At 57.8% G+C, this 43,298-nt stretch carries 35 protein-coding genes, 2 tRNA genes and 1 riboswitch (1 of these 38 cut by a window edge); of the genes, 27 read left to right on the forward strand and 10 right to left on the reverse strand.

What is annotated here, in order from left to right:
• On the reverse strand, positions 1 to 463 hold the 5' portion of the coding sequence (locus tag WDZ78_RS14985) for a long-chain fatty acid--CoA ligase (protein WP_425673456.1). The gene continues 1,250 nt to the left of window position 1, outside the view; the window shows 463 of its 1,713 coding nt (coding positions 1-463); its start codon is at positions 461 to 463; the stop codon falls past the left edge of the window.
• 358 nt (positions 464 to 821) lie between these two features.
• Here WDZ78_RS14985 and WDZ78_RS14990 point away from each other — a divergent pair, with 358 nt between their 5' ends.
• The 6 genes from WDZ78_RS14990 to WDZ78_RS15015 all read left to right on the forward strand — a co-directional run bounded on the left by WDZ78_RS14990 (position 822) and on the right by WDZ78_RS15015 (position 8,673).
• Positions 822 to 1,871 carry an ABC transporter ATP-binding protein gene (locus WDZ78_RS14990; protein ID WP_425673457.1) on the forward strand — a complete coding sequence of 350 codons (1,050 nt, stop codon included), beginning with the start codon at positions 822 to 824 and terminating at the stop codon, positions 1,869 to 1,871.
• A 154-nt stretch (positions 1,872 to 2,025) separates the two neighbouring features.
• Positions 2,026 to 3,042, forward strand: a complete 1,017-nt coding sequence (locus WDZ78_RS14995; RefSeq protein WP_020011006.1) for an extracellular solute-binding protein — start codon at positions 2,026 to 2,028, stop codon at positions 3,040 to 3,042.
• Between the two features lie 73 nt (positions 3,043 to 3,115).
• Positions 3,116 to 4,792 (forward strand): ABC transporter permease, encoded by a 1,677-nt coding sequence (locus tag WDZ78_RS15000; RefSeq protein ID WP_425673458.1) that lies wholly within the window; start codon positions 3,116 to 3,118, stop codon positions 4,790 to 4,792.
• 179 nt (positions 4,793 to 4,971) lie between these two features.
• A complete protein-coding gene (locus WDZ78_RS15005) occupies positions 4,972 to 7,161 on the forward strand; it encodes a TonB-dependent siderophore receptor (RefSeq protein ID WP_425673459.1) in 2,190 nt (729 codons plus the stop codon).
• 108 nt (positions 7,162 to 7,269) lie between these two features.
• The gene (locus WDZ78_RS15010) at positions 7,270 to 8,151 is read left to right on the forward strand and encodes a helix-turn-helix transcriptional regulator (RefSeq protein ID WP_425673460.1); all 882 of its coding nucleotides are present in this window, start codon (positions 7,270 to 7,272) and stop codon (positions 8,149 to 8,151) included.
• Positions 8,152 to 8,280: 129 nt separating this feature from the next.
• Positions 8,281 to 8,673: a PRC-barrel domain-containing protein gene (locus WDZ78_RS15015; protein ID WP_425673461.1), complete on the forward strand. Its 393-nt coding sequence runs from the start codon at positions 8,281 to 8,283 to the stop codon at positions 8,671 to 8,673.
• Between the two features lie 94 nt (positions 8,674 to 8,767).
• Here the strand turns inward: WDZ78_RS15015 and WDZ78_RS15020 are convergent, their stop codons facing one another.
• A complete protein-coding gene (locus tag WDZ78_RS15020) occupies positions 8,768 to 9,010 on the reverse strand; it encodes a DUF982 domain-containing protein (protein WP_003503584.1) in 243 nt (80 codons plus the stop codon).
• A gap of 318 nt (positions 9,011 to 9,328) precedes the next feature.
• Entirely contained in the window at positions 9,329 to 9,487 is a 159-nt protein-coding gene (locus WDZ78_RS15025) for a YqaE/Pmp3 family membrane protein (RefSeq protein ID WP_020811433.1), read from the reverse strand.
• Between the two features lie 325 nt (positions 9,488 to 9,812).
• Here WDZ78_RS15025 and WDZ78_RS15030 point away from each other — a divergent pair, with 325 nt between their 5' ends.
• Positions 9,813 to 10,001, forward strand: a complete 189-nt coding sequence (locus WDZ78_RS15030) for a hypothetical protein (RefSeq protein ID WP_162692525.1) — start codon at positions 9,813 to 9,815, stop codon at positions 9,999 to 10,001.
• 113 nt (positions 10,002 to 10,114) lie between these two features.
• Here WDZ78_RS15030 and WDZ78_RS15035 read toward each other — a convergent pair.
• Together WDZ78_RS15035 and WDZ78_RS15040 are read right to left on the reverse strand one after the other, a co-directional pair.
• A tRNA-Thr gene (locus WDZ78_RS15035) sits at positions 10,115 to 10,190 on the reverse strand.
• A gap of 136 nt (positions 10,191 to 10,326) precedes the next feature.
• Complete coding sequence (locus WDZ78_RS15040; RefSeq protein WP_425673462.1) at positions 10,327 to 11,289, reverse strand: NAD(P)H-dependent flavin oxidoreductase; 963 nt, start codon at positions 11,287 to 11,289, stop codon at positions 10,327 to 10,329.
• A gap of 257 nt (positions 11,290 to 11,546) precedes the next feature.
• On the opposite strand from WDZ78_RS15040, the gene WDZ78_RS15045 reads away from it, so the two are divergent.
• Entirely contained in the window at positions 11,547 to 12,692 is a 1,146-nt protein-coding gene (locus WDZ78_RS15045) for a hypothetical protein (RefSeq protein WP_425673463.1), read from the forward strand.
• 52 nt (positions 12,693 to 12,744) lie between these two features.
• Here the strand turns inward: WDZ78_RS15045 and ppk2 are convergent, their stop codons facing one another.
• The gene (ppk2, locus tag WDZ78_RS15050) at positions 12,745 to 13,626 is read right to left on the reverse strand and encodes a polyphosphate kinase 2 (RefSeq protein ID WP_020010997.1); all 882 of its coding nucleotides are present in this window, start codon (positions 13,624 to 13,626) and stop codon (positions 12,745 to 12,747) included.
• A 242-nt stretch (positions 13,627 to 13,868) separates the two neighbouring features.
• Between ppk2 and phoR the strand changes: the two genes are divergently transcribed.
• From phoR to phoB, 7 genes are all read left to right on the forward strand, one after another.
• Complete coding sequence (gene phoR / locus WDZ78_RS15055) at positions 13,869 to 15,131, forward strand: phosphate regulon sensor histidine kinase PhoR (RefSeq protein ID WP_425673484.1); 1,263 nt, start codon at positions 13,869 to 13,871, stop codon at positions 15,129 to 15,131.
• 195 nt (positions 15,132 to 15,326) lie between these two features.
• Positions 15,327 to 16,361 carry a substrate-binding domain-containing protein gene (locus WDZ78_RS15060; RefSeq protein ID WP_026363787.1) on the forward strand — a complete coding sequence of 345 codons (1,035 nt, stop codon included), beginning with the start codon at positions 15,327 to 15,329 and terminating at the stop codon, positions 16,359 to 16,361.
• Positions 16,362 to 16,627: 266 nt separating this feature from the next.
• Positions 16,628 to 18,112 (forward strand): phosphate ABC transporter permease subunit PstC, encoded by a 1,485-nt coding sequence (pstC, locus tag WDZ78_RS15065; protein ID WP_020010994.1) that lies wholly within the window; start codon positions 16,628 to 16,630, stop codon positions 18,110 to 18,112.
• Positions 18,109 to 19,431, forward strand: coding sequence for a phosphate ABC transporter permease PstA (gene pstA, locus WDZ78_RS15070; RefSeq protein WP_020010993.1), 1,323 nt, complete (start codon positions 18,109 to 18,111; stop codon positions 19,429 to 19,431). The genes pstC and pstA overlap by 4 nt, the downstream gene beginning before the upstream one ends.
• 14 nt (positions 19,432 to 19,445) lie before the next feature.
• Positions 19,446 to 20,261 (forward strand): phosphate ABC transporter ATP-binding protein PstB, encoded by an 816-nt coding sequence (gene pstB / locus WDZ78_RS15075; protein WP_003503557.1) that lies wholly within the window; start codon positions 19,446 to 19,448, stop codon positions 20,259 to 20,261.
• A gap of 96 nt (positions 20,262 to 20,357) precedes the next feature.
• Positions 20,358 to 21,083, forward strand: a complete 726-nt coding sequence (phoU, locus tag WDZ78_RS15080) for a phosphate signaling complex protein PhoU (protein ID WP_003503555.1) — start codon at positions 20,358 to 20,360, stop codon at positions 21,081 to 21,083.
• Positions 21,084 to 21,113: 30 nt separating this feature from the next.
• Entirely contained in the window at positions 21,114 to 21,797 is a 684-nt protein-coding gene (gene phoB, locus WDZ78_RS15085) for a phosphate regulon transcriptional regulator PhoB (RefSeq protein ID WP_003493692.1), read from the forward strand.
• A gap of 312 nt (positions 21,798 to 22,109) precedes the next feature.
• On the opposite strand, the gene WDZ78_RS15090 is transcribed toward phoB, so the two are convergent.
• Entirely contained in the window at positions 22,110 to 22,643 is a 534-nt protein-coding gene (locus tag WDZ78_RS15090; protein ID WP_020010992.1) for a GcrA family cell cycle regulator, read from the reverse strand.
• 431 nt (positions 22,644 to 23,074) lie between these two features.
• On the opposite strand from WDZ78_RS15090, the gene WDZ78_RS15095 reads away from it, so the two are divergent.
• From WDZ78_RS15095 to WDZ78_RS15105, 3 genes are all read left to right on the forward strand, one after another.
• Positions 23,075 to 24,274 (forward strand): aspartate aminotransferase family protein, encoded by a 1,200-nt coding sequence (locus WDZ78_RS15095; protein WP_425673464.1) that lies wholly within the window; start codon positions 23,075 to 23,077, stop codon positions 24,272 to 24,274.
• Between the two features lie 56 nt (positions 24,275 to 24,330).
• On the forward strand, positions 24,331 to 25,248 hold the full coding sequence (gene argF / locus WDZ78_RS15100; RefSeq protein ID WP_003503550.1) for an ornithine carbamoyltransferase: 918 nt from the start codon (positions 24,331 to 24,333) through the stop codon (positions 25,246 to 25,248).
• Positions 25,249 to 25,488: 240 nt separating this feature from the next.
• Positions 25,489 to 26,478 (forward strand): Hsp33 family molecular chaperone, encoded by a 990-nt coding sequence (locus WDZ78_RS15105; RefSeq protein ID WP_425673465.1) that lies wholly within the window; start codon positions 25,489 to 25,491, stop codon positions 26,476 to 26,478.
• A gap of 54 nt (positions 26,479 to 26,532) precedes the next feature.
• Here the strand turns inward: WDZ78_RS15105 and apaG are convergent, their stop codons facing one another.
• Both apaG and WDZ78_RS15115 read right to left on the reverse strand, forming a co-directional pair.
• Positions 26,533 to 26,925: a Co2+/Mg2+ efflux protein ApaG gene (apaG, locus tag WDZ78_RS15110; RefSeq protein ID WP_003503545.1), complete on the reverse strand. Its 393-nt coding sequence runs from the start codon at positions 26,923 to 26,925 to the stop codon at positions 26,533 to 26,535.
• 232 nt (positions 26,926 to 27,157) lie between these two features.
• Entirely contained in the window at positions 27,158 to 28,342 is a 1,185-nt protein-coding gene (locus WDZ78_RS15115; RefSeq protein WP_112590990.1) for an O-succinylhomoserine sulfhydrylase, read from the reverse strand.
• A gap of 43 nt (positions 28,343 to 28,385) precedes the next feature.
• Positions 28,386 to 28,464, reverse strand: a riboswitch (SAM riboswitch).
• 73 nt (positions 28,465 to 28,537) lie between these two features.
• Between WDZ78_RS15115 and WDZ78_RS15120 the strand changes: the two genes are divergently transcribed.
• The 9 genes from WDZ78_RS15120 to WDZ78_RS15160 all read left to right on the forward strand — a co-directional run bounded on the left by WDZ78_RS15120 (position 28,538) and on the right by WDZ78_RS15160 (position 43,006).
• A complete protein-coding gene (locus tag WDZ78_RS15120; protein WP_425673466.1) occupies positions 28,538 to 29,635 on the forward strand; it encodes a 2'-deoxycytidine 5'-triphosphate deaminase in 1,098 nt (365 codons plus the stop codon).
• A gap of 56 nt (positions 29,636 to 29,691) precedes the next feature.
• Positions 29,692 to 29,765 (forward strand) — tRNA-Gly (locus tag WDZ78_RS15125).
• A gap of 163 nt (positions 29,766 to 29,928) precedes the next feature.
• Entirely contained in the window at positions 29,929 to 31,152 is a 1,224-nt protein-coding gene (locus WDZ78_RS15130; RefSeq protein ID WP_425673467.1) for a tyrosine-type recombinase/integrase, read from the forward strand.
• Positions 31,153 to 31,601: 449 nt separating this feature from the next.
• Positions 31,602 to 33,482, forward strand: a complete 1,881-nt coding sequence (locus WDZ78_RS15135) for a ShlB/FhaC/HecB family hemolysin secretion/activation protein (protein WP_425673468.1) — start codon at positions 31,602 to 31,604, stop codon at positions 33,480 to 33,482.
• 18 nt (positions 33,483 to 33,500) lie between these two features.
• Positions 33,501 to 33,953 carry a hypothetical protein gene (locus WDZ78_RS15140; protein ID WP_425673469.1) on the forward strand — a complete coding sequence of 151 codons (453 nt, stop codon included), beginning with the start codon at positions 33,501 to 33,503 and terminating at the stop codon, positions 33,951 to 33,953.
• 36 nt (positions 33,954 to 33,989) lie between these two features.
• Positions 33,990 to 41,126, forward strand: a complete 7,137-nt coding sequence (locus WDZ78_RS15145) for a hemagglutinin repeat-containing protein (protein WP_425673470.1) — start codon at positions 33,990 to 33,992, stop codon at positions 41,124 to 41,126.
• A complete protein-coding gene (locus tag WDZ78_RS15150) occupies positions 41,123 to 41,536 on the forward strand; it encodes a hypothetical protein (RefSeq protein ID WP_425673471.1) in 414 nt (137 codons plus the stop codon). The genes WDZ78_RS15145 and WDZ78_RS15150 overlap by 4 nt, the downstream gene beginning before the upstream one ends.
• 557 nt (positions 41,537 to 42,093) lie before the next feature.
• Positions 42,094 to 42,471, forward strand: coding sequence for a hypothetical protein (locus WDZ78_RS15155; protein WP_425673472.1), 378 nt, complete (start codon positions 42,094 to 42,096; stop codon positions 42,469 to 42,471).
• A 52-nt stretch (positions 42,472 to 42,523) separates the two neighbouring features.
• A complete protein-coding gene (locus WDZ78_RS15160; protein ID WP_425673473.1) occupies positions 42,524 to 43,006 on the forward strand; it encodes a hypothetical protein in 483 nt (160 codons plus the stop codon).
• 23 nt (positions 43,007 to 43,029) lie between these two features.
• On the opposite strand, the gene WDZ78_RS15165 is transcribed toward WDZ78_RS15160, so the two are convergent.
• A partial coding sequence (locus tag WDZ78_RS15165; RefSeq protein WP_425673474.1) for a helix-turn-helix domain-containing protein occupies positions 43,030 to 43,298 on the reverse strand: 269 nt, incomplete at its 5' end.

The raw sequence follows: 43,298 nt of genomic DNA on the forward strand, positions 1-43,298 counted from the left end.
CGGTTTTTGGCGCCGCCTGCTGCGCCACATGCGCGAAGTTTTCCAGCACGAAGATCGCCTTTGCGCCGGAATCCTTAAGCTGATGTTCCAGTTCGCGCGGTGTGTAGAGCGGATTGACATTGACCACGACCATGCCAGCTCGCAGTATCCCGTATACGGCGACGGGATTTTGCAGGATATTCGGCATCATCACGGCAACCCGGTCGCCTTTTTCCAGCCCTCTGGATTGCAGCCAGGCGGCGACCGCGCGGGTTTCAGCGTCCAGTTCGCGGTAGGTCAGGGACTTTCCCATGCTGGAAAAGGCCTTGCGGTCGGCAAATTGCGCACAGCTCTTTTCGAGAAGTTCGACAAGGGAGGCATGGGCGGATGCGGGGATTTCGGAAGGTACGCCCGGCGGATAGGATGCCAGCCAACGCTTCTCTGCGCTGACATTTTCCGGGTGTCCCAGGGACAGTTCACTCATGCTTCTCCTCCCAGAGTCTTTGTTGCGCCGCGCATTCATTGAAATGCGTGAACGGCGCTTTCGGCTGCCTGATGTTCACGAGGTTCCGCATTCAGCCGGCCAATCCGGCCGGGTTGGGGGAACCTCATGTGGCGTCACCGGATCGACCGCTCCTCTCGCTCCCCGGTAACGAATGATAGACGCGTAATCCCTTGGCGTCCATCTCGTCGGCAAAACCTATTTAACTCTAACGTAAACGTCAATATTGCTGCCGCACATCTCGCCAACTCGTGAAGGGAAATGCATTTAGCCGGGCTTTTTTGACTTTAATCCTGATTTGAGCGATCAACATAATTCGCAAAGCAGGACAGGATTGGAAATGGCAGGCAGGGCAGCGCTGGAACTGAAATCGGTCGGGAAAAGATTCGGCGATACGGATGTGCTGTCCGATATCGATCTTTCCGTCGAGCGCGGCGAAATCATTTGCCTGGTGGGGCGCTCCGGCTGTGGAAAATCGACCCTGCTGCGCATTGTGGCGGGCGTGGAGACGCCGGACCATGGCATCGTTTCCCTGAACGGCGCTGTCGTTGCCGGTCCCGCTGTTTTCGTGGAGCCTGAAAAGCGCAATATCGGTTTTGTCTTTCAGGATTATGCGCTGTTTCCGCATCTCACCGTCGAGCAGAATGTCATGTTCGGTCTTCGGTCTTTGCCGAAGGTGGAAGCCCGCCGCCGCGCCGGCGAAATGATCGAACATGTTCACCTGCAGGAACTGGCAAAACGTTATCCGCATACGCTTTCAGGCGGTGAACAGCAGCGCGTGGCGCTTGCCCGTGCGCTTGCCCCGCAGCCCGGTCTGCTGTTGATGGACGAGCCCTTTTCCAATCTGGACAGGGGATTGCGCGACAGCGTGCGCGAGGAAACGCTCGGGCTCCTGCGGCAGCTGGGCACGACGGCAATCATGGTCACCCACGACCCGGAAGAGGCGCTTTCGGCAGGTGACCGTGTGGTGCTGATGCAGCGTGGGCGGATCGTGCAGAGCGGTACGGGCTACGAAATTCACGATAATCCTAAAACCCGCTACGCCGCCGATTTTTTCTGCGCCTTCAACAAGATCGAAGGCCACGTCAGGCAGGGGCGCGTCGAAACACCGCTCGGGCCCCTGGGCGATGCTTCCGATCTGCCGGAAGGCCTTGCCGCCGTCGCCTATGTGCGCCCCAACGCGATTTCGATCATTGAGGATAGCACCGCGAAAGAGGGGATCGCCGGCGAAATATCGAGCCGTGTTTTTCTGGGTGAGATCGAGCAGCTTGGTATAGCCGTGCCCGGCCTGCCGGCGGATTTGCGCGTCAGAACGATGCAGCGTACGCCGACCAAGACCACGGCCGTGCGTTTCGGCATTGATCCGAAGGGCGTTCTGATATTTACTTGAGGTTGAATGAGCGGATTTGCATGTTTGTTTACGCCCCATTTTCAACTCTTGGTGATCAAGTCCCGTCTGAAAACGGCCAAATAAAACTTGATTTACTCCATCAGGTATGATGTTTGCTCCCCCATATTGCCGCCATCGGAGAGGGAGACGACATATGACGAAATTTTCCAAAATTGCCCTGCTTGCCAGCACCGTTGCTTTTGCAGCCGGATCGGTCAGCGCTGCGGAACTGAACATCTACACCACTCGCGAACCGGGCCTGATCCAGCCTCTGCTGGAATCCTTCACGGCTTCGAGCGGCGTCAAGGTCAACACCGTATTTCTGAAGGACGGTCTTGCAGAGCGCGTTCTGAGCGAAGGCGCGAGCTCGCCGGCCGACGTTCTGATGACCGTGGATGCCGGCAACCTCGTTGATCTCGCTGAAAAGGGCGTCACCCAGGCGGTTGAATCCGAAACCCTGACGAAGGCTATTCCCGCCGAGCTTCGCGACGCCAAGGGCCATTGGTTCGCGCTTTCCATGCGCGCCCGCGTTCTCTACGCGGCGAAGGATGTCGATCTCGCCTCCTTCAACTATGAAGATCTGGCGGATGCAAAGTGGAAGGGCAAGGTTTGCATTCGCGCTGGCCAGCATCCCTATAACACGGCGCTCTTTGCCGATTACATCGCCCATTACGGCGCTGCGGACACCGAGAAGTGGCTCGCCGGCGTCAAGGAAAACCTGGCCCGCAAGGCAGGCGGCGGCGACCGCGACGTTGCCAAGGACATCCTCGGCGGCATTTGCGACATCGGGATCGCCAACTCCTATTATGTCGGCCTGATGCGCTCGGGCAAGGGCGGCGAGGAGCAGGTGAAGTGGGGCGACGCCATCAAGGTGGTTCTGCCGACCTTCAAGAATGGCGGCACACAGGTCAATATCAGCGGCGCGGCTGTGGCCAAGAATGCACCGAACAAGGCGGAAGCCGTCAAGCTGCTGGAATATCTCGTCTCCGACGAAGCCCAGAAGATCTATGCGGAAGCCAACTACGAATATCCGGTCAAGCAGGGTGCTGCCCTCAACGAGATCATCGCTTCCTTCGGCACGCTGAAGATCGATAACAAGCCGCTGACGGAAATCGTCTCGCACCGCAAGCAGGCAAGCGAGCTGGTCGACAAGGTCGGTTTCGACAAGTAAAGGCCAATCAGCGATAACATGGTGGAAGGCGTTCGCATCTGCGGGCGCCTTTCCGCGTATTCTCCAAAAGCACATGAATCCAGACGCCATCCAGCCACTGACACCTCGTACCCGAGCCAGGTTTTCATCCTCCTTCTGGTGGCTGTGCCTCTCCGTGCTGGCGGTCTGTGGCGCCATGGTGCCGGTTCTGGCGCTTGTCTCCCAGGCTTTGCAGGGGTCCGAAGGCCTCTGGGCGCATCTCGGCTCGACCGTTCTCTTGACGGCTCTGCCGGATACGGCGGTCCTTCTCGCCGGCGTCGGGCTGCTGGCCGGCATCGTCGGCACCTATGCCGCCTGGCTGGTTACTGCCTATGATTTTCCCGGGCGTAGACTATTGGAGTGGGCACTGCTGCTGCCGCTGGCCATGCCCACCTATATCGTTGCCTATGCCTATCTGGATATCCTGCATCCCATCGGGCCCGTGCAGGGGGCGATCCGCTGGCTGCTCGGTTATTCCAGCCCACGCGAATTCCGCCTGCCGGACATAAGGTCGATGACGGGCTGCATCATTCTCCTCGGCTTCGTGCTGTTTCCCTATGTTTATATTCCCGTGCGCGCCATGTTCCTGACGCAGGCGGGCAACCTGCTGGAAGCGGCCCGCACGCTCGGCGTTTCAAGACGCGCCGCGTTTTTCAAGGTCGCGGTGCCGCTCGCGCGCCCGGCGATCGCGGTCGGTATCAGCCTTGCCTTGATGGAAGCGCTGAACGACATCGGCGCATCGGAATTCCTCGGCGTCCGCACCCTCACCGTTTCCGTCTACACTACATGGGTCACGAAATCCGACCTTCCGGGTGCGGCGCAGATCGCGCTTTCCATGCTGTTCATCGTTGTCGCCCTCGTGGCGCTCGAGCGCTGGGCGCGGCGCAAGCAACGTTATGCGGTCTCCGCGCAGAAAAGCAGGGAGCTGGAGCCGCTGCGGCTCACCGGCCTGAAGGGCTGGGGCGCCTTCTTACTCGGCAGTCTGCCGGTCCTGATCGGCTTCGTGGCACCCGCGAGCTATCTCGTCATCGAGGCATGGAAACGGTTCCGTTTCAGCGGCCTGTCGGCCCGTTTTGCCGATGAGGCCCTGAACACCATCCTCTTTGCCGGGTTGGCGACGGTGATCACGCTTGTCCTCGGCCTTGCTGTCGCCTATGCCATGCGCCTTGCACCGGGACGTCTCGCGCTCTGGTCCTATCGTCTTTCGACAGTGGGTTATGCTGCCCCCGGCACGGTCATCGCCATCGGGGTACTGATTGCACTCGGCGGTTTCGACCGGTTTGTCGACCAGACCATGCGTTATTTGTTCGGCATTTCTACCGGCCTCATCTTCATCGGCAGCGGTGCCGCGCTGATCTATGCCTATTCTGCGCGTTTCCTCACCATCGCCGCCGGCGGCGTGGATGCCGGCCTCAGCCGCATCCCGCAATCCTTCGATCACGCCGCACGAACGCTCGGGCGATCTGCGACGCAGACATTCCGCCAGATTCACTTGCCGCTTTCCAAGGCGTCGCTTGCGGCGGCGGGGCTGCTGATCTTTGTCGATTGCGTCAAGGAGCTTCCCGCTACGCTTCTCCTGCGGCCGCTCAACTTCGAAACCTTCGCAACTCATCTTTATGGCGAAGCGGCGCGCGGCACCTATGAAGAGGCGTCTATCGCAGCCCTGGCAATTGTCGTCATCGGCATGCTTCCCGTGGTGCTGCTTGCGAGGATCGGCCGGCGTAAGGGCTGACATCGAAGCTTAGCCCGATAAATGACGGGCGCAAAACTGTGCGAGAAGCCAATAAGCTTCAAATCCGCCCCGAAAACGACAAGCATCCCGCCTTAATCCTGATGTAAACACTCATCTTAATTGAGGTGCTGCGGCCTGTCGGATAGGGACATCGACCGCGATCTGTTTCGGGGCATATCTTGAAAAATTTGCATGGGATGTTTTTGAGCCGTCTGGCTTTGGGCACGGCCGCCATTGTTTTGCTGGCGCCAGCGATGGGCCACGCGCAGGACACGACCGTTCTGCAGCAGATTACCGTTGAAGGGCAGGGCGCGGAAAACGCGACTGGCCCGGTCCGAGGGTATGTCGCGAAGAAAAGCGCCACCGGTTCGAAAACCGAGACGGAAACCAAGGATATTCCGCAATCCGTATCGGTCGTCGGCCGCCAGGAAATGAACGACCGCGGCGCGGTGACGAAAATCGATGAAGTGCTGCGTTACACCCCCGGTGTGACGGCGGAACCCTTCGGCACGGACCCGGACACGGACTGGATTTATATTCGCGGTTTTCAGGCAACCCAGACCGGCGTGTTTCTGGATGGTCTGAACCTGTTCAGCTACGGTTTCGGCGGTTTCCAGATGGATGCCTACGGCCTGGAGCGCGTGGAAATTCTCAAAGGCCCCGCCTCGGTGCTCTACGGCGGCGCCAATCCCGGCGGCATCGTGCAGATGGTCCGCAAGCGCACGCAGGATGAGCCGGTGCGGGAAACGGAAATCGGCATCAATAATTTCGGCAATGCCTTCTTCGGCTTCGATCTCGGCGACAAGGTCGATGGTGAAGGCGTGTGGAAATACCGCGTCACCGGCAAGGTCTCCGGTGGCGACAATTACACCGACTATTCCGAGGATTTGCGCGGCTTCATCATGCCGCAGATTACCTTCGAGCCGGATGCGCAGACCAGCGCCACGCTCTACGGCTATTTCTCGGCGCTCGATCAGGTTCATATCGGCAACGGCTTCCTGCCCTATGTCGGCACGGTCGTGGATGCGCCTTTCGGCAAGCTCGACCGCAAGGCCTTTTATGGTGAGCCGAATATCGACAATGGCCGTGTGTACCAGTCCATGGTCGGTTACGACGTCAGCCATGAATTCGACAATGGCTGGAAGATCAGCCAGAACGCCCGTTACGGCCACCTTTACAAGCACGAGACCGGACCCTATGCGGGCGGCTGGGCCAACACGGACGCCAACGGCCAGCCGATCCTCGACGCCACCACCAACGACTATATGCTGACCCGTTTCGGTTACGATGGCGTGTCCAAAGTCGACAGCTTCGGCGTGGATAACCGCGTTGAAGGCCAATTCGATACCGGCGCGGTCAATCATTCGCTGCTCTTCGGCCTCGACTATAAATATTACCGGCTGGATCAGGTGCAGGCCTGCTGCGGATCGAATGCAATCGGTGCGCTCAACCCGGTCTATGGCTCCACGCAGGGAACAAACTTCGTTTATGCCGACAATATCGTGACCCAGCAGCAGATCGGCATCTATGCCCAGGATCAGCTGCGTTTCGGCGACGGCTGGCTGGTCACGCTGAACGGCCGTTACGATTATGTCGATACGGAGCTGAACAACAGGCTGCCAGCTGGCGCATCCCGCCGCTCCAATGACGATGCGCTGAGCGGGCGCGCCGGCCTCGCCTATGAATTCGACAATGGCCTGACGCCCTATGTCTCGGCTGCTACCTTCTTCAATCCGCTCATCGATACGCTTGCAGATGGCACATCCGCCGTACCGGAGGAGGGACACCAGTTCGAGGCCGGCATCAAATATGAGCCGACCTTCTTCGATGGCAGCATCACCGCCTCTGTCTTCAAGCTGGTCAAGGACAACGCCATCGTGTCCTATACGGCGGGCGGCGTAACCACGAGCGGCCAGTTCGGGCAGGTGGAATCCACCGGCTTCGAGCTGGAGGCCAAGGCCAATCTCAGTGAGAACTGGAAGACCATTGCGTCCTATTCCTATACCGATCTCGATATCACCAAGGATGCCAATCCCAACCTGATCGGCAAATCACCATGGATCGTGCCCGCCCACACCGCCTCGCTGTGGCTGGACTACGCCTTTACCAATGATGCGCTGGAAGGCCTAAGCCTCGGCGGCGGTGTGCGTTATCAGGGCAAATCCTGGGCGGATGCAACCAATACGCTGCGCGTGCCGGATGCAGCCGTCTTCGACGCCGCAATCCGTTATGAGAAGAACGACTGGACCGCGTCCATCAACGTCGCCAATGTCTTCGACAAGGAATATGTCAAGAGCTGCGCCGGGGTCTCCGTCTGCGGCTGGGGTGACAGCCGCACCATCACCTTCAAGTTTTCCAAGAAGTGGTGATGGGCGGCCAGAGGCCGTAGTTGCAGGAAAATTGGTTTGCCACTATAAACATGAATAGATTTATCATGTTTATAGTGGCGCCATGGCGCCTTGCGGGATCGAGAGGCCATGGCTTTCCGCGTGCGGATGGAAAATGAGATCGAGGGCTTTGCCGTCATCGGCGGTCCGCGCTCCAGGGTGTGGAACGGCATTGTCGCCGATCTCTGGGACGTGCGCTGCGCCCCGAAGGCGGGTGGCCGTTATGTCGGCAAGGATCCGCGTTTCGTTTTTCTGCTGGATATGGATGGGACGGATGACGGCCGGTTCATGATGAACCGATGCCGCCGCGATAACTACGGGTCGTCAAAAGCGAACCGGATTTCCTTCGTTCCCGCCGATCTGGACGTTCATGCTGAACTGAGCAACGTCTCCTTCGTGCGCCATCTCGATTTGCATTTTGATGCGGGATTGCTGGGCGCCCGGCTGGTGCAGGGCTTCGATCCGCACGGGCTGCTAGACCCGCATCTGATGTTCGAGGATGAGCGCCTGTTGGCGCTGGCGCGGCTGATTGCTGCCGAATGCGATAATCCCGATCCGCTGCACGACCTCTATGGCGAAAGCCTCGTGCTCGCGCTGCTCACGGATTTCCTGAAAGTGAAACGGGAACCGGTCAAGAAACGCAGCAAGCTCGCCGCCTGGCAATTAAGGGCGGCCACAGACTATATCCGCGAACATTGCCTGCGGTCGATCCGTCTGGAGGAACTGGCGGAACTCACCAACCTCTCGCAATCCCATTTCAGCCATGCCTTCAAGGCCTCCACCGGCGTGCCCCCCCACCAGTGGCAGATGCAGGCGCGCATTGATCACGTCAAGGAACTGATGATGCGGACCGACATGGCGTTGACCGATATCGCCATCGCTGCCGGTTTTTCCGATCAGGCGCATTTCTCCCGGGTCTTTCGCAAGATGGTCGGCGTTTCCCCTTCCGTCTGGCAGAAGATCCGTCAGTAGGCACGGATTTCGTTCCATTTTCCTTCAAAAAAATACCCAGCGAGGCGCCTGAAACGCGGCGGAACGAATTGTCCGTCGCGGGGTTTACCAGACGTGACCTCAAAGAGGAAAAACAAGGAGGAAAGGCACATGATGCATCAGGAACCCCGCGCCGGACAGGACCCCTATGTCAAGGATACGCCGAGCCTGATCGCCAGCGACAAGGTGGAAGGCACCCGTGTTTATGGCGCTGATGGCAAGCATATCGGCTCGATCCAGCGCATCATTCTGGAAAAACGCGGCGGCCGCGTCGCCTATGCGGTGTTGAGCTTCGGTGGTTTTCTCGGAATAGGCGACGACTATTATCCGCTGCCTTGGGAAAAGCTGCATTATGACGAGGAACTCGACGGCTACCGTATCGATCTTACCAAGGAAGAGATTGAAAACGCGCCGCACTTCGCCAATCTGGATGATGACGACCTGCTGAACGCCAGGGATCGCAGGGTCTACGACTATTACGGCGTCGCCCCGTATTGGATGTAAAATCTGTCAAAAGGCGCTTCCGGCTGTTCTATCGCCGGAAGCGTCGCACATAAAGGAACGGCTCCTTTTCAGGAGCCGTTTTTCGTTTGGCGCATCAATGCGTGTTGTTCTGCATCTCGGAAACTGCATCGGTAAAGCACTTGCGTGCCTCTTCGGGCGATTTGCGTCCGTCAAGAGCGGCGCGGCAGGCGCTTCGCGCTCTTACGAAGCTCAACCCCCCGATTTTGGGCCAGCCTTCGGTCAACAATGTCAGTGCTTCGAAGGGGCCGGCGATGACACTCTTGCCATTCGCCTCAAGATTGACCTCGACAGGTTCTGTCCATCTCTCGTTCTTCATCGTGCACCTCCCAGAGCAACGCGATCCCGAAATACACCCGACAGCGAAGCAACCCATGAACGCAGTCGTGTGTCACTGCCGCTTAGGATATGCGCAAGCGATCGAATTGACAACGGGGATCAACGGAAGCCAAAAAACGACAGGATCGCCAGAACGATAACGACGAGGCCTACGATGTAGATGATCTGGTTCATGATTTTCTCCTTGGCTGGTGTCATCACCATAACGTGAGGGAGAAGACGAGGTTCCAGCAGCCAGTGAGAATTTAATCACGTACTAAAATGTTGCGAGCATCCCATCGTCGATAAAAGGCGAATGTCACCTGCGCAGGATTACCCAGATGGCATGAATGATGCCCGGAACATAACCGCACAGCGTCAGAAGAATGTTGAGCCAGAAATGCAGGCCGAGCCCGACCTGGAGAAAGACGCCGACGGGCGGGAGGATGATGGCGATCAGGATACGGATGACGTCCACGGTGAGTGCTTTCAAGTTAACCAAGACTAGACAATCAACGTAAATGGAGCCCGGTTGGTTTCAACGCTCTGATGATGACGAATACCTTCCTTCAGCTGGCAACCGAAAGCCGCCAATTCTGAGGGGGCCACTCCCCGCGTGATGCATCAGGCGAGCGGGCTCAGCACCATTCAGCCCTCGTTCATGCGTGCCGCATCACTCTTGGCTCACGGAACCGAGGACACAGACAGACGTTGAAGTCCGTCATTGGGAGATGAGATCATGAAAATTCTAACCGCAGCAATCTGCTTCCTATCGGTTGGCATCCTGAGCGGATGCGTTGACGATGGCGGTTACCGCACAGGCGGGTATTACTCGTCCGGCGTCTATTATCGATCTTATGATCGAGACAGATATTACCGGGATTACGACCGCCGGAACTGGCGACAACACAGAGAGTGGCGGGATCGCAGGGATTGGCGCGGTGACTATCGTCACCGCCCGCGCCCACCGTCTTACGGTCAATATGGTGTGATTGTTCGTTAACGGCGGCGTTCTTATCGCGCCGGTCTGCGCGGCCCGCCATGGGGCGATTTCCGACAGCGCGTCTATTTATATAATCGGCCGGGCAATCTTGAATGCGAAAAATGGTGCCGCTTACGTGACTCGAACACGTGACCCCGTCATTACGAATGACGTGCTCTACCAACTGAGCTAAAGCGGCCCGATTGTGACCCGCTTGTTGCGGATCAGCTTCATGGCGGGCTGATACAGGCAATGCTCACTGATTTCAAGCCTTGAATGTGCCGGTTTTGAAATTTCCGCAAAAAGCTTTGCCTGTCCATTGTTTGCCGGTGACTTCAGCCTTTCCCGCAGATGCGTTTCTTGGCCGTTTCATATTCATTCGCGAGACGATCGACGAGATCGGCCACCGGTTCCACTGCCTTGACTGCGCCGACGCCTTGCCCCGCGCCCCAGATGTCCTTCCAGGCCTTGGCGCCGCCGGTGGCGGTTTCGAAGTCCATCTTCGAGGGATCGGCTTCGGGCAGGTTGTCGGGGTCCATGCCGGAGGCGACAATCGAGCTTTTCAGGTAGTTTCCGTGTACGCCCGTGAAATAGTTCGAATAAACGATATCCTTCGCCTGCGCTTCCACGATCGCCCGCTTGTAACCTTCGGAAGCGCGCGCTTCCTCGGTGGCGATGAAGGGGGAGCCGATATAGGCCATGTCAGCGCCCATGGCCTGCGCGGCGAGAATGGAGCCGCCATTGGCGATGGCGCCGGCCAGCAGCAGCGGGCCATCGAACCATTCGCGGATTTCCTGAACGAGTGCGAAGGGCGAAAGCGTGCCCGCATGTCCGCCCGCCCCGGCCGCGACCGCAATCAGCCCATCCGCGCCCTTGCGGATGGCGGAGCGGGCATGGCGATCGTTGATGACGTCATGCAGCACGATGCCGCCATAGGAATGCACGGCGGCATTGACCTCCGGCACCGCGCCAAGCGAAGAAATCACCACCGGCACCTTGTATTTTACGCAAAGGCCAAGATCGTGCTCCAGCCGGCGATTGGACATGTGCACGATCTGGTTGACCGCGAAGGGTGCTGCCGGGCGCTCGGGATTGGCACGGTTGTGCGCGTCGAGTTCCTCGGTGATCATCGCCAGCCACTCGTCGAGCTGGCTTTCGGGCCGCGCGTTGAGCGCCGGGAAAGCGCCGATGACACCGGCCTTGCATTGCGCCAGCGTCAGTTGCGGATGTGAAATAATGAATAGCGGTGATGCTATGACCGGAAGACGCAGATTGTCTTTCAGCACGGACGGTAGCATGTCTCCTCCCACGAATTACGTTTACGCGCACGTAACTCAATATCGCGTTCGGGAGCGGATTGAAAGCGAAAACAGCGTGGCATTTGCATCTCGAATCTGCGTTCGTAGCGCCACAATGGATCGATTTTCCTGAAAGCAATCCGGTCTTTATCATAAACGAAGCTTGCGGAGGGGCGGTATAGCCGTTACCGAATCGTGAACCCATGGCGCAGCGCCGCATATTTTTTTTGCAAAGCGTAATAGAACAAGGATCGGTCGTGAGCGGACTGGAAACGGCAATCAGAAATGCTCTGGAAAAATCGGACAGATCGAACGCCGAAGTTCGTGCACGGATTTACCAATCGTCCCGTCAGGCACTGGAAGCAGGCCTGCGCAAGCAGGGCATAGACGATCCACAGGTCGTCGCCCAGCAGCGGCAGCGGCTTGAAGGCCTGATCCACCAGATCGAGAATGAAGAGCGCAACAGTCTTCTGGACAGGGTGGAGCAGCAATTGCGCCCGCCAGCAGCGGAAAGTCCGGCACAGGATGATCACGCGGTCGATCCCGTTTCGCAGACGCCTCACCACGGCGATTTGGGTGTTGAGCCGGAACTGCGTGGTGAAACGCGCGATGTGCGGCCGGGTGCCGCCGTCGCTCCGGCGCCGCTGAATGCGGGCCAGCGCAATGGAAAGCCGCCGAAGAGAGGCTCCCGCGCCAGCGATTCCTCGCTTGCCTTCCGTCCGGAAGGCGCGGTTGGCCGCCGCAAGCGCCGGGGGCTTTTTGCCCGCCTTTTTATCTACGTGACGCTTCTGGCCTTTATCGGTTTTGGCGCCTGGTGGGTTTATTCTTCCGGCCTCCTGCTGTCGCCGGAACAACGTGATACCAGCGTACCCAATCCGCCGGCGCAGGTGCAGTCGGAGGACTTCAACGGGACGGAGCCTGCGCCGAGCCTTTCGGCTGGCCGCGGTTTTTCCGACGACTGGGTTGAGGTCTTCAACGCCGAGCGTGGCAGTTCCGGCGTTTCGGCCGGCCAGCGCGCCAATGTCGAAAACATCGCCACACCCGCCGGCAAGGCTATAAAGATAACCTCGAGAAGTGTGGCGCAGGATGGCGCCGTCAGCGTCGAGGTTCCGGTGGAGGTGATGCGGGATATGGCGGGCAAGTCCTCGACCATATCGATCACGCTGCAATCCTCCAGCGACCGGCAGACCCAGGTTTCCGTCGCCTGCGATTTCGCAACCCTTGGCGATTGCTCCCGCCACCGCTTCACCGCCACGGCCGAGCGCGCGGACATGCTGCTGAACACGACATTCGAACGATCTCTCGCCCCCAATGCGCCGGGGAAGATCTTCATCAACAGCGATATCGATGGCAGCGCCCGCCCGGTCAATCTTTATTCCGTGCGCATTCTGCCGGGCCAGTAATGGAAAAACGACAGGCGCCTCGAGTGGCGGCGCCTGTCATGGCCTTCCGGTCTCACTTGAGAAAAGCCGGGCCTGATCCCAATATCTTGTCGTCGATTTCGCCGATCGCCTTCTCGTCCTTGCCCTCATAGTCGAGCGCAAGAAGAATGTGGCGGATGAGGTTCACCCGCGCGCGGCGCTTGTCGTTGGCGCGCACCACTGTCCAGGGGGCGGCATCGGTGTGGGTCTTTTCCAGCATCTCGTCGCGCTTTTGCGTGTAGTCGTCCCATTTCGTCAGCGCGGCTATGTCCATATCCGAAAGCTTCCAGCATTTCAGCGGGCTGTGGCGACGGTCATGGAAGCGCTCGATCTGCGTTTCGCGTCCGATGTCGAGCCAGAATTTGAAAAGATTGATGTCTTCATGGGCCAGCATCTTTTCCAGACGCGGCGTTTCCTTGAGGAAGAGCTTGTGTTCTTCCGGCGTGCAGAACCCCATGACCGGCTCGACCCCGGCGCGGTTATACCATGAGCGGTCGAAGAGAACGAATTCGCCGGCGGTCGGAAAATGCGAGATGTAGCGCTGGAAATACCATTGGCCGCGCTCGGTTTCCGTCGGTTTGGTCAGCGCCACCACGCGGGCATAACGGGGGTTTAGATAGGCCCGGGCCGCGAAGATCGCACCGCCCTTGCCCGCGGCGTCGCGGCCTTCGAAAACCGCCATGACCCTTTTGCCGGTCGCCTGCAGCCAGAACTGAACCTTGACCAGTTCCACCTGCAGCGCCTCGAGAGCGGTGTCGTAATCTTCCCGCTTCATCTTCTTGTCGTAGGGAAAATTGCCGGCGGAAAGTTTCTTTTCCTCAACCCATTCAGGAAGAACCGGATCGTCGATGTCGAAGCTGCGCAGTTTGCCGCCAATGGTGATCTCGACTGCCCGCTTCTTCGTTTCTTCGCCCATGGGTTCCTCCAGTTGTTGTTGTGTAAAGGCAACTCGCCGCCAATGAGTTCACATCCATTGCCGGAATTCAAGTGAAACAGGACCGGTTGAGCGGGATGCGGCGGCGGGAGCGATTGCCGCGTCGATTTTGCGCATATACGTTGTGGAAAATGCGCGATGATGAATCTCTGTCATGAAGCTGGCCTATGAGATTTCGATGCGCTGTCAGATGAGAATGGAAAGAGCAGGCTGAAATGGCAGTCATGAAAGGCGAGGGTGGATTAAGGCTTTTGGGAAGGAAGCTCGGCCGGAACTGGTTGCCCGTTCTCATCGTCAGCATGCTCGCCATCGTGGCCGTTGCGGAGCTCCATACGCCCTATATGCCCGCCGCCCTGTGGCTTTGCGCGGTCATTGCCATCCTGGCCGTTGCGGAGGGCCCGGCGGCCGCCTCCGCAAAGGACGGAGCTGCGGAGGCGGAGACGGATGAGCCGGAAGTGCCCGGCGAAAACGTCATTTCCGGCGTAAGGGCGGGTCTTGCGGTTCTGGATACTCCCGTTTTCATTCTCGACAAGAACGCCAGTGTACTGTTTCAGAACGGCGCGGCCGAGCGCGCCTTCGGCCAGCTGCTTGCCGGTGCACATATTTCCGCCCGGCTGCGCTCTCCCGGCCTGCTGGATGTCATTCGCGAAACCATCACCACCGGCCAGCCCAACCAGGTCGAACATTCGGAGCGCTTTCCTTCCGAACGGGTCTTCATCGTCCGCATCGCCCGGGCGGATGTGGGAGAGGGGGCAGGTCCGCCATTCTACATCCTGTCGTTCCGCGACGTTTCAGAGCTTCGCCGTATCGACCGCATGCGCAGCGACTTCGTCGCCAATGCGAGCCATGAACTGCGCACCCCGCTCGCCTCGCTCCGCGGTTTCATCGAAACCATGCAGGGGCCGGCGCGCAATGACCCCAAGGCGCAGGAGCGTTTCCTCGCCATCATGCTGGATCAGGCAACCCGCATGAGCAGGCTTGTGGACGATCTCATGTCCCTTTCGCGGCTGGAACTGCGTGCAAACATCGCGCCGGACCAGAAGGTCGATCTCGTTCCCGTCATCGGCCACGTGCGCGATACGCTGCTGCCGCTTGCCGACGAGCTTGATGTGACCATCACGCTGCACCTGCCGGACCGGCCGGCGGAGGTGCAGGGGGATCGCGACGAGCTGGTGCAGGTGTTCCAGAACCTCGTTGAAAATGCTTGCAAATACGGCCAGGAAGGCAAGGTCGTGGATGTCTGGCTGCGCGCCGAACCCGGCAAGCCGGTGGAGGTGAGTGTCATCGACAAGGGGCCGGGCATTCCCGCCGAACATGTGCCGCGCCTGACGGAGCGTTTTTATCGCGTCAGCGTTGCCGACAGCCGCTCGAAAAAGGGCACGGGCCTCGGGCTTGCCATCGTCAAGCACATCCTCACTCGCCACCGCGCCCGCCTCATCATTAAATCGGAATTGGGCAACGGCACGGACTTCACCGTGAGATTCTGACATAAAATATGCATCTGCTTTTAATGCTGTGAATATTTATAAATTAAATCAGTGATTTAGATTGTCACAAATCTTTCGTCAAAGTGACATAAAAGGATGTGGCTACGGTGGTTAAGAAAAGGTCGCCGAGCGCAAGCTAAGAGCGAGTGTCGCTATCGGCTGCGTCCACAACAAAGCCCACGACGGGAGAGACAAATGAACATCGTTAAATTTTCCGCAGCAGCTCTGGTGGCTTCTGTCGCCTTCGCTGGCGCCGCCGCTGCTCGCGACCAGATCCAGGTTGCCGGTTCCTCCACGGTTCTGCCCTACGCCAAGATCGTTGCCGAGACTTTTGCCGAAACCTTCCCGAACTTCAAGGCTCCGGTTGTTGAGTCCGGCGGCACGGGCGGCGGTCTGAAGGCATTCTGCTCGGGCGTGGGCGAAGGCACCATCGACATTGCAAACGCTTCGCGCAAGATCAAGAGCGACGAACTGGCCGCCTGTAAGGCTGCTGGCGTTGCCGACGTTCAGGAAGTGAAGATCGGTTACGACGGTATCGTCTTTGCGATGGACTCTTCCAACAAGGACATCAAGCTCGAGCCGAAGGATCTTTACCTCGCGCTCGCTGCTGAAGTCGTCAAGGACGGCAAGCTTGTTGCCAACCCCTACAAGAAGTGGTCGGAAATCAACAAGGAACTGCCTGACGTAGCGATCGCCGCTTACATCCCGGGTTCCAAGCACGGCACGCGCGAAGTCTTCGAAGAGAAGATCATGGCTGACGGCTGCAAGGAAGCCAAGGCGACCGACGTCATCAAGACGCTCATCACCGACGCCAAGCAGGCTGCTGCAAAGTGCGTTGCAGTCCGTAAGGACGGCGCAGCTGTCGACATCGACGGCGACTACACCGAAACGCTCGCTCGTATCGATGCCAACAAGACCGGCCTCGGCGTTTTTGGCCTCGCTTTCTATGAAAACAACGCTGACCGTCTGAAGGTCGCGACCGTTTCGGGCGTCGTTCCGTCCACCGAAACCGTTGCCAGCGGCAAGTACCCGGTTTCCCGCCCGCTGTTCTTCTACGTGAAGAAGGCTCACCTGGGCGTTATCCCGGGCCTCAAGGAATACGTTGAGTTCTTCGTTTCTGACGAAATGATCGGCCCGGATTCCCCGCTCGCCAACTACGGCCTCGTTGCCGCTCCGGATAAAGAACGCGAAGAAATTCGCTCCAAGTTCGCTGCCGGCGCTTCGATGTAATAAAGATGAGGGGCGCGGTCTGCCGCGCCCCTTATTCCCTCCGGCGCCGCTTCGGCGATTATCTCCGGTTGACAGGTCCTATTCATCGCCATCCACATAATTGTTTATGGATTACAGATGGATAGGATGTATCAACCTTGACGCTTGCACAACTTTGATACAGTCAAAATGCAAGCATCTCTGGATGGTCCAGCGGTCTCGTTTTGATGACTTTTTGATTTGCCCGATATCGCACCGTGCTCTTGAGGCACGCCGAGGGAACTCTAATGAACACATCGATCCTTTTGCTGATACTGGCGCTCATCGGCATCGGCAGCTATCTGCTCGGCAGCCGCCGCGCCGTTGTCCTGTCTGGTGGTCGCCCCTCCAGCATGCATTCCCGTGCCGGTTATCACGGCTCTTACGCGGTCGTCTGGGCTGTTTTGCCCGCGGCGTTTATTCTCTGCGCCTGGCTCATTATCAGCCCCCTGCTCGTCACGTCGGCGGTGCGCGGCAATTTCCCCGAGGATGTGCGGGCGCAATCCGAAGCACAGCAGAGCCTGACCTATGGTATGGTTACCTCCATCGCCCGCGGTCTTCAGCGGCTGACGCCGGAGGAAACCGCGCAGGTCGAGGCCGATACGGCTGCGGTCCGGCCGCTTCTGGCATCGAAGGGTGTGGCGATCGCGGGTGACCCAGAGCGCTTCATGGTCGATGCCGCCCACATGCTCAACAGCATGACCTCCACCAGCCGCCTCGCGATGATTGCCGTCGTGCTGCTGGCCGCGCTTGGCGGCGGCGCCTATGCGCTGCGGGCGATCGCGCCGCGCTTCCGGGCGCGCAACCAGGTCGAGAAGGTCATTCTTGCGGCCCTGCTCGTCGCCTCGTCCATCGCTATCCTCACGACCATCGGTATCGTCCTGTCGATGCTGACGGAGGCGATCCAGTTCTTCACCATGGTCCCGGCGCACCAGTTCTTCTTCGGAACGGTATGGGATCCGCGTTTCGCAGCGGCTGGTGCGACCGACTCCTCCGGCCAGTTCGGCCTGATCCCGTTGCTCGCGGGCACGCTTTATATCGGTTTCGTCGCCATGCTGGTTGCGGTTCCGGTCGGTCTTTTCTCGGCGATCTACATGGCGGAATATGCCTCGCCGCGCTTCCGCTCGATGGCAAAGCCGCTGCTTGAAGTACTCGCCGGTATCCCCACCATCGTCTACGGCTTTTTCGCGCTGACGACGGTCGGTCCTTTCCTCAGAGACATTTCCACGCAGATCAATGGTCTGGCGACGGGTAACTACGCCAACTTCATCCAGGCGCAGAGCGTCATCACCGCCGGTTTCGTCATGGGCATCATGCTGATCCCCTATGTCTCGTCGCTGTCGGATGACATCATCACCGCCGTGCCGCGTTCGCTGCGTGACGGTTCCCTCGGTCTCGGCGCCACGCGGTCCGAAACCATCAAGAGGGTCATCGTTCCCGCCGCTCTTCCCGGCATCGTCGGCGCCGTGCTGATGACGGCATCGCGCGCCATCGGCGAAACCATGATCGTGGTTCTCGCGGCCGGCGTTGCGGCCCGCCTGCAGCTCAATCCATTCGAGCCCATGACCACCGTGACCGTCAAGATCGTCAGCCAGCTGACCGGCGACCTTGAATTCACCTCGCCGCAGACGCTGGTCGCCTTCGCGCTCGGCATCACGCTTTTCGCCATCACGCTTTGCCTGAATATCTACGCGCTTTACATCGTGCGCAAATACCGGGAGCAATATGAATGACCGACATCGTCTCTCCCGCAGCCGGCGCTGGCGCCGTGAACAAGGCCACGCGCCGTGATATCGGCATCAAGCGCCGTTATGCCGCCGAACGCCGTTTCCGTGCTTACGGCATGGCAGCGATTTCCTTCGGCCTCATCTTTCTCTTCCTGCTGCTTTTCTCGGTGGTTTCCAAGGGTTACACCGCCTTCCAGCAGACGATGATCACCGTTCCGGTCGAGTTCTCCGAACAGATCATCGATCCGAAAAATGAGCGCGCCACCAATCCGGCGAAGCTGATGACGGCCAATTATCCCGTTGTTGCCCGTGACGCGGTCGCCAAGGTCCTTGGTGTTGCGCCCACGGACCGCGCCGGTCTTCGTGCCGTCAATCTCCTGATCTCCGACAGCGTGCGCACGCAGCTTCGCGACATCGTCGTCGCCGATCCCGCCGTCATCGGCACCACCCGCACCGTCACGCTGCTGGCGTCGGGCGATGTCGACAGCGCCTTCAAGGGCCAGGTCGATCTGACCGCGGATGAAGCCAATCGCCGTATCTCGAACCAGCAGCTCGGCTGGATGAACCAGCTCGCCGAAAGCGGCCAGCTCGGCAAACATTTCAACACCGGCATTTTCGTCAACGGCGCTTCGAGCCGTCCGGAAGCGGCGGGTGTCGGTGTGGCGCTGATCGGTTCCTTCTATATGATGCTGATCGTGCTGGTGCTGTCATTGCCGATCGGTGTCGCGGCCTCGATCTATCTCGAGGAATTCGCCCCGAAGAACCGTCTGACGGATCTTATCGAGGTGAACATCAACAATCTCGCGGCTGTTCCTTCGATCGTTTACGGTCTGCTCGGCCTCTCCGTCTTCATCAACTTCATGGGCTTTCCGCGCTCGGCCTCGCTGGTCGGCGGTCTCGTCCTGACGCTGATGACCCTGCCGACGATCATCATCGCGACCCGCGCTGCCCTGAAAGCCGTGCCGCCGTCAATACGCGCCGCCGCCCTCGGCCTCGGCGCCTCCAAGATGCAGACGATCTTCCACCATGTGCTGCCGCTCGCCATGCCCGGCATTCTGACCGGCACCATCATCGGTCTCGCCCACGCGTTGGGCGAAACGGCGCCGCTGCTCCTGATCGGCATGGTGGCATTCGTTGCGAATTACCCGACAACGCCGATGGATCCGTCCACGGCCCTGCCGGTGCAGATTTACATGTGGGCGAACGAAGCCGAGCGCGCCTTTGTCGAAAGGACATCCGGCGCTATCATCATCCTGCTTTTGTTCCTCATCGTCATGAATGTTGGCGCAATCCTGTTGCGTCGCCGCTTCGAGCGGCGCTGGTAGAGGGAGATTGAGCAATGAACATGTTGTCGGAAGCAGCAGTTGAAAAGGCGCTGGACAAGAAAATGAATGAAGTCTCATACAAGATGATCGGCAAGGACGTTTCGGTTTATTACGGCGAGAAGCGCGCGCTTTACGACGTGAACCTCAACGTTCGGGAAAATACGGTGACCGCGCTTATCGGCCCGTCCGGCTGCGGTAAATCCACCTTCCTGCGCACCCTGAACCGTATGAACGACACGATCGACGGTTGCCGGGTCACCGGCAAGATCACGCTCGATACCGACGATATCTACGATCAGGCGATCGACGTCGTGGAATTGCGCGCCCGCGTCGGCATGGTGTTCCAGAAGCCGAACCCCTTCCCGAAGTCGATCTACGAGAACATCGCCTATGGCCCGCGTATCCACGGTCTCGCCCGCAACAAGGCGGATATGGACCAGATCGTCGAGCACAGCCTGCAGAAGGCGGGTCTCTGGAACGAAGTGAAGGATCGCCTGCTGGAGTCCGGCACCGGCCTTTCCGGCGGTCAGCAGCAGCGCCTGTGCATCGCGCGTGCGGTTGCCGTCAGCCCGGAAGTGATCCTGATGGACGAGCCCTGCTCGGCCCTGGACCCGATCGCGACCGCAAAGGTCGAGGAACTGATCCACGAGCTGCGTACCAATTACACGATCGTCATCGTCACGCACTCCATGCAGCAGGCGGCGCGTGTTTCCCAGCGCACGGCCATGTTCCACCTTGGTCATCTTGTCGAAGAAAACGAAACCGACAAGATGTTCACCAATCCGGACGACCAGCGCACGCAGGATTACATCATGGGCCGCTTCGGCTGATCCCGGCCGGCGCTTTATCGAAACCGAACAAGACTGGTGCCTCTGCCGTGCCCGCTTCCGGGTACGCGCATGCAGGCCAAGCCGGAGGACTAGACCATGACACAGACAACGACCCATTCGCATATCCTGTCGGCCTATGACGACGAACTGAAATTCCTGACGCGCCGCATCGCCGAAATGGGCGGTCTCGCGGAACAGATGTGCGCCGATGCCGTGCGTGCGCTCGTCAATTCCGACGCCGCGCTCGCTCAGAAGGTCATTTCCGATGACGCGATCCTCGATCATTCCGAGCGCGAGATCGGCGACAAGGCCATCGTCACCATCGCCAGACGCCAGCCGATGGCGGCCGACCTTCGCGAGATCATCGGCACGTTGCGTATCGCCGGCGACCTTGAACGCGTTGGCGACCTTGGCAAGAACACTGCCAAGCGTGTGATCGCGGTTGCCGGAACCGGTGTGCCGCGCAAGCTCGCCCGCGGCATCGAGCACCTGTCGGAGCTTGCGCTGGTGCAGCTCAAGGAAGTCCTCGACGTTTATTCCACGCGTTCCGCAGAGAAGGCCAATGCCATCCGCGAGCGTGACGAGGAAATCGACGCCATGTATACGTCGCTCTTCCGTGAGCTTCTGACCTACATGATGGAAGATCCGCGCAACATCACCACCTGCACGCATCTTCTGTTCTGCGCCAAGAACATCGAGCGTATCGGCGACCACGCCACCAATATCGCCGAGACGATTTATTACATGACCACCGGCAGCCAGCCGGAAGGTGAGCGTCCGAAGGACGACAGTTCCAACACGCTCGGTTCGGTGACCGAGTAACAGACGAGCAGCGGCTTGCGGAGTTAGCATATGGTGCCCAAGATTGCAGTTGTGGAAGACGAGGAAGCGCTGAGTGTCCTCCTTCGTTACAATCTCGAGGCTGAGGGATATGACGTCGACACGATACCCCGTGGAGACGAGGCAGAGATCAGGCTGCAGGAACGTATTCCGGACCTTCTTATCCTGGATTGGATGCTTCCCGGCGTTTCCGGTATCGAACTGTGCCGTCGGCTCAGAATGCGGCCGGAAACAGAACGCCTTCCCATCATCATGCTGACGGCGCGCGGCGAAGAAAGCGAGCGGGTTCGCGGCCTTGCCACCGGCGCCGACGATTATGTCGTCAAGCCGTTTTCGACACCGGAACTCATGGCCCGGGTCAAGGCCATGCTGCGCCGGGCCCGTCCCGAGGTGCTGTCTTCGGTGCTGAAATGCGGTGATATCGAGCTGGATCGCGAGACCCATCGCGTTCACCGCAAGAGCCGCGAAGTGCGCCTCGGCCCGACGGAGTTCCGCCTGCTGGAATTCCTGATGACGTCACCCGGCCGGGTGTTCTCCCGCTCGCAATTGCTGGATGGCGTCTGGGGCCACGATATCTATGTGGATGAGCGCACCGTCGACGTGCATGTCGGACGCCTGCGCAAGGCGCTCAATTTTTCGCATATGCAGGATGTTATCCGCACCGTGCGCGGCGCCGGATATTCGATGGAAGCCTGAGCGAGACTCGACCGACGATTTACACTCGGGACAACATCCCGCCAAAACCGAAAGGCCCGAACCGGAATGGTGTCGGGCCTTTCGGTTTCTGGACACTCCCAAACGCGAAGGCTTCATCCTTTTTGACGGCACGACGGACGTTTGGCTGAAATCCCGCTCGCTCAATCGGAATTGTGGGTCGGGTTCGACAGCGATGGAAGATAGGGATCGGCGCTTCGCCGGTGAGTTGACCCCGGAACCGCCTGAGTTTTGCCATAAAAAAACGGGCCCGAAGGCCCGTAGTTTTTGAGTGTCGAATGCGTGCCGCAACACTCAAGCCTTGCGGCGTTCGCTTACCGGCTGATAGGCGAGTTTCGCATGGAACTTGCAATAAGGCGAAGATTCCAGCGCTTCACAACCGCAGAAATGGAAATCATCCTTTAGCGGATCGCCGACCGGCCACTTGCAGGTGCGCTCCGTCAGTTCCGTCAGCGTCAGGCGACGGGAAATCGGCGAAACCACGTTTTTGGAAGGAACGTAATCGAGAACCTGTGCGGTCTCGATGTCCATCTCTTCATTCAGCGCGGTTGCCGCGTTCGAACGCGTGAGAATCCGTGCCGGCGCCGCATTGACGCGGCCTGCAAAGGTCGTCGCGCGTGGCGCAGGTGCAGCGGTGCGCTTGGGCGCAGAGCGCGCCGAAGTGACCGGACCGCCAGCCTTGACGCGTCCCGGCAGATTGAGACGATGGACCTTGCCGATTACGGCATTACGGCTGACGCCGCCGAGCTGCGCTGCAATCTGGCTGGCGCTAAGGCCCTCGGACCATAATTTCTTGAGTTTCTCGACTCGTTCGTCTGTCCAGTTCATGCCGCTTCTCCGCTCGTCGCGTATAATGTCGGCAGAATCCCTCTCCGTCTCGCGGGCGTGCCGCGAGCGTGGTTTCTGCCGGATTTTTGGTGACTAGTTCCGCCGCAATGCAGTCTAGTAATTAGCGATTAACCTAGTGCCACGCAGACTCCGTGGCAAGAGTCGGGGGATTCATCTCGAATCGATTTTCCGGTTTTCCCCAACTTGCTGGCGAGTTGAGTCTGAAAGGCAACACCTTGGGCCTCGAAGGCCGCCACCTACTAGGGCTTGAGAAGCCCGGGAAATACGGACTTTTGTTGACATCGGCAGGCGAAGTGACAATAGTGCCCCTGCCGCCGCGAGGCGGCATTTTTGATTTTCAGGCGATGGATAACCCCTAGAGCCTATTGACAACCGTCTGACAGCGCGTCTGCGCAAGGAGTGATACAGCCATGGCCGAAGCCGCCGCGCCATTGTTCGATACGTTTGCAAGAGCCCCCCTGCGCTTCGAGCGAGGCGAGGGCGTCTGGCTGTTCACGGAGAGCGGCGAACGATATCTGGATTTTGCGGCTGGTGTCGCGGTCAATTCGCTGGGTCACGCCCATCCGCACCTCGTGGAAGCGATCAAGACCCAGGCCGAGAAGGTCTGGCATGTCTCGAACCTTTATGAAGTGCCGGGCCAGGAAAAGCTTGCGAAGCGCCTGACGGAAGCGACATTCGCAGACAAGGTCTTCTTCACCAATTCCGGCGCGGAAGCGCTGGAATGTGCGATCAAGACCGCGCGCCGTTATCATTATTCCAAGGGGCATCCTGAAAAGTTCCGGATCATCACCTTTGAAGGCGCCTTTCATGGACGCACGCTGGCGACGATCGCCGCCGGCGGCCAGCAGAAATATCTCGAAGGTTTCGGCCCCAAGGTCGAAGGTTTCGACCAGGTGCCCTTCGGTGACGTTGATGCGCTGAAAGCCGCCATCACGGCCGAGACGGCTGCACTTCTGATCGAGCCCATTCAGGGCGAGGGCGGCATCCGTGCGCCCAGCAAGGAATTCCTGCAGCTGCTGCGGTCGCTCTGCGATGAGCATGGCATGCTGCTGATTTTCGATGAGGTCCAGACCGGCGTCGGCCGCACGGGCAAGCTCTTTGCCTATGAGCAGACGGGTGTCGCGCCTGATATCATGGCGGTGGCCAAGGGTATCGGCGGCGGTTTCCCGCTCGGCGCATGCCTTGCGACGGCGGATGCCGCTTCCGGCATGACCGCAGGCGTGCACGGCACCACCTATGGCGGCAACCCGCTGGCCATGGCTGTGGGCAACGCCGTGCTCGATGTCGTCCTCTCCGAAGGTTTTCTGGAAAAGGTCCGTGATGTCGCGCTGGTCTTCCGCCAGGGCCTTGCTTCGCTGAAGGATCGTTATCCTGATGTCATCGAGGAAATTCGCGGCGAAGGCCTTCTTCTCGGCATCAAGGCGAAGGTTCCGTCGGGCGAACTGCTGCATGCCATGCGCGGCGAGCATCTGCTCGGCGTGCCCGCGGGCGACAACGTCATCCGTCTCCTGCCGCCCCTCGTTACCACGGCGGAGGAAGCCCGTGAGGGGCTGGCACGTGTGGAAGCGGCCGCCGCTTCCCTGACAGCGAAACAGGCAAAAATCGCCTGAGGAAACAATAAAGGGCGGGCCTCTTCCCGGAGGCTCGCGAGCATGGGACGTTTGAAATGGCTTCACCTAAACATTTTCTTGACCTGTCGGCCGTCAGCTCGCAGGACCTGCGGGCAATTCTCGACGATGCCCGCGCGCGCAAGGCCGCAACCAAGGCCGGAACGGCGGAAAAGCCGCTTGCCGGCAAGATGCTGGCAATGATCTTCGAAAAGCCTTCCACCCGCACCCGCGTCTCCTTTGATGTCGGCATGCGCCAGCTTGGTGGCGAGACGCTTTTCCTCTCTGGAACTGAAATGCAGCTCGGTCGTGCCGAAACGATCGGCGATACGGCCAAGGTATTGTCGCGTTATGTCGACGCCATCATGATCCGTACAACGGATCATTCGCGCCTGCTGGAGCTTGCCGAGCACGCAACCGTGCCTGTTATCAACGCCCTGACTGACGACACGCATCCCTGCCAGATCATGGCTGACATCATGACCTTCGAGGAACATCGCGGCCCGGTCAAAGGCAAGACCATTGCCTGGACGGGTGACGGCAATAATGTCCTGCATTCCTTCGTGGAAGGCTCGGCCCGCTTCGGTTACCGCATGACGATGGCGGTGCCGATGGGTTCCGAACCGCATGACAAGTTCCTGAACTGGGCCCGCAACAATGGCGGCGAGATCATGTTGTGCCACGATGCCGATAAGGCCGTGGCTGGGGCCGATTGCGTCGTCACCGATACCTGGGTGTCCATGAACCAGGAACACAAGGCGCGCGGTCACAACATCTTCCAGCCCTATCAGGTCAATGAAGCCCTGATGGCCAAGGCGGAAAAGGACGCGCTGTTCATGCATTGCCTGCCCGCCCATCGCGGTGAAGAAGTGACGGATGCCGTGATCGACGGTCCGCAATCCGTGGTCTTCGACGAGGCGGAAAACCGCCTCCACGCGCAGAAGTCCATCATTGCATGGTGCATGGGCGCCATCTGAGCAATTCCCCCGGCCTGACACGCGTCACGCCGGGTGCTTGAACTTGCCCGCATAGATTACCATCTGTGGGACTTCGAAGAGGCTCGTCGGTTCTGCTGGCGGGCCATTATCACGATTTGCACGTTTTTCCCCGGAAGCGGTTTCTCTTCCCGGGTCTCTGTGCGACAAGCGGAAAAAGCACATTTTAAAAGCCGGACTTTTGGACGGTAGCGGCGCCACGGCTGCGCCAAGGAGTATGACATGGCAGATGTAACGGTTGAATTGGACGATCTCGATTTTGCTGGCGACGACAAGGTTGTGCCCTTTCAGGTCGAAGGTCTGGATGTGCGCGGCCGCGCCGTACAGGTTGGTCCGCTGCTGAACGCCATTCTCGAGCGTCACGATTATCCTGCCGCGGTTGCCCGCCTGCTGGCGGAAGCGACTGTTCTGACGGCGCTGATCGGCACCTCGCTCAAGTTTTCCGGCAAGCTGACCCTACAGACCAAGGGCGACGGTCCGGTCGACCTGCTTGTCGCGGATTTTACCGCGCCGGAAAGCATGCGCGCTTATGCCCGTTTCGACGAGGAGCGGCTGGCGGCGGCGGTTGCGGAAGGCGCAACCTCGCCGGAGCAATTGCTCGGCACCGGCATTCTGGCCTTCACGATCGATCAGGGCGCGGGCATGCAGCCTTATCAGGGCATCGTGCCGCTCGATGGCTCGTCGCTGGAAGACATTGCCGGGGTTTATTTCCGTCAGTCGGAACAGCTGCCCACCCGCGTGCGGCTGGGCGTTGCCGAGTTCTTCGACCGTGATGGCGAAGGCAAGCCGCGTCATGGCTGGCGTGCGGGCGGTGTTATCGCGCAGTTCCTGCCGCAGGCGCCCGAACGGCTGCGTATGCGTGACCTGCATGGCGGTGACGGCGATGAAAGCGGTCACGAGGTGCAGGAGGACGATGCCTGGACGGAAGCCGTCACGCTGTTGAACACGGTGGATACCGACGAACTGACCGATCCGCAGGTGCCGGTGGAACGGCTGCTTTTCAGGCTTTTCCATGAGAGCGGCGTGCGCATCTATGATCCGCAGGCGGTTTTCGATCGCTGCAGTTGCTCGCGGGACAAGATCAAGGGTGTGCTGTCAGGCTTCACCGCCGAGGAGATCAAGGCGAGCGAGGAAGACGGCGCCATTGCCGTGACCTGCGAGTTCTGCTCCACCACCTATCGCTACGATGTCAGCGAATTTGAAAATGCCTGAATAGAAAGCCGCGCCCTATAAAGAGCGCGGCTTTTTCATTTGCCGGGCGCGTGGTCAGTTCAGAACCCGCATCAGACCCGGTGAATCCAGCGAAAAGGCGGGTATGGTGACGTTGAACACCTCGCCATTTTCCGTTTCCATTTCATAATGTCCGAACATCAGGCCCGAAGGTGTGTCCAGCGGGCAACCGGAGGAATATTCGTAGCTGTCGCCGGGCTTGAGATGCGGTTTCTCACCCACGACGCCCGGCCCATAGACCTCATCGACCTGTCCGTTCTGGTCAGTGATGTGCCAATAGCGATTGACGAGGGTAACTGGAATATCGGAGTTGTTCGCGATCACGACTTTGTAGCCCCAGACGTAACGATCGTCATCCGGGTCGGATTGTTCCTCGAGATAATACGGGTCGACCGTTACCTCGATATCCCTTGTCAGAGCACGATACATACGCGCCACACCTCGATATTATGCCTGCCGCCACATCCTACACTATAGGTTCTGGCTATCGTCAAGAAAATGAATGACTTGACGGGCAGGGGGCATCTCCTGTTGCGCTTCTTTCCACCGTTAGGGATAACGGGAAAGGTAAATATTGGTTGCCTGATAGGGTTTTTAGGACCGCACCGGCGAACCATGGCCCGACACGCGGTCAGGCCATGATGATTTGCCCATTGAATTTTCAGGCGGAAACGGCCGCCAGACCCTTCGCCAGGTCTTCCAGCAGATCGTCGGTATCCTCAATGCCGCAGGAAAGGCGCAGGGTGCCGCCGGAAATGCCAAGTTCAGCACGCGCCTCGTCAGTGAGGTTCTTGTGCGTCGTCGTGCCGGGATGGGTGATAAGGCTCTTGGCGTCGCCGAGATTGTTGGAAATCTTCACGATCTCAAGCGCGTTCTGCAGCTTGAAGGCCGCTTCCTTGCCACCCTTCAACTCGAAGGCCACCAGCGTCGAACCGCCGGACATCTGCCGTGCGATGATGTCGGCCTGTGGATGGTCGGCGCGGCCGGGATAGATGACCTTGGCGACCTTGCCGTTATCGGCGAGGAAATCGGCGATTTTGCCGGCATTGGCCGTCTGCTGCTTCACACGCAGCGGCAGGGTCTCGATGCCTTTCAGCAGCGTCCAGGCATTGAACGGCGACATGGCCGGGCCGGTATGGCGGAAATAATCCTGCAGCTCTTCTTCGATCCACTTCTTGTCGGAAAGGATCACGCCGCCGAGGCAGCGGCCCTGGCCGTCAATATGTTTGGTGGCCGAATAAACGACGATATGGGCGCCGAGTTCGAGCGGCTTCTGGAAAAGCGGCGTCGCAAAGACATTGTCGACCACCACCTTGGCGCCGATCTGGTTGGCGAGCTTTGCTACGCCGGCAATATCCACCACTTCGAGCGTCGGATTGGTCGGGCTTTCGAGGAAGAACAGCTTGGTGTTCGGCTGGATAGCCTTTTCCCAATTGCCAAGATCACGTCCGTCGATCAGCGTGCATTCGATGCCGTATTTCGGCGCGAGCGTTTCGACCACCCAGCGGCAGGAGCCGAAGAGGGCGCGGGCAGCAACGATATGGTCGCCGGCGCGCAGCTGGCACATGATGGCGGCGGTGACGGCGGCCATGCCAGACGCAAGTGCGCGGGCGTCTTCAGCGCCTTCCAGCAGGCACATGCGCTTTTCGAACATGTCGTTGGTAGGGCTCGCATAACGGGCGTAGATGAACCCGTCCGTTTCACCCTTGAAGCGCGCTTCGGCGGCTTCGGAGTTTTCGTATACGAAACCCTGGGTCAGATAGATCGCTTCCGACGTTTCACCGTAAGGGGAGCGTAGCGTACCGCCGTGAACGAGCTGGGTTGCCGGGCGCCATTTATTGCTCATGTGATCACCTTCAAAACAAAAAAACCGGCCGCAAAAGCAGACCGGTTCCTAGCACCCGGTCTTTTTAGCCACTTGTTTAACGTGGCTGCAAGCCGACCGGCCAAATCACCACGGGATAAGCTTGCCATACTGCCGTTACCGGCTTGCGTCAATGCTTTCCTTTTGGTTTTGTCGCCGTAAAAAGGAATGATGACCATGACGAGAACCACGGGCATTTTGGCGGATGGCGCGATCAAGGCGCTGTTTGCAGGCGGCAAGCTGAAGAGCGAGGCCGATCTCGATGCTGATCAGGTGCAGCCCGCCAGCCTTGATCTCAGGCTCGGCTCGAAGGCCTATCGCGTGCGTGCCAGCTTTATGCCCGGTCCCGGAACCCACGTCCTCGACAAGCTCAATCGTCTCAGCCTGCACGAGATCGACCTCACCCAGGGCGCGGTGCTGGAAACCGGTTGCGTTTATATCGTTCCGTTGATGGAAAGCCTTGCGCTGCCGGCGGACATGTCGGCCTCGGCCAATCCGAAAAGCTCGACCGGCCGTCTCGATATCTTCACCCGCGTCATGACCGATAACGCGCAGGAATTCGACAAGATACCGGCCGGTTATGCCGGACCGCTCTATCTGGAAATCAGCCCGCGCACATTCCCCATCGTGGTGCGCCGCGGCTCACGCCTGTCGCAGATCCGCTTCCGCATTGGCCATTCGCTGCTCAACGAAAGTGAACTGCTGAAGCTGCACGAGACGGAAATGCTGGTCGCAAGCGACACGCCGAATGTGACCGGCGGCGGCATCGCGCTTTCGATCGACCTCAAGGGTTTCGGCGAAAACGGGCTGATCGGTTATCGCGGCAAACATCACACGGCGGTGGTGGATGTCGACAAGAAGGCCCAGCATGACGTTCTCGATTTCTGGGAGCCGCTCTACGCGCGCGGCCGCGCCGAACTGATCCTTGACCCGGATGAATTCTATATTCTCGTCTCGCGCGAAGCCGTCCACGTTCCGCCGCTTTACGCGGCTGAAATGACGCCATTCGACCCATTGGTGGGCGAATTCCGCGTGCATTACGCCGGCTTCTTCGATCCGGGCTTCGGCCATGCGCAGGCGGGCGGCACCGGCAGCCGCGCCGTGCTCGAAGTGCGCAGCCACGAGGTGCCCTTCATCCTCGAACACGGGCAAATCGTCGGCCGGCTTGTTTACGAGCATATGCTGGAAAAACCGGAAGGCCTCTATGGCAGCGGCCTCGGCTCCAACTATCAGGCCCAAGGACTGAAGCTCTCCAAGCATTTTCGCGCCGAATAACGAACCCGGCGGGTGCTTGACACCCGCTACGAACTATCCGATGTCTTATGCGCGGCGCGGGTGTAGCTCAATGGTAGAGCAGCAGCTTCCCAAGCTGAATACGAGGGTTCGATTCCCTTCACCCGCTCCAGCGACCTTTCCAAAAAGCTCACTGACGTCCAACAGGCACTGATTTTTCAGCGTTTTTGCCTCGCGCGCGCGTAAGGTCGTGCAACGCTATGCAGTGACATCCAGCAATTTTGTCGGTAAAAATCACGGTATTCATCATCGTGGTAGGAAGCCGATACCGTAAAATGGCACTGACAGACATTCAGGTTAAGAACGCCAAGGCCGATAGCAAGCCGCGCAAGCTGTCTGATGAGAAGGGGCTTTACCTCTACATATCAGTTGCCGGCGGCAAGTCTTGGCGCTTCGACTACGATTTTTTTGGCAAGCGAAAAACACTAACGATTGGGGCATACCCGATGGTGGGGTTGGCGGACGCCCGACGGCTGCGTGATGAGGCCAAGAAAAAACTCTCTGAGGGCCTGGACCCGTCGCTGGCCAAGAAGCGTGATCAGCTTGCTGCCAAGGCCGCTGCCGGAAACACCTTCGGCGTCATTGTGGATGAGTTCATTGAAAAGCTGAAACGCGACAAGCGCGCAGAGCCCACAATCACCAAAAACAAATGGATGTTGAAGGACCTTGCCGAAAAGCTGGGGCCTTACCCGGTTACTCAGATCACGGCGCGTGACGTTCTTGCCGTGCTGACCAGTATTGAAAAGAGCGGCCGAGTGGAAAGTGCGCTGGCAACGCGCGCTGCAATCGGCCGCGTATTTCGATACGCCATCGCAACGGCGAGGGCGGAGAACGACCCGACGTCGGCACTACGCGGGGCTCTCCAGCGCCATGTTCCTATCAACCATGCCGCATTGACGACGAAGGCTGAAATGGGCGGTTTGATGCGGGCCATTTACGGTTACGAGGGATGGCCTTCCTTAGTCGGGGCATTAAAAATCCAAGCCCTGTGTTTTGCGCGGCCCGGCGAAACGCGCTCAATGGAATGGGTAGAGTTGGATCTAGGAAAGGCTGTATGGACGATACCCGCAGAGAAAACCAAAATGCGCCGAGAGCATCATGTGCCGCTTTCGAAACAGGCGGTGGAAGTTCTCACGGAGATGAAGGAGTTGTTTGGCGATAAGCCCTATGTCTTCCCTTCAATGATGTCAGGCAAGAAGATTCTTTCCGAGAATTCCATGAATTCAGCTCTGCGGCGCATGGGGGTGACGGAGGCCCAGCATACCGCCCACGGCTTTCGGTCTTCCGCCAGCAGCATATTGAACGAGTCTGGAAAGTTCAGCATCGATGCTATCGAAGCTGAACTTGCCCATCTCGATACGCGGGCCGTTAGACGTATCTACAATCGGGCCACATATTGGGACGAGCGAGTGCGAATGATGCAGTGGTGGGCCGACTTGCTGGAGAAAGTGCGTATCCAAAGCCCAAGCTCGATTGAGGCCACTGACAGAAAACTTTAAAGTCGAGGGACTTTGGCAACGGGAGACTCCGACGGTTTCGTATTCGTTCACTGACGATTCGGAATCCGCTGTGCACGAATGAGCGCTTGCATTGCCTGAATCGGCCCAATGCTAGAGGCATTTTTAGTTTCCCTTAACTTTGGTCTTCATCTGGGTCTTGCAGAGAGATGTGCATTGCAGTAACTTCTGGTTGTTGTTTGACTCGAAGAACCGAAGAGCTTGAAATTGGCGGACCGTGCTTAAAATTCAAGGATGAAAAATAATATCCATGCCATGGTGTTGGCAGGATTGATTATTACGAGAATTTTTAATGTGTACGGTTCTTTGAGCAGATGACTAGAGGCTATCGTCTCGTAAAGAAAGTTACTACTTTAACGCTTCTTGGGTCAGATGAACTGATCTATGCACCCGGTAGGGGATCGACAGCAAGGACAGCTGCAGAGTGAAGCATGGGCGGCATTGCCGCGACAAACTTCATTTCAAATGCAGGCCTCCGAAATATGCCACTTGCTGCTTTCATTCCTGGTTTCCGACGGCTAGTCCCTCCTGACTTTTGTCTCGCAATTGTGCCGGCCGCTCAAATCTTAGCCAATTCTCCGAAGAGCGCGGCGAATGGTTTCAAGCGAACCTTTGCCATTGCGATTTTTGCAAACCTGCTCGCGTCAGGGCAGGCAACTGCACAGTCGCCCGCCGATGATTTTTCCCGCCGGCAGGACCAGCAACAGCAGTTGCAGAGGCTTGAAAACCTGAAGCAGATAACTCCTGATGGCGTCGCTGGTCGTGAGAGCCGGGCGCCGGGAGGCGACGCGAAATCCGCTGGTCCTTGCTTCGATATTTCACGTGTAGAGATCGAAGGTGCGACAAGGCTGTCTGGCGCTGCGGTCGGAAAAGTGACCGAGCGTTACGATAATCGCTGCATCGGTGTTGCGGATATTACCGCCTTGCTCAAGGCCATTACCGACCTCTATCTAGACAAGGGATTTGTGACTTCGCGCGCTTATGTTCCCCCACAGGATATTGCCGGAACAAGATTGCTGCGGCTGGTGGTAGTCGAAGGCACGATCTCGGATATCTACCTTAATGGCCACCCGGTCGCGAGAAACGGCGCATTCGCGACGGCTTTTCCCGGCGTGAAGGGTGAGGTCGCCAATATTCGCGATATTGAACAGGGGCTGGACCAGATCAACCGGCTGTCATCGAACGACGCGAAAACCTCGATGTTGCCGGGCAAGGAAGATGGAACGTCTATCCTCAATGTCGAGAACAAACCCGCCAAGCGCTGGTACGCGAGCATTTCCAACAACAACCTCGGTCAAGAGAGTACCGGTTACTCCCAGACCAATGTTTCCGTCGGCTTCGACGACCTGTTGGGCATCAATGATCAGTTGGGGTTCTCCTATGGGCGTAGCGGTCCGGATTATCCTTGGGACGACGATGGCCGCGGGCACAGCAACAGCTATTCGGTTAATACAAGCGTACCTTATGGCTACTGGACGTTTTCAACGAATGGCTCCTGGTACGAATATGACAGCACCATTCCCGGCAATTTTGGGCCGATCGAAACCTCGGGCAATTCCGGTCAGGCTGGATTTGGCATAGATCGCGTCATTCTGCGCGACAAGGATTCCATCACGACGCTCAGAGGCGGTCTCACCTACAAGCAGACCGACAACTTTCTTCTCGGCAATCGAATTGAGGTGGGAAGCCGCCGATACACGATAGGCACTCTGGGCTTGTCGCGTTCACAGAGAATTCTGGGTGGCGTCATCGCTCTCGATTTTGCCCTTGATAAGGGTCTCGATCTCTTTGACGCGGTGGAGGCCGGAGAGCCCGGAGCCGGCATGGCCGATCCTCGGTTTTTGAAATTCAACACGACCGTCAGCGCGACGCGGCCGTTCGAGGCGGCTGGCCAGCGGTTCGAGTTAACGACGCTCCTCAATGCCCAATATTCGCCCGATAACATGTTTGGCGCAGAACAGATCGGGCTTGGTGGCTCCAGCAACGTACGCGGCCTGAGGGAAAGCGTCATATTCGGTAACAACGGATTTTTCAGCCGCAACGAACTGGTTTGGCGGACAATGCCATGGGAGGGCACAAGTCTGGCGCCCGTTCTGGGCGAATTACGCCCCTACCTGGCCCTCGATTATGGCCGCGTGTTCTCGCAGCATCGCTTCGATATTCCAGACGGCTATCTCGCGAGTTGGACCGTTGGTGCGAAACTCGTTGGGGGAAACATCAGTGCCGATTTCGGCTACTCCCAGGCATTTTCCAGCAGCGTCAGTAACGGACGCGGCAATCTCATTTTCGCCAGCGTGACGGCACGCTGGTAGGCTTCAAAAGAGAATATTATGGTCAGATCTTCTTTTCACACCCCCAAATTGTCTGTCGTATTCGCGCTGGTGGCGACTGCCAGTGTCGTTTCCGGTTGCGGTGGCCGGGCAGCGCATCCGGTTGCCTCGACAAACCCTGCCGACAGCGCTTTCGATTGCGCCGGCATCAAGCGCGAATTCGAGGCTAACGAACGGCAGGTCCTGGCGACGGTGAAAGAACGATCCGATGCGCAGGGTAAAAACGTCGTCCTCGGTGCGACAGGTGTTCTTCTGTTTTGGCCGGCTCTTTTCTTTATGGATCCGAAATCGCCAGAGAAACTGGAGATCGACGCATTGCGTAACCGCAATCAGGTCCTTGGCGAGATTGCCAAAAGCAAAAAATGCCCGGCCCCGCAGTCGAAGCTGGCGGATGTCTACAAGAAACTCGACGCCAAGCCGTCCCAGGCCGACACGAGCAGAAAACACCGCTAAGCCCCAAATTCCGTCTGCCACGAGAGGCGAACAACAATGACATCACAGTTTAAGCGTCTTCCACGCAAAACAACCGACCTCGCATTGTTCGCCAATGCAGGGACGCTGGCTCAAAAAATCATTGCCACCGTTGTCAGTTTTACGCTCGTGCTTCAGCCAGTGCTTCTTCACGCACAGGACATATCGCCGGAAGTTGGAGGATCTTTTGCAAATCGCCCCGGGATAGGGGCTGCTCCGAACGGCGTGCCGCTCATTGATATCGTCGGACCCAATAGCCAAGGTCTGTCGCACAACAAATACAACAATTTCAACGTCGGCACACTGGGGGTCATTCTCAACAACTTCAATGGTGAGGTGGGCACCTCGAAACTGGGTGGCGTGACACCCGGCAATCCAAATCTGCAAGGTAAAGGCCCTGCGTCCGTCATCCTCAATGAGGTCACGTCGCAAAACCGCAGTTCGCTTCTCGGTCCAACCGAAGTGTTCGGTGGCAGGGCCGATGTCATCATTGCCAATCCGAACGGGATCACCTGCGACGGCTGCGGTTTCATCAACACGCCACGAGCCACGCTGACGACGGGTGTACCTGACATCGGCAGCGATGGACGTCTCAATGGATTCACGGTCAACGCAGGGGATGTCACTTTCGGCCCTAGGGGTGGGAATTTTGCGCTCGGTGATGGTGCAGTCAGTCTGTTCGATGTCGTGTCCCGTACCATCCAGATCGACGGAACGATCTATGGCGAGGACCTGCGTCTGACCGCCGGTAAGAGCATGTTCGATTATACCACCGGGGAGGCAACAGCGCTCGATGCCACCTCCGGGACACCTGAATACGCAATCGATGGTTCAGCACTCGGGGCTATGCAGGCCGGCCGCATCAAGATGGTTGTCACGGAAAAGGGCGCTGGCGTTCGCATGCGCGGTGACATGGCGGCCAATGCCGGGGAGCTTTCGCTGTCGGCAGACGGTAAAATTTCGATCGGCAATGCCTCTGGCAATAACGGCGTCAGCATCTCCTCGAAGGGAAGTGTTTCGGCCGGTCGTCTGACCTCGAAAAAATCGGTGTCGGTCAAGGCGGGCAAGGACGCCAGGGTCGCTTCTATCGGTGCGGAAGAGGATATCCTGATCAATGGCGGAGCAGGCTTCATCGATGTCGCCGGTACTCTCGGGGCGAGTGGCGCACTCAACCTTCTGGCAGACGGGCGTATTGCCTTGGCCGACGCGTCGGCTGCCGGACCTGTTTCGCTATGGTCGGGGGCTGGCTCCATTGCCATCAGCGGCACGGCCCAGTCTGGCGCGGCGATGTCACTTACGGCGGCCTCAGGAGCGATCACGGCGGGCTCACTCCTTTCGAAAGGTGACTTGGCTCTGCTCTCCGGCCTTGATCTGGGGATTTCCGGGCTCGTGCTTGCAGAAGGGAATTTACAGGCTTCGGCCGGTGGCGACATCCGTTATGACAGTCTAGAGGCAAACGGAGACGTTTTGCTGTCTTCGACAAATGGTGTCATCAGCTTCGATAAACGCACGGCCGCCGGCGGCGACATCAGGATCAGGCAGCAAAATGCCGACCTTTCCAATAACAGGAGCAGACTTGCCACATCCGGCACGCTCTACATCAATGCCAATAATATCAATCTCACCAACAGCACGCTGACGTCAGGTGGTATTGATCTCACCTCATCTGGAACGACAGATCTGACGGGTGCGCGGCTCAATGCTGTCACCGTGAGCAGCACAGCTCGTTCCGTTCAGGGGTCAGGTGACATCGCGATCCAAGCGGGTAGCCTTGCTGCGAATGACGCCACCAATATTCTTGCGGCCCATGATCTGACGCTGTCGCTTTCGCAACTTGCCAACTCCGGTCAACTGGCTGCTGGTAATGATCTTACCCTCAATATCGCCGGCAACCTGACCAACACCGCCACGGGGCTCATCTATGCCGGTGACGACGCGGCACTTTTCGTGGGCGGCGTGCTTGCCAATTATCAGGGGGCGATTGTCGCAGGTCGTGACCTCACAATTGCTGGGAGTGCTTCTGGCGCGCGCAATGCTGCTACGGTCAACAGTTCAGGTCTGATTTCCTCTGGTCGCAATATCTCGATCCTGACGGCAAATCTGCGTAACGAGAAAAGCGTGGCTCCGACCTATACGAGCCAGCAAATCTCAAACACACTCGTGTCGGCTTATGACACTTATTATGCACGCCTGTGTGGAGATTGTTCATCTTCCGTCTCTTTTGCTGATAAGCAATTCGTCATTGGTGCCCCCATTCGCCATGTCTATCGTGATGTGGCCGAGGACCGCCTTACATCGGCTGGAAGCCCCGCGGCGACGATCAAGGCGGGTAATACGCTTTTTGTCGATACCGTCGATCTTACCAATGCCTATAGCAACATTGAAGCCGGCTCCGGCATGACGTTTGTTGGCACAGGCACGCTGACAAATCTCGGCTTGCAGCTGCAGCGCACGACGTCGGTCAACTGCAATCAAAGCTCGGGTTGCCAATATTATCCTGATGTCATCTTCCAGTGGGAAGAAAGGCGGGACAGCGGCGATACCGGAGGCCATGAATTCTCATATCAGGTTTCCATGCCTGGCCCCAGCCCGTTTGGAACGCGGGATGCGTCAAAGGATATCGGCCCCGGACGAACCGTGGAAAGCGTCGAGGCGATCGGTGGGGTTCCAGCGGCAATCCGCTCGGGCGGAGCAATTGGTATCACCGGCTTTGCTGCTGTCAACAATACTGCTTCGGCCGGAACGATCGCCGACCGTGTTGCCGTTGCAGCGCCTGCGCTTTCGAACAATCCGACCGAACTCCTGTCCGGCATGACGGCAAGCGGTGCGCTGTTCACGCTTGGCGGTGTCGCCACCCCACAGTCCGGCGGCTTTGGCGGCACCATTCCCGGCCAGACATTCCTCTATGAAACCCGCGCCGCCTTCCTCGACGTCTCGAAATTCTATGGCTCCAGCTATTTCCTTGGTCGCATCGGCTACCAGCCGGATCGCCAGATCCAGTTCCTTGGGGACGCCTATTTCGAGAACCAGTATATTGAGCAACAGATCAGACTGGCCACGGGCTCAGGTTTTACCGGGCAGGATTCAATTACCCAGATAAAGCAGCTTCTCGACAATGGAGCCGCCTATCTCGGAGCGCAGCAGCGCCCGCTTGGCGAACCGCTGTCGGCTGAGGAGATCGCCAGCCTCACCGAATCCGTCGTCGTTTATGAGTGGCAGATGGTGAACGGCGCGAGCGTTCTTGCGCCGGTACTGCATCTTGCAGCCAATGACAGGGAAAGATTGAATTCTGCGGGCGCGCTGATCGCGGGTAATCAGGTGACGATCGATACCGGCCTGCTTGCAACATCGGGGATGATTGCCTCGACGGGCGATCTTAGCGTTTCCGGTTCATCGATTGCGGCAATCGGCGGCACCTTCACGGCGGGGGGTAATGCCTCGCTGAAGGGCAATGAGGGCATTCTGCTCGCCAATGCGAAGGTGACGGCCGGCGGCGATCTCGGCCTGACGTCTGACGGAGACATCAATATCTCCGTCACCGAACGGTCAACGACCAGCACTTTGCGCGACAAGCGGAGTTCTACGACGGTTGTGAGAACCACCAGTCAGGGTTCCGAGATCACCGCGGGCGGATCGATCTCCGCCAATGCTGGTGGCAACCTCAACGTCATTGGCAGCAACATTGCTGCCGATGGAACGGTTGGTCTGAAAGCGACCGGCGATGTGACAGTCGCCGAGGCTGTCGACACTACCACGATCGATTACGCCTACAAGAAAAAGGGCGGTCTGTTCGGCGGAAGCAAACAGACGACGAGCCACATGGAAACGCAGACCGTCGTCGGATCATCGGTCAGCGGCGGGAAGGGCGTGTCCATCGTCTCAGGTGGAGATACCGTCGTCTCCGCCTCGAAGGTGATGGCTGGTGATGAAACCAGCAAAGCCGATATCAATGTCAGTGCAGGTGGAGATCTGCTGATCGCGTCGGGCAAGAATACGGCGGAGTTTGAGCAGAGTTCATCAGCCAAGGGTTTCCTCTCCAAGAAAAGCTCCACCCAGTACAACTACGACGAAGCGACAGTCGGCTCCGAGCTTTCCGCGTCCGGTAACGTCAAGCTGGATTCTGCTGGTAACACCGTCATAGCGGGCTCAACCATAACGGCCGGGGATGCGATCAGCGTCACGGGCGACAGCGTCGCCATCATCGGGGCCGAGGAACAGCACGCGCTGGAGAGCAGCAGCAAAAAGTCCGGCCTGTTCGCCGGTTCCGGCGGCGGCTTCCTATCGCTCTGGGGCAAGGAGCAGAAAGAAAAGAGCCAGTCATCTACCCTTAACGTTGGCTCTGCGCTGACGGCGGGGACTGACGTCACTCTCACAGCACGCGAAAACGACGTCAATGTGATCGGCTCGTCCATCATGGCGGGGCGTGACATTGCGCTGGAGGCTGCCCGTGATGTCAATATCACGCCAGGGGCAGAAAGTGCCGCATCGGCGGAGAAGGAGCAGCGTTCCGGTTTCGGTCTTTCTTTCAGTTCAGGCGGTGGTAGCGCCTCTGTGGGCATTGGCTACGGCAAGTCGGTTGATCAAACGAGCCAGTCTTCCGAGACCAATGCCAGGTCCACCCTTTCTGCCGGCCGTGATCTGCTAATCTCTGCGGGCCGCGATGCCAACCTTCAAGCGGCTGAGGTGTCCGCTGAGCGCGATGTTACTATCCTTGCAGACCACAACGTCAATCTGCTCTCGGCCCAGGACAAGTCCAACTATGAACACATGCATGAGGAGATGTTTGCTGGCGTCAGCCTATCTGTGTCCTCCGGGCTTGCGAGTGCTGCGGGTAGTCTCGCTAACGCTGCCGGAAAGCTCGGCGGTCCGAACGGTGCCTATGCTCTCGCACCGGCTGCGCTCGCGGCGTATCGAGTAAAAGATATTCTCAAGCAGATCGACGGCGGTTCGCAGCCGCTGGCCTCTGCAAGTCTGTCCGTCGGATTTACGTACCAAAAGAGTAGCGCAACGCTTTCGACATTAACGCCGGTTGTCACAACGATTGAGGCAGGGGATTCGGTCAGCATAGTCGCAAATTCTGGTGATTTGACCGGTCGTGGTGTTCAGATTGCGGCAGGCTCCCTAACCGATCCGGCATCCGGGAACGTGCTTCTTATGGCTGGCGGGTCCATTCTGTTGGAAAGTGCCCAGTCTGCTTCTTCGTCCTCAAGCCGTAGCCAGTCTGCAAACGCTTCAATTGGTGTCAATCTTACGAACGGCGGTCTGAGTGGCGGTGTTGCAGCAGGCAGCGGTAAGCAGGACGCCAACAGCGTCACTCACCTCAACACCCATGTCATGGGCACCGGCAATGTCACGCTGGTTTCTGGCAACGACACCACGCTTGCGGGAGCTGTTGTGTCCGGTGAACGGGTTACTGCTGCCGTCGGTGGCGATCTCAACATCGTCAGCCGCCAGGACACGATGATCTACGACGAAAAGACAGCTGGCGGTGGCCTCAATCTTTCTACGGCGGGTAAGGTCTCCGGTGGAGTTCAGAAAAGCAACGTTGAAGGCAACTATGCCAACGTCTCCGAGCAAAGCGGCATAATCGCGGGCTCTGGCGGATATAACGTCAGGGTCGGTGGTAATGTCGATCTCGCCGGTGGCGTCATAGGTTCAACAGCTGATCCCGCCGAAAATACGCTTTCTGCCAGTTCGCTGACATGGTCGGATATAGGCAATCGCTCCGAGGCGTCGAGCTCCAGTCTTGGAATATCCCTGACGCCCGGCGGCATTCCCGTTCCTGTAGTCGGCCAGCCGGCCAAGGAGGATGACCAGGGGGTTGCCCGTGCCACGCTGACACCGGGTCAGTTGACCCTCACCAATCAGACACAAGATCTGGCCGCGCTTAACACAGACCTCTCTAACGCCAACACAACGGCCGACCCATTTGACATTGAGCGCCTGAAGGCAAAGCAGGAGAGTGCGGCTGCCCTCTCGGCGCTTGCCAACATCGCCGTTGGTGATATCTCCGCTAAACTCGGCTTTGCCGAAGGCAGTCCGGCGAAGATTGCCCTCCATGCTGCGGTCGGGGGCCTTGTCGCGCAGCTTGCAGGCGGTAATGCCGGATCGGGAGCATTGGCAGGTGGATTGAGCGAAGTCGTCAATGGCGTCTTGCAGCAGGTGTTGAGCGCCAATCCGAACCTGACCGACGACCAGAAGAGTGCCATCACGCAGTGGGTGGCGGCAATAGTCGGTGCGGCGGTCGGAGGTGAAACCGGCGCAGCCGCCGGGCTAGACAACGTTAATTATAATTACCTCAATCATGCAGATAATGAAAAGTTGAATGAGGCCAAGGCTTCGTGTGCCGGAGGGGATCAGTCAGCGTGCGCGGAGAAAGCACGACTTGAGGCAAAAGACGAACAGCAGCAGAGGGAATACCTCGATTGCCGAAGTAATGGATACAGTGGCGCAGGTTGCTCCGCTGTTCTAGCGGATGCCGTAGCCGCACTCTCCAGCTACGCTGGTATCGTGTCTTATTGGTCCTCATCAAGTGAGCAACAAGCGAATTTCGATCGTCTCGATGCTTCGGGTGGACTGAGCCAAATTCTAAAGATTTTGGCGCCGAATGGCGCGAGTGGCCTCAGCAATGAACAAGCGGAACAACTTGCTGGGACGATCAATCTCTTAGTAACCGATCCTCTCATGATCCTTGGATTACCGGAGATAATTCAGAAAGCCAGCGGCGGTGACCCGGCGGCGATGGTGCAAGTAGTCACGCTCGCAACCCGCTTGAAGTTATTCGGATCGGGTGCTGAAAAGATTACCGAGGGCGGAACTGGTGGCAAGACGGGGACCGTCTGGGATGATATTACCACAACCGCAGGAAACTTGCCGAACACAAACATACCTGCAACCTTCAAGCTAAAAACGGGCGATATCGAATTTTATGTAAACTCAAATGCGACAAAACACATGGCTGAATACCTCCAGAAATCTTCGAATCCGATAAATGATCAGACTCTTTTGCGTAGCTTCTCGGATGCCGTAAAAGAGATTTCCTCGGCTAGCATCGAATTTGGTAAAGTTTACAATGTAAATGGATGGGAAATAATTTTCGGTAAAAGGCCTGGGGATGTCTTTCCCGTAATCAAACACGCGTTGTATATCCCATGAGTGACATAAGCTTCGCCGCTGAAGGTGTTTACTTAGAGATGAACTATTTAGAGTGTGACCCAAATGATCAAGGTTCATCGCGTTGGAGCGTTAAGTTGACCCTGTCACATTTTACGGGATGCTTTACATATGAAGCGACGGATATCTGGCTCGAGGCGTCAATGTGGGAGTTGTTTGTTGCCGATCTTTCTTCGCCCCAAGCCCAAACTCTCAAGTTTTTTGATATGAGTCAGTATTTTATTTTTTCCATTGAGCGAACTGCAACCTGCTTTGAGATTGAAATTCAGGCATACGAACCGCAGAACTCGAACGGGTTTATGCGCCTTGGAGCACAGTTGAAAAGTGACCTCGACGGGACATTTGTTAGTAAATTACGAGACGCGTTTATGGAGTTCCCAAAGTTCTGGTAGATTCTCTCCCACTTGGGTACTAAGCTCTCTGAGAGCTTTTGTTTTTCCAATAAGTGGGATGTTGGTGCTAGCTAATCATGAAGATAGAATGCCCTCGCTGCCACCAAGACTGGGTGAAGAAGGTCCACATAGGAGCGGCCCATAGAACAGTATATTTGTGCTATGAATGTGAAGCGACATGGTTTTGTAATGATTATATTGAATACGCCACTTTTGTAGATCTATCAAATTATCTCACGCGGCTTGGCTTGAGCGACTCTGGTGACGTCTATGAAACATTTATTGATGACGAAGAGTGGTTAGGCTCGCCGAAGTAGGGAGCTCTGCGATGTGACTAAGTGATCTTACTTCATAAAATGCGCGGCCAATTAGGCGTGGGTTTGCACCGGATAATCGGATTGGGCCTCCAATTGACACGCTACGTTCAGCCCAACGACGTGAGTCAGCATGTTTGCATGCGGCGATTTACTTGCGACCCCTTTAAACCGCGTGCGGCCGTCTGAGAGAAATGCACTTATCCGTGCTGGGCTGTTCACGGCCAAAGGGAGGCCTGTCAAGTGAAGTACAAATCGCCGGAAAACAGAACGGAAAAAGAAGTTATTGAGATTTTGTCGCGTATTGACAACGATCCAGAAGAAAGAATATTAGCAGTTTTGTCTGCTGTTTACTATGGAAAAACGATAAATTTTTCAGGGGATATTTTGATAGAAGAGTTTAAAAAGGCAAAATATGATGAGAAGCGATGGTTAAAGAATATTTTTGAAACCTTCTATGGAATGTATCGAACAAATTATCGTATTGATGATAGTATTATGGTTTTGACGGATTTTGAAAGGCAGAATCCAGAATATAGTTTGGATATTAAATCCACTATTGAAGCGCTTGCTGAGTACAAATCCATATTTAATGGCGATCATAGCGAAGGGCGGTTTTGATGAGGGTTGGGGTAAGTCATCCGATTCATTGTAGAAGACGCCGATATAATTAATGAAGATGTTGAAATCATTCTCCTCCATTATTGTCGGATCTCTGTTCCTGACTGGATGCACCGCATTGAATCAGACATCGTCGGCGATCAACGACGCGAATAGCGGTGTCGTCGCTGCGATGCTGTCACCATACCGAAAACTTGACTCCCAATGGCGAGGCAAGACACTCGCAGACTTTCAGAGCAGGTTCGGGGCACCGACAGGCCAGGACAAGGAAGGGAACCGCGTGTGGTTTCGCACCATTGTCGCGCATATTCCGGGACAATATGTTGAGACAGCGGACTATATGCAAAATATGACAATTAGACGCAGGGAGTTCATTTCTGCGCACGACGCGCAGAAAAGTTGCGAGATCGCCGTCACGGTGAAAGCAGGACGGATAGTCGCGATAAACGCGCGCCGCGATATCGGTATTCCGACGGACAGCTATCGCCTGTCTTCAGGGATGGAATCGACTTGCCAGCGGATATTTGGACTATAATCTTTAGTCTATCTATCGATATATCATTCTCTTTTTGGTCCAGTGTTCACGCCGCCCTCATCTGCGGGATTTTGAAGTATTCGGTAGACCTGCATTCGAGAACAGCCGACCGAAGCAGCTATGGCGGATGGCCGTATTCCCTGCGTCGATAGGCGTATAACGAGATCGCGATCCACACGACGACTTCCACCCTTGTATACACCGAGATTCTTCGCGCGCTCGATACCCTCGCGCTGCCGCTCTCTGATGAAGCGCCGTTCCATCTGCGCCACCATGCCGAGCACGGTCAAAA

It is taken from the genome of Agrobacterium sp. M50-1, from assembly GCF_049843495.1.
Classification (GTDB): Bacteria; Pseudomonadota; Alphaproteobacteria; order Rhizobiales; family Rhizobiaceae; genus Agrobacterium; species Agrobacterium radiobacter.

Coding starts and splice junctions, on each gene's coding strand:
- WDZ78_RS14990 (WP_425673457.1), top strand. CDS start 822: ATGGCAGGCAGGGCAGCGCTGGAACTGAAATCGGTCGGGAAAAGATTC.
- WDZ78_RS14995 (WP_020011006.1), top strand. CDS start 2,026: ATGACGAAATTTTCCAAAATTGCCCTGCTTGCCAGCACCGTTGCTTTT.
- WDZ78_RS15000 (WP_425673458.1), top strand. CDS start 3,116: ATGAATCCAGACGCCATCCAGCCACTGACACCTCGTACCCGAGCCAGG.
- WDZ78_RS15010 (WP_425673460.1), top strand. CDS start 7,270: ATGGCTTTCCGCGTGCGGATGGAAAATGAGATCGAGGGCTTTGCCGTC.
- WDZ78_RS15015 (WP_425673461.1), top strand. CDS start 8,281: ATGATGCATCAGGAACCCCGCGCCGGACAGGACCCCTATGTCAAGGAT.
- WDZ78_RS15020 (WP_003503584.1), bottom strand. CDS start 9,010: ATGAAGAACGAGAGATGGACAGAACCTGTCGAGGTCAATCTTGAGGCG.
- WDZ78_RS15030 (WP_162692525.1), top strand. CDS start 9,813: ATGGCGGTTACCGCACAGGCGGGTATTACTCGTCCGGCGTCTATTATC.
- WDZ78_RS15040 (WP_425673462.1), bottom strand. CDS start 11,289: ATGCTACCGTCCGTGCTGAAAGACAATCTGCGTCTTCCGGTCATAGCA.
- ppk2 (WP_020010997.1), bottom strand. CDS start 13,626: ATGGGCGAAGAAACGAAGAAGCGGGCAGTCGAGATCACCATTGGCGGC.
- phoR (WP_425673484.1), top strand. CDS start 13,869: ATGAAAGGCGAGGGTGGATTAAGGCTTTTGGGAAGGAAGCTCGGCCGG.
- WDZ78_RS15060 (WP_026363787.1), top strand. CDS start 15,327: ATGAACATCGTTAAATTTTCCGCAGCAGCTCTGGTGGCTTCTGTCGCC.
- pstC (WP_020010994.1), top strand. CDS start 16,628: ATGAACACATCGATCCTTTTGCTGATACTGGCGCTCATCGGCATCGGC.
- pstA (WP_020010993.1), top strand. CDS start 18,109: ATGACCGACATCGTCTCTCCCGCAGCCGGCGCTGGCGCCGTGAACAAG.
- pstB (WP_003503557.1), top strand. CDS start 19,446: ATGAACATGTTGTCGGAAGCAGCAGTTGAAAAGGCGCTGGACAAGAAA.
- phoU (WP_003503555.1), top strand. CDS start 20,358: ATGACACAGACAACGACCCATTCGCATATCCTGTCGGCCTATGACGAC.
- phoB (WP_003493692.1), top strand. CDS start 21,114: ATGGTGCCCAAGATTGCAGTTGTGGAAGACGAGGAAGCGCTGAGTGTC.
- WDZ78_RS15090 (WP_020010992.1), bottom strand. CDS start 22,643: ATGAACTGGACAGACGAACGAGTCGAGAAACTCAAGAAATTATGGTCC.
- WDZ78_RS15095 (WP_425673464.1), top strand. CDS start 23,075: ATGGCCGAAGCCGCCGCGCCATTGTTCGATACGTTTGCAAGAGCCCCC.
- argF (WP_003503550.1), top strand. CDS start 24,331: ATGGCTTCACCTAAACATTTTCTTGACCTGTCGGCCGTCAGCTCGCAG.
- WDZ78_RS15105 (WP_425673465.1), top strand. CDS start 25,489: ATGGCAGATGTAACGGTTGAATTGGACGATCTCGATTTTGCTGGCGAC.
- apaG (WP_003503545.1), bottom strand. CDS start 26,925: ATGTATCGTGCTCTGACAAGGGATATCGAGGTAACGGTCGACCCGTAT.
- WDZ78_RS15115 (WP_112590990.1), bottom strand. CDS start 28,342: ATGAGCAATAAATGGCGCCCGGCAACCCAGCTCGTTCACGGCGGTACG.
- WDZ78_RS15120 (WP_425673466.1), top strand. CDS start 28,538: ATGACGAGAACCACGGGCATTTTGGCGGATGGCGCGATCAAGGCGCTG.
- WDZ78_RS15130 (WP_425673467.1), top strand. CDS start 29,929: ATGGCACTGACAGACATTCAGGTTAAGAACGCCAAGGCCGATAGCAAG.
- WDZ78_RS15135 (WP_425673468.1), top strand. CDS start 31,602: ATGGGCGGCATTGCCGCGACAAACTTCATTTCAAATGCAGGCCTCCGA.
- WDZ78_RS15140 (WP_425673469.1), top strand. CDS start 33,501: ATGGTCAGATCTTCTTTTCACACCCCCAAATTGTCTGTCGTATTCGCG.
- WDZ78_RS15145 (WP_425673470.1), top strand. CDS start 33,990: ATGACATCACAGTTTAAGCGTCTTCCACGCAAAACAACCGACCTCGCA.
- WDZ78_RS15150 (WP_425673471.1), top strand. CDS start 41,123: ATGAGTGACATAAGCTTCGCCGCTGAAGGTGTTTACTTAGAGATGAAC.
- WDZ78_RS15160 (WP_425673473.1), top strand. CDS start 42,524: ATGAAGATGTTGAAATCATTCTCCTCCATTATTGTCGGATCTCTGTTC.